The organism is Streptomyces flaveolus, assembly GCF_000716535.1.
Lineage (GTDB): Bacteria > Actinomycetota > Actinomycetes > Streptomycetales > Streptomycetaceae > Streptomyces > Streptomyces flaveolus_A.
In genome coordinates this window covers 114,475-172,145 of sequence record NZ_JNWV01000001.1, presented here as the reverse complement: position 1 = coordinate 172,145, position 57,671 = coordinate 114,475, and the positions used below count along the sequence as shown (strand labels likewise).

The window sequence follows — 57,671 nt, the reverse complement described above, 5'->3', positions numbered from 1 at the left end:
TCAAGGCGGACGATCTGGCCCGGCTCCAGCAGCAGTTCCCGCAGACCCGGTTCCGCGCCCGCATCGGTACGCGGCTGTGGCTGGGGGACCACGACGCCACCGAGTACCGCGGCGCCGTCCTGGACGTCACGCGCGTGGCCAAGGGCGACCGGTTCGGCTACCGGCAACAGAAGGCGGCCTCGGACGGCTTCCTGGTGGTCGTGGCGGGCGGAACGTCGCACGGGGTGGGCCTGGAGGCCCCGAAGGCCCTGCACGGCGTCATGCCGCGCGCCAAGGGCGTCGCCCGGGCCGGGCTCGCCACGGTCAACCGGAACCTCTCCCCGTTCGTCTGGGGCGGCAAGCAGCGCTGGTTCGCCGAGCCGCCGCACATGCAGGTGTCGATCCTGTTCGTGCCCTCGGACGCCCCCGAGCCGAAGGTCGGCGACGAGCTGGTGGCCCATCTGCGGCACACCACGACCCAGTTCGACCGTCTCGTGGACCGCTGAGCCCGTCCAGAACCTCGTGGACCGCTGGCCGTCCTGAACGCGAGAAGGCCGTATCCGGTGCTCCCGGATACGGCCTTCTGTTTGTGCCGCCTCCCCTGGGAGGGCCGGCTTGCCGTGTCGCGTGCCGATGAGGCGTGGCGCTTGTTCGCTCAGAGCGAACGGTCGTCGCGGGACAGCATCTCCGGCCGGCCCCAGTCCACCTGAGGCCCCTCGAACGGGTCGGCGTGGCGCGGAGAATGGGCTCCCGCGCCGAGCACGAACGCGTCCTCGGCGCCGTCGAGCACTCCGCCCGAGGGGTCGTCGTCGCCGGACCGGCGCACCACGTCCCGCTCCGGCATGAGGATGTCCCGTACGACGACGGCGCACAGGTACAGCGTGCCCAGCAGGTGCACGACGATCACCCAGTGGTAGCCCTGAGTCGGCAGGCCCTTGTGGGCGTCTCCGCTGGTCGTGTAGGCGAGGTACAGCCAGATGCCCAAGAAGTACGCCACCTCGCACGCCTGCCAGATCAGGAAGTCCCGCCACTTGGGCCGGGCCAGGACCGCCAGCGGCACCAGCCACAGGACGTACTGCGGGGAGTAGACCTTGTTGGTGAGGACGAAGGCGGCCACCATCAGGAAGGCCAGCTGGGCGAACCGTGGCCGGCGCGGGGCGGTGAACGTCAGCGCGGCGATGCCGAGGAAGCACAGCACCACGAGCACCGTGGCGGCGGTGTTGACGAACTCGGTGGTGGGCGGGTTGCTGGAGTTCTGCGCCCAGATCAGCCAGAAGGAGCCGAAGTCGACGCCGCGCTCCTTGCTGAAGGTGTAGAACTTCGCCCAGCCCTCACGGATGTGGAAGCCCGTCGCGTCGTGCGTGATCATCACGGGCAGGTTCACCACGAGCCAGGCGACCACCGCGCCGCACACGGCCTGGAAGAACGGGCGCCACTTGCCGGCCCGCCAGCAGAGCACCATCAGTGGCCCCAGCAGCAGCACGGGATACAGCTTGGCGGCCGTGGCGAGCCCCAGGAGGACGCCGAAGGCGAGGGCGCGGCCCCGGGACCACATCAGCATCGCGGCGGCCGTCAGCGCGACGGCAAGCAGGTCCCAGTTGATGGTCGCGGTCAGCGCCAGGGCGGGCGCCAGGGCGACCAGCAGACCGTCCCAGGGGCGCCGGCGGTGGGTACGGGCCACGCACACGGCGATGACGGCGGTGCACACCATCAGCATCCCGGCGTTCACGAACCAGTACCACTGCTCCTGGTGCTGGATGCCGCCGCTGTGCGGGGTCAGCCAGGAGGCCACCTCCATGAAGACACCGGTGAGCACCGGGTATTCGAGGTAGTCCATGTCGCCGGGGAGCTTGTCGAAGTACGGCACGAGGTGGTCGGCGAACCCGCGGCCCTGGTAGAGGTGCGGAATGTCCGAGTAGCAGGCGTGCGTGTACTGACTGCTCGCGCCGAAGAACCAGCCGCTGTGGTAGCAGGGCGCCTTCTGGACCAGGCCGAGGGCGAACATGCCGATCGCCACGAGCGCCACGACCCGCACGGGGGTCCACCAGGAGGTCCCCAGCAGGGCGTGCCGCCCCAGGGGACCGCCGATCAGCTCACTGCCGGCGGCGGCGACCTCGTCCTCCCTGGTCGGCTGCACCGGCTCTGCCGCGGCGGACGGCACGGACTCGGGCTCGTGCATGCTCGCGGGCGTCATCTCTGCACTGGGCATGGGGCACATCCTGCCGTACCCGGCTAGGAAAACACCGAGGGCCGCCGCACCTGGTGGGTGCGGCGGCCCATGTTTCACGTGAAACACCCTCGGTGGGCGATATGGTCGCCAACCGGTCAGATCGCCGGGCTAGCCGGTCTGGCCCCCGAAGAAGCCTCCGTTGCCGTTCCCTCGGGTGTCACCGGTGCCGGTCGTGTCCGTGACCGTGGGTGACGGCGACTCGCCTCCGCCGCCGTCGACACCACCCGTGTCCACACCTCCGCTGCCATTGCCGTTGCCTCCGCCGTTGCCGTTGCTGTTGCAGTTCGGGTCCCAGCCGAACTGGCAGGACTCGCTCGGCGTCGGTGACGGTGAGGTGGTCGTCACGCTCGGCGTCGGGGTCGGCGAGTCACTCGGCGTCGCACTGGGCGTGATGGTGACGCTCGGGGTCGGGGAGGGAGCACCCAGCTCGTCCTGGACCTTGCCGATCTCGGTGGCGTCCGGGAAGCCGGGGTCGTTCTTGCCCTTGAGCGCGGCCTTCATGTACTCGGTCCACACCTGCGTCGGGATGTCACCACCGTGGATGGAGTCCACACCCGCCGTACCGTTCATGGACAGCAGCTCATGATCCTTGGGGTTCTCGCGGAACATCGCGACCGAGGTCGACAGCTGCTGGGTGTAGCCGACGAACCAGGCCGACTTGTTGCTGTCGGTGGTACCGGTCTTGCCGGCCGCGGTACGTCCCAGGGCCTTGGCGTTCTGGCCCGTACCGTTCTGGATCACGTTCTCCAACGTGTCCGTGACGTTGTTGGCCACGTTCTCCGGCATCGCCTGCGTCCGCCTGGGCTTGGTGAAGCCCGGCAGTTCCTTGCCTTCCTTCTTGACGCTCGTCACCGAGTACGGATCCGTGTGCTCGCCGGACGCGGCGAACGTCGCGTAAGCGTCGGCCATACGGATCGCGCTCGGCGTCGAGGTGCCGATGGCGAAGGACGGGTTGAGGTCGGCGAAGCTTGCGTCCAGGATGCCGGAGGCCTTCGCGACGTCTCGGACCTTCGACATCCCCACGTCCATGCCGAGCTGTACGAACGGAGTGTTGATGGACTGCTCCATGGCCTTGCGCAGCGTGATGTAGCCCCAGGGCTTGGGGCCTTCGTTGCGCTGGTAGAAGACCGAGCCGTCCTTCTTCAGGACGTAGCTCCCGTCCTGGTTCCTCACCTTGAGCTTGTCGTTGCCGTTGTACTTGCTCAGCGGCGAGATGCCCTCGCCCTCGGACTTGTAGGTGCCGTACTCCATCGCCGCGGCCAGGACGAACGGCTTCCACGTCGAACCGACCGGGACACCGGACGTGTCGGCGTTGTTGGTGAAGTGACCGTTCTCGTAACCGTCACCGCCGTAGAGCGCGACGATGGCACCGTCCTTCGGGAGCACCGATGCCGCACCGAACTGGACGTACTTGTCCAGATCCCGATGCTTCGGGTCGAGGCGGTCCTTCTGGACCTTCTTCACAGCAGCACTGAGGGCGTTCACGCTCTTCTTGTCGAAGGTCGTGTAGATCTGGTACCCACCCTGGTCGAACTGCGCCTCGGTGATTTTGGAGTGGTTCAGGACGTACTTCTTGGCCGTGTCGACGAGGTAGCTGATCTGGCCAGTCATGCCCTTGGTCGCCTTGCGGCCCTGAGGCTTGGGATACTCCTTGATGGCTTCCTGGTACTGGACATCCGAGAGGTGCTTGTCCTTGTGCATCTCGCCGAGAATCCAGGCCCAGCGCTTCTCGGAACGCTCCCGGTTGTCCTTCGCGTTCGCCGACGGGTCGAGGTCCGCGTTTCCGGCCGGGTCGTAGTACGTCGGGCCCTTCAGCAACGCTGCCAGGAAGGCGCACTGGCTCGGCTTGAGATCGACCGCGTTCACGCCGTAGTAGGTCTGCGCGGCGGCCTGGATGCCGTAGGCGCCGCGACCGTAGTATGAGGTATTCAGGTAGCCCTGCAGGATCTGCTTCTTGTCGAGCCTCGTGCCCACCTTTATGGAGATGAACATCTCCTTGAACTTGCGGGTGACGGTCTGTTCCTGGCTCAGGTAGGTGTTCTTCACGAACTGCTGGGTGATGGTCGAACCACCCTGCGTCTGACCACCCCGGGCCATGTTGCCCAGGGCTCGGGCGATACCCATCGGGTCGACGCCTGAGTCCTGGTAGAAGCTCTTGTTCTCCGCCGAGATCACGGCCCACTGCATGGCCTCGGGGATCTTGTCGATGGTGACGTTCTGCCGGTTCACCCCGGTGCCCGTCGCGACCATCTGGCTGCCGTCGGCCCAGTAGTAGACGTTGTTCTGGGACTTGGCCGCGTCGTTCTCGTTCGGGATGGAGACCATCGCGTATCCGACGCCGACCATCACCACCAGGCTGCCGACGAAGCCGATGAACAGCCCGCTGACCAGCTTCCAGGACGGCACCCAGCGTCGCCAGCCGTACTTGCCGGCCCTCGGGTAGTCGATGAACCTCTTCTTGCCGGGTGCGGTCGTCGCGCGGCCGTTGCCGCGTCCGGGACCGGCCGGACCGCCCGGGCCGCCGCGGCGGCCGCCGGCGTTGTCGGCCGCTCTGCGTCGGCCACCTCTCTGCGCGGCACGGCGGGCCTCGGCTCGGCCGCCGTAGGAACGCTCCTCGCCTCCCGGGTCGGTGGACTCCGATCCCGGGGAACGGGACCCATAGGAGTCGGCAGGGGACCCGGTGGCGCCTCGCGGTGCCGCACGGCGGCCGGAGGACGAGCCGGACTGGCCGCGTCGGGCCGCGGCACGTCCGCCTCCCTGCGGCTGCGGCGGTTTGCGACGGTGCTCGCTCATCGAACGATTACTCCTCGGGCAGGCGCACCCGTGCGCGCCTGGAACGGCGGCTGATTTCCGGTCCCCCCGAAGTACGGATGTGGTCGGTCCTGCATTCACCCGTACTGCACCAGGGACAACGACGCTCCCCAGGCATCACGCGGTTCCCGGTGGTGTCATGCCGCACAGACTACGCACCACCAAAACGCGCCGAGCCCCGAAGTTCACCCCAAAACAGGCAAGTTGCCTCCAACGAAACGGTGATGTGATCCCGTTCACCACCGTCCCTCTTGTCGCGTGCGGTAGGCCGTTCTATCGTGCTGATGTATCGAGTCGATACATCAGCGCGAGATAAAGACGCTGCCAGGCGGTGCGAGACCTGCGGGACGGACCTGCGGGACCGGGAGGAGGCGACGATGAGCCGGCGCTCCGGCATCCTTGAGTTCGCCGTGCTCGGCCTGCTCCGGGAGTCCCCGATGCACGGCTACGAGCTGCGCAAACGACTCAACACGTCACTGGGTGTGTTCCGCGCGTTCAGCTACGGGACGCTGTACCCCTGCCTCAAGACGCTGGTCGCCAACGGCTGGTTGATCGAGGAATCCGGAAACACCCACGACGACGCCCTCGCCGCTCCCCTCGCCGGACGCCGCGCCAAGATCGTTTACCGGCTGACCGCGGAAGGCAAGGAGCACTTCGAGGAACTGCTCTCGCAGACCGGCCCCGACGCGTACGAGGACGAGCACTTCGCCGCACGGTTCGCCTTCTTCGGGCAGACCTCGCGCGATGTGCGCATGCGCGTCCTGGAGGGTCGGCGCAGCCGCCTGGAGGAGCGCCTGGAGAAGATGCGCGCCTCCCTGGCACGCACCCGGGAGCGCCTCGACGACTACACGCTTGAGCTCCAGCGCCACGGGATGGAGTCCGTGGAGCGCGAAGTGCGCTGGCTGAACGAGCTCATCGAGAGCGAGCGGGCCGGACGGGACCTGAAAGGTTCCGCGTCCGGGGGGTCCGCTCAGCAGGACACCACCACTGGATCGACGGGCGGCCTGCCCCGTCCCGGGGACACCCCCGGGACGGATACGCCCGGCGACACCGCCACGTGAGTCCCACTCAGGGCCTCACTCGTACACACAGGGAGCAACCGGAATGGGTTCGGTTCGCGTAGCCATCGTCGGCGTGGGCAACTGCGCCGCGTCGCTGGTGCAGGGAGTCGAGTACTACAAGGACGCCGACCCGGCGTCCAAGGTCCCCGGCCTGATGCACGTGCAGTTCGGTGACTACCACGTGCGCGACGTCGAGTTCGTCGCCGCGTTCGACGTCGACGCCAAGAAGGTCGGCCTTGACCTCGCGGACGCCATCGGCGCCTCCGAGAACAACACGATCAAGATCTGCGACGTGCCCACCACCGGTGTCACCGTCCAGCGCGGCCACACCCTCGACGGCCTCGGCAAGTACTACCGCGCCACCATCGAGGAGTCGGACGCCGAGCCGGTCGACGTCGTCCAGATCCTGAAGGACAAGCAGGTCGACGTCCTGGTCTGCTACCTGCCCGTCGGTTCCGAGGACGCGGCGAAGTTCTACGCCCAGTGCGCCATCGACGCCAAGGTCGCCTTCGTCAACGCCCTCCCGGTCTTCATCGCCGGCACCAAGGAGTGGGCGGACAAGTTCACCGAGGCCGGTGTGCCGATCGTCGGTGACGACATCAAGTCCCAGGTCGGCGCCACCATCACGCACCGCGTCATGGCGAAGCTGTTCGAGGACCGCGGTGTCATCCTCGACCGCACGATGCAGCTGAACGTCGGCGGCAACATGGACTTCAAGAACATGCTCGAGCGCGAGCGCCTGGAGTCCAAGAAGATCTCCAAGACGCAGGCCGTCACCTCCCAGATCCCCGACCGGGACCTCGGCGAGAAGAACGTCCACATCGGCCCGTCCGACTACGTGGCCTGGCTGGACGACCGCAAGTGGGCCTACGTCCGCCTGGAGGGTCGCGCCTTCGGTGACGTCCCGCTGAACCTGGAGTACAAGCTGGAGGTCTGGGACTCCCCGAACTCCGCCGGTGTCATCATCGACGCCCTGCGCGCCGCGAAGATCGCCAAGGACCGCGGCATCGGTGGCCCGATCCTGTCCGCCTCCTCGTACTTCATGAAGTCCCCGCCGGTCCAGTACTTCGACGACGAGGCCCGCGAGAACGTCGAGAAGTTCATCCGCGGCGAGGTCGAGCGCTAAGGCGCCCGGCGCCGCTCGCACGAGAACGCTCCTGCCAGGGCTGTGAAGGTCCCCGGGTCCCGCGACCCGGGGACCTTCCGCATGTGTGAGGGTGTGATCCATGCCCGTCGTCCGTGACCTGCGCGTCCTGCTGCGCCTGGGGAACTTCCGGCGCCTGCTGTACGTCCGTCTCCTGTCCCAGGGCGCCGACGGCGTCTACCAGGTCGCACTCGCCGCGTACGTCGTCTTCTCCCCGGAGAAGCAGACGTCGGCCGCCGCGATCGCCTCGGCGATGGCGGTCCTGCTGCTGCCCTACTCACTGGTCGGGCCCTTCGCCGGTGTCCTGCTGGACCGCTGGCGCCGCCGACAGGTCTTCGCGTACGGCAATCTGCTGCGCGCCCTGCTGGCCGCGGCCACCGCCACGCTGATGCTCGGCCACGCTCCCGACTGGCTCTTCTACGTCTCGGCGCTGTGCGTCACGGCCGTCAACCGCTTCGTTCTCGCCGGGCTGTCCGCCGCCCTGCCACGGGTCGTCGACACCGAGCGCCTGGTGCTGGCCAACTCGCTCTCCCCGACCGCCGGCACCCTCGCCGCGACCGTCGGTGGAGCCCTGGCCTTCGGCGTGCGGATCGTGGCATCGGATTCCGACGCGGCGGTGGTGCTGCTCGGCGCCTTCCTGTACCTGTGCGCGAGCCTCGCGTCCCTCCGTCTGGCGCCCGGCCTGCTCGGCCCAGACCGGCACCCGGCCCGACCCCGCCTCGGGGCGGCGCTCGCCACGACGGTGCGCGAGCTGCTCGCTGCCATGCGGCACCTGGCCGCGTCCGGACGCAGGGAAGCTGCCTGGGCCCTGGGCGCGATGACGCTGATGCGCTTCTGCTACGGCGCCCTGCTCGTTCTGCTGCTCATGCTCTGCCGCTACGCCCTGGCCGACACTCCCGAGGAAGGGCTGCGACTGCTTGGGGCGGCGCTGGCGCTGTCCGGTGCGGGATTCTTCGCGGCGGCCGTGGTGACGCCGTGGGCGGCGGGGCGGCTCGGCCCCATCCGCTGGATCGTGGTGTGTTCCGGCGCGGCCATGGTGCTGGAACCCGCCCTGGGCCTGCCCTTCGCCACCGGACCGGTCATGGTCGCGGCCTTCGTTCTGGGCCTGATCACCCAGGGCGCCAAGATCGCCACGGACACCATCGTCCAGTCCTGCGTCGAGGACGGCTTCCGCGGCCGGGTCTTCTCCGTGTACGACGTGCTCTTCAACGTCGCCTTCGTCGGTGCGGCGGGAGTGGCAGCCCTGATGCTTCCTCCGGACGGCCGCTCGGCAGTGCTGGTGATTCTCGTCGCCGTCATCTATGGCCTGATCACCGTCGGGCTGACCCGTTTCGTACGCCGGTAGACAGAGCGAGGGGCGATGTTTCACGTGAAACATCGCCCCTCGGTGCCTCCGTCCCGGACGGCTGTTTCACGTGAAACATCGCCCGGACCGATTCAGCCCTGCTCGGCCCACCATTCCTTGAGCGCTGCCACCGCCGCGTCGTGGCCCATCGGACCGTTCTCCAGACGCAGCTCCAGCATGTGCTTGTACGCCGTACCGACGGCCGGGCCGGGACCGATCCCCAGGATCTCCATGATCTGGTTGCCGTCCAGGTCGGGGCGGATGGCGTCGAGCTCCTCCTGCTCCTGGAGCTGGGCGATGCGCTCCTCCAGGCCGTCGTAGGCCCGGGACAGCGCCACCGCCTTGCGCTTGTTGCGCGTGGTGCAGTCGGAACGGGTCAGCTTGTGCAGGCGGTCCAGCAGCGGGCCCGCGTCACGGACATACCGGCGGACCGCCGAGTCCGTCCACTCCCCGGTTCCATAGCCGTGGAAGCGCAGGTGAAGTTCGACCAGCCGTGAGACGTCCTTCACCAGCTCGTTGGAGTACTTCAAGGCGGTCATGCGCTTCTTGGTCATCTTGGCGCCGACCACCTCGTGGTGATGGAAGGAGACCCGGCCGTCCTGCTCGAAGCGGCGGGTGCGCGGCTTGCCGATGTCATGCAGCAGCGCGGCCAGGCGCAGGGTGAGGTCCGGGCCGTCCTCCTCCAGCGCGATCGCCTGCTCCAGGACGATCAGCGTGTGCTCGTAGACGTCCTTGTGCCGGTGGTGCTCGTCACTCTCCAGCCGCAGGGCCGGCAGCTCGGGCAGGACATGTCCGGCGAGCCCGGTGTCGACGAGCAGGCTCAGCCCCTTGCGCGGGTGCGCGGAGAGGATGAGCTTGTTGAGTTCGTCCCGGACCCGCTCTGCCGAGACGATCTCGATCCGCCCGGCCATCTCCGTCATGGCGGTGACGACCTCGGGGGCGACCTCGAAGTCCAGCTGTGCGGCGAACCGGGCGGCCCGCATCATGCGCAGGGGATCGTCCGAGAACGACTCCTCGGGCGTACCCGGCGTCCGCAGGACACGCGCCGCGAGATCCTCCAGTCCGCCGTGCGGGTCGATGAACTCCTTCGCCGGCAGCGCCACGGCCATCGCGTTGACCGTGAAGTCGCGGCGGACCAGGTCCTCCTCGATGGAGTCGCCGTACGACACCTCCGGCTTGCGCGAGGTGCGGTCGTAGGCCTCGGACCGGTAGGTGGTGATCTCGATCTGGTAGCCGCCCTTGTGCGCACCGACCGTGCCGAAGGCGATGCCCACCTCCCAGACGGCGTCCGCCCAGGGCCGGACGATCTTCAGTACGTCCTCGGGGCGGGCGTCGGTGGTGAAGTCCAGGTCGTTGCCGAGCCGGCCGAGCAACGCGTCACGGACCGATCCGCCGACCAGGGCGAGCGAGAAGCCCGCCTCCTGGAATCGGCGGGCGAGGTCGTCGGCGACGGGGGCCACCCGCAGCAGCTCGGCGACCGCGCGCTGCTGCGCCTGGCTCAGGGCAGAGGGAGTGTCTTCGTTCGGGTTCGGCACAACAGAAGAGGGTACGTGCCCGGCGCGGCCGGGGGCGCCCCCATAACGACCAGGGGCGTCCCCGTGACGCGGTGCGGACAGCTCCTGGCATACCCGTGCAAGCACTGCTCTTGCGGCGTACGGCCGCTCTCCCCTCGATACTGGATATAGGGGACGGGTCACGGTTGTCCTTCGATCTTGTGGAGGAGACCGCGGCACTTCCCCTCAGCGCGCATCGTTACCATGCGTGGACGCACATTCCGACGACCACTGACGACGACGAGGGACGGGCGAGCGCGTGGCCGAGGCGGCTGACTTCCAGGGGACCAGTGCCTCACCTGCCCGCCGGTGGCTGCGGCGCGCCGGAACACTGCTCGCCGGGGCACCACTGCTGGCCGGTCTGCTCCAGCTGCCCGCAGCCGGGCCGGCGCAGGCGGCGTCCTCCGGTTCGGTGTCCGTCTCCCTGGACTCGCTCAGCCCCAGTGCCCCCACGGACGGCGACACGCTGACCGTGTCGGGAACGGTGACGAACAACGGCAAGCAGGCCGTCACCGACGCCCATGTGGGTCTGCGGGTGGGCCCCGAGCTGACCACCCGCTCGGAGATCGACTCCGTCGCCCGACACTCCGACGAACCACAGGCCGGCAGTGGCACGGAGGTCGGCGACAAGTACGAGGAGAAGTTCGACAAGCTGGCCCCGGGGGTCACCGAGCACTTCACGATCTCCGTCCCCGTGGACAAGCTCGACCTCGGCGACGACGGGGTCTACGAGTTCGGGGTCACCCTGTCCGGCCAGACCTCCGCCCAGGCCTGGGACCAGGTGCTCGGCATCCAGCGGACGTTCCTGCCGTGGCAGCCGTCGGAGGCCGACACCAAGACCAAGACGTCGTTCCTGTGGCCGCTGATCTCCACGGTCCACATGACGGCCAAGACGGGCGCGGGCGAGCTCCAGACGCCCGAGTTCCTCGACGACGAGCTGGCCAAGGAGCTGGCCCCCGGCGGCCGGCTGGCCCAGATGGTGGACCTCGGCAAGGACCTCGACGTCACCTGGGTGATCGACCCCGACCTGCTCGCCTCGGTCGACGCGATGGCCGCGGGCAACTACCGGCTCCAGGGCGCCGACGGCACCAGCACGCCCGGCCCGCGGGAACACCAGGCGGTCGCCAAGCAGTGGCTGGCGGCCCTGCAGAAGGCGGTGGCCGGCAAGGAAGTCGTCGCCCTGCCGTTCGCCGACCCGGACCTGGCCTCCCTGGCGCACAAGGGCACCAGCGTCACCGGCTCGCTCAGCCACCTCAAGGACGCCACCGACGTCGCCGCGATCACCGTGAAGACCGTGCTCCATGTCACACCGAGCACCGACTTCGCCTGGCCGGTCGACGGCGCCGTGGACCCGTCGATCATGAAGGTCGCGACCTCCGCCGGGGCCGACCGGGTGATCGCCCGCAGCGACAGCCTCCAGGAGACCGGCGGGCTGCCGTACACGCCGTCCGCCGCCCGCCCGGTCGGCGGAGGCACCACGGCGGTCGTCGCCGACGCCCGGTTGTCCACGGCGTTCGAGGGCGACCTCACCAAGGCGGGCTCGGCCACGCTCGCCGTCCAGCGGTTCCTGGCCCAGAGCCTGGCGCTGAACATGCAGACGGACAAGCAGCGCAGCATCGTCGTCGCCCCCCAGCGCATGCCCACGGCGAGCCAGGCGCAGGCGATGGCGGCGGCGCTGAAGGCGCTCCAGGGCGGCACCTGGTCCCAGTCCCAGGACCTCTCAGCGGCGGCCAAGGACAAGCCCGACCCGGGCGCCACCACCCGTATCCCGTCGACGCGCGCCTACCCCTCCTCGCTGCGTCGGCAGGAACTGCCGAGGGAGGTCTTCGGGCAGATCGCCCGCACCCAGGACAAACTCGACAACTTCCGGGTGATCCTCTCCGACCAGTCCCGCGTGGTCACGCCGTTCGGGCGGGCCATAAACCGCGAGATGTCCACGTCCTGGCGGGGCCGGGACGGCGAGGCGGACAGCTATCGCAACGGCGTGGAGGCCTGGCTCGACGACCTGACCGAGCAGGTCAAGCTGATCGACAAGTCCGAGACCAAGCTCTCGGGCCGGAGCGCCACCATCCCGGTGACCGTCCAGAACAACCTGGTCCAGCCCGTGGACCACCTGGTACTGCGCCTCACCTCGTCCATGCCGACCCGTCTGAAGATCGGCGGCAAGGCCTACTACGAGCAGCCGGTGGAGGTCTCCGGCGGGCACAGCCAGTCGGTGAAGTTCACCACCTCGGCCAACGCCAACGGCCGGGTCACGGTCATCGCCCAGCTCTACACCGAGGACGGCCGGGAGTACGGTGACGCCGTCACCTTCGACGTGAAGGTCACCGAGGTCACGCCCACCGTGATGCTGGTCATCGGCGGCGGTGTCCTGCTCCTCGTGCTCGCCGGCTTCCGGATGTACACCCAGCGCAAACGAGCGGCCGCCCGGCAGACCGACGAGGACGGCCCCGGCACGGCGGGGGAGGACACGGACGAGCCCGGGAACCCGGAAGCGCCCGGTGACCGTCTCCTGGAGGAGTCCGACTCCACCTCACGGGCAGACGACCCGGAGCAGCCGAGTGACCCTGCGCCGGACACCGCACCGGAAAGCGCCGACCCGTCCGGGACGGGTGAGAGAGTGGACCGTTGAGCGATGTCGTGGCCGGTGGGCCCGGGACGATGAGGTGGGGTAAGCATGAACGCGCCGTACGACGGTGACCGCGGTCAGGGCGCGGCCGGCTCGGGCTACCCCGAGCCGCCGCCCGAGCCCGGCCAGGTGCCGCCGCAGCACGCGGCGGACATGTATCTCCAGGACGCCTACGAGCAGGACCCCTACCGGGCGCAGGACCTGGCCGCCCAGGACCCGGTCGCCGAGGCGTTGTACGACCGTGCCGCGCACCCGCCGCCGCCCCCGGGCACGTACGACCAGCAGCAGCCGCTGTACGCCCCGCCCGCCCAGTCGCCCTACGCGCCCGACCCGAACGTGTGGGCGCAGACCCCGGCGCCGGAGCCGGGCGGAGCGACCCAGTACCTGCCGTACGGCGAAGATCCGCGCACCACCCAGTTCGTGGGCGTGGACGATCTGGTGACGCACTCCGGCGAGGAGTACCACGAGCCGGACGCCTTCGCGCACCTCTTCAAGGACCAGCAGCACAGCGGCGGCCACGCGCCCATGGATCCCCCGGCCGTTCCGGGGCCCGCCGCGGCGCCGGGCGGGGGGCACGGCCCCGTCGGCCAGTACCCGTCGCCGCACGGTCACGGCTCGCAGCAAGGCCACCCGTACGCCGGCGCCGGGTACCCGGCCGGTCCGTCCGCCACCGGGTACGCGGCGCAGTCCCACGTGCCCGCTCCGGCCGCCGCTCCGGCCCCCGCGGGCCCGGCCGGGATCATCGAGCCGGAAGCCACCACGGCCGGCGAGACGGCCGCTCCCGCCAAGAAGGGCGGGCGGGCCGCCGGGCTGCTGAAGTCCAGTGCGGTCATGGCGGCGGGCACGATGGTCTCCCGCCTCACCGGCTTCGTCCGCTCCGCGCTGATCGCCGCGGCGCTGGGCCTCGGCTTCCTCGCCGACTCCTTCCAGGTGGCCTACCAGCTCCCGACGATGATCTACATCCTCACCGTCGGCGGCGGCCTGAACTCCGTGTTCGTGCCCCAGCTGGTGCGCTCCATGAAGGAGGACGAGGACGGCGGCGAGGCCTTCGCCAACCGGCTGCTGACCCTCGTGATGGTGGCCCTGGCCGCCCTGACCGGACTCGCGATGTTCGCCGCGCCTCTCCTGGTGCGGCTGCTCGCCAACCCCGTGGCCAGCAACCCGGCGGCGAACGAGGTCGCGGTCACCTTCACCCGCTACTTCCTGCCCTCGATCTTCTTCATGGGCATCCACGTGGTGATGGGTCAGATCCTCAACGCGCGGGGCAAGTTCGGCGCGATGATGTGGACCCCGGTCCTGAACAACATCGTCATCATCGTGACGCTCGGCCTGTTCGTCTGGGTCTACGGCACCGCCGCCAACTCCCACATGGACGTCACCACCATCCCGCCGGAGGGCCAGCGCCTGCTCGGCGTCGGCGTGCTGCTCGGCCTGGTCGTCCAGGCCCTGGCGATGATCCCCTACCTGCGCGAGACCGGCTTCCGGGTCCGGCTGCGCTTCGACTGGAAGGGCCACGGCCTGGGCAAGGCCGCGATGCTCGCCAAGTGGACGGTCCTGTTCGTCCTCGCCAACCAGGCGGGCGCCATGGTCGTGACCCAGCTGTCCACCGCCGCCGGCAAGGACTCCGGGATCAAGGGCGTCGGCTTCGCCGCCTACGCCAACGCCCAGCTGATCTGGGGCCTGCCGCAGGCCATCATCACCGTCTCCCTGATGGCCGCCCTGCTGCCGCGCATCTCGCGCTCGGCCGCCGAGGGCGACGCGGGCGCCGTCCGCGACGACATCTCCCAGGGTCTGCGCACCACCGCGGTCGCCATCGTGCCGATCGCCTTCGGGTTCGTCTCGCTCGGCATCCCGATGTGCACGCTGATCTTCGGCTCCGCCGGCACCGGCGCTGCCACCAACATGGGCTACATGCTGATGGCCTTCGCCCTCGGCCTGATCCCCTACTCCGTGCAGTACGTCGTGCTGCGCGCCTTCTACGCCTACGAGGACACGCGCACCCCCTTCTACAACACGGTCATCGTGGCCGTCGTCAACGCCGGCGCCTCGGCCCTCTGCTACTTCCTGCTGCCGGCGCGCTGGGCCGTCGCCGGCATGGCGGCCGCCTACGGCCTCGCCTACGCCATCGGGGTGGGCGTCGCCTGGCGCCGGCTGCGCAAGCGGCTGGGCGGGGACCTGGACGGCTCCAGGGTGCTGCGCACGTACGCGCGGCTGGGTATCGCCTCGGTACCGGCGGCCCTGCTCAGCGGTGCGGCCTGCTACGGCATCGGGCACACCCTCGGCCTGGGCGTCGTCGGCTCCTTCGCCGCACTGCTCGCCGGTGGTGTCGTCCTGTTCGGCGTCTTCTTCGTCGCCGCCCGCCGGATGCGCATCGAGGAACTCAACTCGCTCGTCGGAATGGTGCGCGGGCGTCTGGGGCGTTGAGGCGGGGGTAGGCGCACAACCATCGTCCGCCGCTGTGTGTCGTGCATAGCGGCGGACTGTGGGCACAATTGGTTTCGGCGTCGGACAGCGTGCAACGGATGGGGAGGCAGGGACGACGGTGGCGGAACGGAGCACGGCTGCCGTCGACGTGGCAGACAACAGCGGTGAGCAACCGCTGACCGCCAAGGCGGACCAGTCCACGGCCGACGGGGTGGCCAAGAACCCGGAGCGGGACACGGACAGCGACGAGGCACAGGGGAGCAGCGGAACCGAAGGTCCCGGACGGAAGGCCTCGCCTCCGGAGTTGCACAGCGGTCACAAGCTCGCCAGACGCTACCGGCTGGAGGAGTGCGTCACCCGTCTGGACGGATTCAGCAGTTGGCGTGCGGTCGACGAGAAACTCCGTCGCGCCGTCGGCGTCCACGTACTGCCCGCGGACCACGCCCGGGCCCGCTCCGTCCTCGCCGCCGCCAGGTCCTCAGCCCTCCTCGGCGACCCGCGCTTCGTCCAGGTCCTCGACGCCGTCGAGGAGAACGACCTCGTCTACGTCGTCCACGAGTGGCTGCCCGACGCCACCGAACTGTCCACGCTGCTCGCCGGCGGCCCGCTGGAGCCGCACGACGCCTACCAGATGGTCAGTCAGGTCGCCTCCGCCATGGCCGCCGCGCACCGGGAGGGTCTCGCCCATCTGCGGCTGAACCCGAACGCCGTCCTGCGCGCCTCCACCGGCCAGTGGCGCATCCGTGGTCTCGCCGTGAACGCCGCCTTGCGGGGCATCAGTTCCGACACCCCGCAGCGCACCGACACCGAGGCGATCGGCGCCCTGCTGTACGCGGCGCTGACCCAGCGCTGGCCCTACGAGAGCGACGCCTACGGTCTGTCCGGTCTCCCCAAGGACATCGGCCTCATCCCTCCGGACCAGGTGCGGGCCGGTGTGCACCGCGGCCTGTCCGAACTCGCCATGCGCGCCCTCGTCAACGACGGTGCCACGGCGTCCCGTCACGAGTCCCCGTGCACCACGCCGGAGGAGCTGGTGAAGGCGATCGGTGAGATGCCGCGCATCCGCCCGCCCGAGCCGGCGTTCACCGCCCCGCCGGAGTACCAGCGCACGACCTACCAGCAGGGCACCTACGGCCGCCCGGCCTCGCACCCGGGGGCCACGCAGCCGATCGCTCCCCCGCCGCCCCCGCTGCAGAGCCGTACCGGAAAGGCCCTGAAGTGGGCGGTGTCGGCCCTGCTGATCGCGGCCCTGGGTCTGGGCAGCTGGCAGCTGGCGGACGCCCTGATGGACCGGGGCGGGAATTCGGACGACACCAACAAGAGCCAGACGACGGACGGCGGCGACAAGAACGCCGTGAAGCCGAAGCCGACTCCGATAAAGATCCAGAACGGTCAGGAGTTCGTCGCCAAGGGCGATGCCCAGAGCCCCGGCAACGTCTCCAAGACCTACGACGGCAACACCTCGACGTACTGGAAGACCAAGAGTTTCAACGAAGGTCCGACGATCGCGCCGTTCAAGCCGGGCGTCGGCATCGTGTACGACCTCGGCTCTGCCCAGAAGCTCAGCACGGCCACCATCGGCCTCCGCTACGGCGGTGACCACACGACGGTCGAGCTGTACGCCGCGGACTCGCTGTCGCCGGCCTCGCTGGATTCCATGACGAAGATCGGCAGCGTCACGACGACGGGCACCACGGCCACGGTGAAGGTCACCAAGCCGGTCAAGACCCAGTACGTTCTGGTCTGGCTGACGGCCGTGCCCAACTCGGGGTACGACTCCACGCTGTACGCCAGCGCCGGCTACAAGCAGGCCATCGGCGAAGTGAAGTTCACGGGCTGACGTCTCACCCGGACCGGAGGGGCAGATGGCGGACGGCGCCGGATACGACGGGGTGGGCGACCGCGACCTGCTCGCCCGCCACGTGGAAGGCGACCCCGAGGCCTTCGGTGAGATCGTGCGGCGCCACCGGGACCGGCTCTGGGCGGTCGCCCTGCGGACCCTGGGGGACCGCGAGGAGGCCGCTGACGCCGTCCAGGACGCCCTGGTGTCGGCCTACCGGGCCGCCCACACCTTCCGGGGGCAGTCGGCCGTCACGACCTGGCTGCACCGGATCACGGTGAACGCCTGCCTGGACCGGGCGCGTAAGGCGGCCTCGCGGAAAACGGCTCCGGTCGACGACACCGAGCGGCTGGAGCAGCTACTGGAGCCGTACGAGTCCGCCTCGGCGCCGGCCGAGCGAAAGGACGTGCACCGCCAGCTCCTCGAAGCACTCGGCACCCTTCCACCGGAGCAGCGAGCCGCTCTGGTCCTGGTGGACATGCAGGGCTACCCCGTGGCGGAGGCCGCGCGGATCCTCGATGTCCCGACGGGGACGGTGAAGAGCCGGTGCGCCCGGGGCAGGGCCAGACTGCTGCCCCTGCTCACGCATCTACGGCCCGAAGGCGCCCCGGAGGGGCGATCGCCCGGTGCCGGAGGCGGGAAAGAGACCGGCCCCGAACGGAACCGGAGGCGGGGGTCATCCGTCCCACCGGCAACCGGGTCACCGAGCGGACATCCCAGGGACGCGGGACCGAGTGATTCAGCCGTAGTGAAGGGCGGAGGTGGGCGAGCGTGACTTCCACGACAGACACGGCCGGGCACCCGGACGTCGCGGAGATCTCCGACCTCACCGAGGGCCTCCTCCCGCCGGACCGCAGCACCGCCGTACGACGCCATCTGGACGCGTGCGAAGAGTGCGCGGACGTCTACACATCGCTGAGGGAGATCCGGGGCCTGCTGGGATCCGTGCCGGCGCCGGAGCGCATGCCGGACGATGTGGTCGAGCGGATCACCGTCGCCCTGGCGGCCGAGGCACCACTGAACGCGGGCGGCGAAGACACCGCAGGCGATGTTTCACGTGAAACACCGCCTGCCACTGCCCTCTCCGCCGTACACCCCGCTGGCCACTCCACGGTTCCGGCCACTGATCACCCCGCCGACCGCCCCGCGGGGCGTCCGCGCGCGGGGACCGGGCCCGGGCGCAAGGGACCCCAGCGTGGGCGGCGCCGTGGCCGGCTCGTCCTGGGTGCCGTCCTCACCGCCGCGGTGCTGGGCGCCGGAGGTCTGATCGTGACGTCGCTCGGGGACAGCAGCGACCAGACGACCGCCCACGGGACCCCGACTGCCTCGGCCCACACCTTCTCGGGCGACAGCGTGCAGAACCAGGTGCACGCCCTCCTCATTACCAAGAAGGATCTGCCGCCGGACAGTGCGAAGCCCAAGCTGGGCGGCGACGGCGGGTCGGACACGCCCGGCTCCACCGAGGGTCCCAACACCCTGCTCCAGACCGCGGTTCCGGTCCCCGACTGTGTCCGGCAAGCGCTCACCCAGGGTGCAGACGTCCTGGGTGCCAAGACGGGAACGTACGCCGGGAAGGCTGCCTACCTCGTCGTCGTGACCGACACACACGACACCAAGCGGGTCACCGCCTATGTGGTCGACGCGGCCTGTGTGCACCAGCAGACGGCTTCGGCAGGCAAGGTTCTGCTGAAGCAGTCCGTCGCGCGTCACTGAGTCGGCTGGAACACTTCTTCGCTCGTTCCTGGGCGCGCGTGTGCCGGGACACACCGGGAATGCGGGCCCCGTAGGATCCGTTGGGTGGGGTGAGAGTCCCGAAAGGGACTCCCACCGGTCGACTGACGCAGACCAGAGACGAGGAATCAAGCCGTGAGCGACGTCCGTAACGTGATCATCATCGGCTCCGGGCCCGCAGGCTACACGGCGGCGCTCTACACCGCCCGTGCGTCGCTGAAGCCCCTGGTGTTCGAAGGCGCCGTCACCGCCGGTGGTGCGCTGATGAACACCACCGAGGTGGAGAACTTCCCGGGTTTCCGCGACGGCATCATGGGCCCCGAGCTCATGGACAACATGCGCGCCCAGGCCGAACGATTCGGTGCCGAGCTGGTTCCGGACGACGTCGTCTCCGTCGACCTGACCGGTGAGATCAAGACCGTCACCGACACCGCGGGGACGGTCCACCGGGCGAAGGCCGTCATCGTCACCACGGGCTCCCAGCACCGCAAGCTGGGCCTGCCGAACGAGGACGCGCTCTCCGGCCGTGGCGTCTCCTGGTGCGCCACCTGTGACGGGTTCTTCTTCAAGGACCAGGACATCGCCGTCATCGGCGGTGGCGACACCGCGATGGAGGAGGCCACCTTCCTCTCGCGGTTCGCCAAGTCCGTGACGATCGTCCACCGCCGGGACACCCTGCGCGCCTCCAAGGCGATGCAGGAGCGGGCCTTCGGTGACCCGAAGATCAAGTTCGTCTGGGACAGCGAGGTCGCCGAGATCCAGGGCGACCCGAAGCTCAGCGGCCTGAGGCTGCGCAACGTCAAGACCGGGGAGCTGTCCGACCTGCCCGTGACGGGCCTGTTCATCGCGATCGGCCACGACCCGCGCACCGAGCTGTTCAAGGGCCAGCTGGACCTGGACGAGGAGGGCTACCTGAAGGTCGACTCCCCGTCCACCCGCACCAACGTGACCGGTGTCTTCGCCGCCGGTGACGTGGTGGACCACACCTACCGCCAGGCGATCACCGCGGCCGGGACCGGCTGTTCCGCCGCCCTGGACGCCGAGCGCTTCCTCGCCGCCCTCGCGGACGAGGAGAAGGCGGAGCCCGAGAAGACCGCCGTCTGACCTTCCCTCTCCCTCACCCCACCGCACGACCAAGGTAAGGAGCCCACCGTGGCCGGCAACCTGAAGACTGTTACCGACGACTCCTTCGATGAGGATGTCCTCAAGAGCGACAAGCCCGTCCTCGTGGACTTCTGGGCGGCGTGGTGCGGCCCGTGCCGTCAGATCGCCCCGTCCCTGGAGGCGATCGCCGCCGAGCACGGCGACAAGATCGAGATCGTCAAGCTGAACATCGACGAGAACCCGGGCACGGCCGCCAAGTACGGCGTCATGTCCATCCCGACCCTGAACGTCTACCAGGGCGGCGAGGTTGCCAAGACCATCGTCGGCGCCAAGCCGAAGGCCGCGCTTCTCCGTGACCTCGAAGAGTTCATCACCAAGTGACGTTTCACGTGAAACATGAAGGGGCCGACCCGCAAGGGTCGGCCCCTTCGCGTTGAGCCTTCTCCGCTACAGCGGCCTCAGCGCGGGCTCCTTCTGCACCGCTCCCAGGAGCCGGTCGAGCGCCATCTCCACGTCTTCCTTCCAGGAGATCGTGGACCGCAGCTCCAGCCGCAACCGGGGATGCGTGGGGTGCTGTCGCACCGTCTTGAAGCCGACCGCCAGCAGATGCTCGGCGGGCAGCATGCAGGCGGGCTCCTTCCAGCGGGAGTCCCCGAACGCCTCGATCGCCTTGAAGCCCCGGCGCAGCAGATCCTTGGCGACCGCCTGCACCAGCACCCGGCCCAATCCCTGCCCCTGGTATCCCGGCATGACGAAGCCGGTCATCAGCTGGACGGCGTCCGGCGAGACGGGGCTCGTGGGGAAGGCCGTCGAGCGAGGGACATAGGCCGGCGGTGCGTAGAGAACGAAGCCCGCCGGCACGTCATCGACGTACACCACACGGCCGCACGAGCCCCAGTCCAGCAGAACGGCGGAGATCCAGGATTCCTTCTCCAGCGCGGCCGTGCCCCCCTTCACCGCCGCTTCGCCGCTGACAGGGTCCAGCTCCCAGAAGACACACGAACGACAACGCTGGGGAAGGTCCTGAAGGTTGTCCAGTGTGAGCGGCACGAGCCGACGCCCCATGAAGGCTGATCCTCGCTTCCTTCGCCCGCCGCATCGCGAGCGGCTGCCCCCGTCTCTCCACTCACAGATGCAGACGCTGTCCGGTGGATGTGGCCTATCTGATCGCATCGTATCCACGATCGGTTTCACTCGATACCGCCTCAAAGCAAAGAGCGGACCGTGTTCCGGTACACACCGGACACGGCCCGCTCCACTGCTCCACGGGGCGCCACGGCCCGAGGATCAGTCCTGGGTCTCCTCGCCGTCGCTCTCCTGGAGGCTCTTCTGGAGGGCCAGCTTCTCGCCCGGAGCGAGCGTGCTGAGGATCCTCTCCAGATCGTCCGCGGAGGCGAACTCCACGGTGATCTTGCCCTTCTTCTGGCCCAGCTCGACCTTTACCCGCGTCTCGAAGCGATCCGAGAGCCGCGTGGCCAGCTCGCTCAGCGCCGGCGAGGGCACCGACCCGGCCCGGGGGCCCCGGGAGCGCGAGGCCTTCTGAGGCCGCGAGCCCATCAGCGTCACGATCTCTTCCACGGAGCGCACCGACAGCCCTTCGGCCACGATCCGGTGCGCCAGCCGGTCCTGCTCCTCCGAGTCCTCGACGGCCAGCAGCGCCCGAGCGTGGCCGGCGGAGAGCACTCCGGCCGCCACCCGCTTCTGGACGGTCGGGGACAGCTTCAGCAGACGCAGGGTGTTGGAGACCTGCGGGCGCGACCGGCCGATCCGGTCGGCCAGCTGGTCGTGCGTGCAGTTGAAGTCCTTCAACAGCTGATCGTAGGCAGCGGCCTCTTCGATCGGGTTCAGCTGCGCGCGGTGCAGGTTCTCCAGCAGCGCGTCCAGGAGGAGCTTCTCGTCCTCCGTGGCCCGGACGATGGCCGGGATGGCTTCCAGACCGGCCTCGCGGCAGGCGCGCCAGCGCCGCTCGCCCATGATCAGCTCGTAGCGGCCGGTCCCCAGCTGCCGGACCACGACGGGCTGCAGGAGACCGACCTCCTTGATGGAGGTGACCAGTTCCTGGAGCGCGTCCTCGTCGAAGATCTCACGCGGCTGGCGGGGGTTCGGCGTGATGGCGTCGAGGGGGATCTCGGCGAAGTGGGCACCCATCGGGGGCGCGGGCACCTCGACGGCCGGGCTCGCCGGAGCCGCCTCGGTCTCCTCCGCAACCGGCGGCAGCGTGGCCACCTTCGCCGCGGCCACCCCTCGGTCGGTCGTCAGCACCGGGGCGGCTCCGGGGGAGGTGGTTCCTCCGCCCCCCATCGCCGCCGGAGCGGGTGCCTTCTCCGTCGGGGCAGCAGGGATCAGTGCGCCGAGACCACGGCCCAGACCCCTCCGTCGCTCGCTCACTGGATCCCCTCCACCATGTTCGGGTCGTTCTGAGCGCCGATATGGGCCTGGCTCGCGTCATAGCTGACGCCAATGCCCCTCAGCGCGATTTCTCGGGCGGCCTCAAGATACGAGAGGGCGCCGCTCGATCCTGGATCGTAAGTCAGCACCGTCTGCCCGTAACTCGGTGCCTCGGAGATACGGACGGAGCGGGGAATGCTCGTCCGTAGCACCTCGTCACCGAAGTGGTTGCGCACCTCTTCCGCGACCTGGGAGGCAAGTCGCGTCCGGCCGTCGTACATGGTGAGCAGGATGGTCGACACATGCAGGGCGGGGTTGAGGTGCCCCCGCACCAGGTCGACGTTGCGCAGGAGTTGGCCGAGGCCCTCCAGCGCGTAGTACTCGCACTGGATCGGGATGAGTACCTCGGCGCCCGCGACAAGCGCGTTGACCGTCAACAGGCCGAGCGAGGGCGGGCAGTCGATGAGGATGTAGTCCAACGGCTGCTCATACGCCTGGATGGCCCGCTGAAGCCGGCTCTCCCGGGCCACCAGGGACACCAACTCGATTTCCGCACCGGCGAGATCGATGGTGGCGGGGGCGCAGAAGAGGCCTTCGACATCAAGGACGGGCTGGACGACCTCGGCGAGAGGCTTGCTTTCGACCAACACGTCGTAGATGGAAGGAACGTCGGCGTGGTGGTCGATCCCGAGGGCCGTGGACGCGTTGCCCTGCGGGTCGAGATCGACCACCAGGACGCGGGCACCGTGCAGAGCCAGCGAAGCGGCAAGGTTGACGGTCGTCGTCGTCTTGCCCACGCCACCCTTCTGGTTGGCGACCACGATGACTCGGGTCTGCTCCGGTCGCGGCAGGCCTTCGCCGGCGCGGCCGAGAGCCTCCACCGCCAGTTGGGCCGCACGACCGATGGGAGTGTCGTCCATCGGGGACGGTGTTTCACGTGAAACATCCACCCCCATCGACTCGGTACGGGGACCGGGGACCGGATCGGTCATCGGTCCCGCGATGTTGGCGTCGGACCGCAAGGATTCACTCTCCTCGACTTCAGGCTCGCAATGAACAGAGCCTCCCATGTCTTCGGGGTCGTGAACCAGTGAGGCCTGGTCTTCTGTGGAGAAATCCACCTCTGTGGACAACTCCGTACCCCTGGAGAGGGACGGAGTTGCCGGAAATGGGGCCGGAGTGTCCGGGGAAGGGGCCTCTCCGAGGGAACCGAGAGGCTTCCGGTCGCGAGGTTCGGCCGCGGCGCGGCCACGACTGATGATGCCGTGCAGCAGTGAGCGACGTTTCACGTGAAACACGATGCACAGCGGCTGCGACCGGAACGTCGCGACACTCCGGCTTGCGCAGGTTTGGCAGCTTGTGTGGAGTACGTCTCGTCGTCAGGACGGATCAGCGGCGTCGGCGAGTCCGTCCAGTCCGGGCCGCCTTCGCCCGCTTGGCGGCGAAGCGGACACCGCCTGGGCTCTCACCAACCTCGACCCGCACCACCGTCGACAGCGGATCCACAATGCCCTCACCCACGTGGAGGATGGACGTCTCCACCGCGCCGAGCTTGCTGAGCGCGGCAGCGGACGCCTTCAGCTCCTCCTCGGCGGTGTCGCCCTTGAGCGCGAGCATCTCGCCGTACGGTCGCAGCAGCGGAATGCCCCAGGTGGCCAGGCGGTCGAGCGGGGCCACCGCCCGGGCGGTCACCACATGGACCGGCGGGAGCTTGCCCAGGACCTCCTCGGCACGGCCACGCACCACGGTGACGTGATCCAGACCGAGCAGCTCGACGACCTCCGTGAGGAAGTTGGTGCGCCGCAGGAGGGGCTCCAGCAGCGTGATGTTCAGGTCGTCGCGGACCAGGGCCAGCGGGATACCCGGCAATCCGGCACCGGAGCCGACATCGCAGACCGTCACTCCCTCGGGGACCGCCTCGGAGAGCACCGCGCAGTTCAGGATGTGCCGCTCCCACAGACGGGGCACTTCCCGCGGGCCGATCAGGCCACGCTGCACGCCCGCCTCGGCGAGCAGCTCCGCATAGCGGACCGCATCGGCGAAGCGATCACCAAACACTTCGCGCGCCTGCTCGGGCGCGGGGGGAAGCTCCGCTGCCTCCGTCACGGGGACCGTCCTTCCGTACAGCGCCGGCGCTCCGCGCACCGGCCACCAGAACTACCAGGCTGACAAAGTTCGGCCCCGCCTGCTCAACAGACGGGGCCGGTGGAACGGGAGAGCCGATCAGGCGGGCAGCACGACGACGAAGCGCTGCGGCTCCTCGCCCTCGGACTCGCTGCGCAGCCCCGCGGCCTTGACCGCGTCGTGCACGACCTTGCGCTCGAACGGGGTCATCGGATTGAGCTTCACGGACTCGCCGGTGCTCTTGACCTCGGCGGCGGCCTTGGCACCCAGCTCGGACAGCTCGGACCGCTTCTTGGCCCGGTACCCCGCGATGTCCAGCATCAGCCGGCTGCGGTCGCCGGTCTCCCGGTGCACCGCCAGGCGCGTCAGCTCCTGCAGCGCCTCCAGCACCTCGCCGTCCCGGCCGACCAGCTTCTGCAGGTCGCGGCTGCCGGTGTCGCTGATGATCGACACGGAGGCGCGGTCGGCCTCGACGTCCATGTCGATGTCGCCGTCGAGGTCGGCGATGTCCAGCAGACCCTCCAGGTAGTCCGCCGCGATCTCACCCTCCTGCTCCAGGCGGGTGAGGGTGTCTGCACCCTCGGCAGCGGCGGAGGTGGTGCCTTCCGTCACGGGATGGGCTCCTTCTTACTTCTTGGACGGGGACTTGGGCCGCTGCGGGCCACCCTTGCGCTGGCCGGACTGGGCCTTGCTGCGGGTGCCGGAGCCGGGCTTCTGGGGCTGCTTGGCAGCAGCGGGCTTGGCGTCCTGCGGCTCGTCGGACTTCTCCAGCGAGGTGGGCTCACCCGCCTGCTTGGGCCCGGACTGGCGCTGGGCCTTGGTCTGACGCTTGGGCTGCTGGCGCCGGGCGGCGGTGGCCGCCGTGGCGTCGACGGGCGCACCGTCCTCGGTCTCCGCCCCGACATGGACCGTGCTCTTCACCACGGTGCCGTCGCTCTGGGCGGCGAGGCCGGCTTTGGTCAGCGCATTGATGAACTTGCGCTCGAACTCGTTGCGGTCGCGTCCCTTGGCGACGATCGCCTTCACGATGGTCTTCTCGCTCCGGCGGCGGACCTTGCCGTGGTGCGTGACGTGCTTGGTCAGACGCTCCAGGTAGGCGGCCTGGGCCTTGGAACCCGGGGTCGGGTTGTTGTGGATGACGTACATCTGCTGGCCCATGGTCCACACGTTGGTGGTCAGCCAGTAGACGAGGACACCGACCGGGAAGTTGATACCGAACACGGCGAACATGATGGGGAAGACGTACATCAGCATCTTCTGCTGCTGCATGAACGGCGTCTTCACCGTCGTGTCCACGTTCTTCGTCATCAGCTGGCGCTGCGTGTAGAACTGCGACGCCGACATCAGGACGATCATGACCACGGTCACGATACGGACGTCGGTGACCGAGGCGCCCAGGGCGTGGATCGTGCCGGAGCCGTCCTTGAACTTCGCGGCGAGCGGGGCCCCGAAGATGTGCGCCTTACGGGCGCTGGCCAGCAGCGACTCGTTGATGACGCCGATGGTGTGGCCCGACGCGATGCCGTTGAGCACGTGGTACAGGGCGAAGAAGAACGGGGACTGCGCCAGGATGGGAAGGCACGAGGAGAGCGGGTTGGTACCCGACTCCTTGTACAGCTTCATCATCTCTTCGGACTGACGCTGCTTGTCGTTCTTGTAGCGCTCCTGGATCTTCTTCATCTCGGGCTGGAGCGTCTGCATGGCCCGGGTCGCCTTGATCTGCTTCACGAAGAGCGGGATCAGGCAGATGCGGATCAGGATCACCAGGGACACGATGGACAGGCCCCAGGCCCACCCGGTGTCAGGGCCGAAGAGGGCGCCGTACACGGTGTGGAACTGGACGATGACCCATGAGACGGGTGTTGTGATGAAGCTGAAGAGGCTGGCAATCGTGTCCACTAATCATGCTCCTTGGGCATGGGACGAGGTCTCTGCGGCCGGGCTCGGAGGAAGCTCGGAAGCAGGCTTCTCGGGCTTCGCTTCGGTGGCCGGTTCGGCGGCGGAGGGCCCGCCCCTGCGTGCGCGCCACGCGTTGCGCAGCATTTCGTGCCACCGCGGGCGCTTACGCGGCGGAACATGGTCCACACCGCCGAGCGACCACGGATTGCACCGGAGGATGCGCCAGGCGGTGAGTGCCGTTCCCTTGATCGCACCGTGCCGGTCGATGGCCGTGTAGCCGTAGTGGGAACACGACGGGTAGTACTTGCACACCGGCCCCAGCAGCGGACTGATCGTCCACTGGTACAGCTTGATCAGAGCCAGCAGCGGGTACTTCATCGCGCGCCCCCTCCCAGCAGCCGCTGTAGGGCGGCATCCAGGTCTCGGGCCAGCTGTGCGTGGTCTGCGTCGCCCGCTCCGGGCAGCGCTCGTACGACTACCAGGCTACCGGGGGGAAACAGGGCGACTCGGTCACGCATCAGATGACGCAGTCTGCGCTTCACTGTGTTGCGCACGACCGCGCCACCCACGGCCTTGCTCACGACGAAACCCGCACGCGTCGGGGGAGCGCTCTCCCCAGGCGCGTGCGGGTCCGTTGCACCGCTTCGAAGGTGGACGACGAGGGTCGGGCGTCCGGCCCGACGACCTCGCCGTACCGCGGTCGCGAAGTCCTCGCGCCGCCTCAGCCGGTTCTCGGTGGGCAGCACGACGTCATGACCTGATCGGAATCAGGCGGACAGACGGGCGCGACCCTTGCTACGGCGGGACGCGAGAATCGCGCGGCCGGCACGGGTGCGCATACGCAGCCGGAAGCCGTGGGTCTTCGCGCGACGACGGTTGTTCGGCTGGAAGGTGCGCTTGCTCACTCGGGGGCTCCAGAAAAGAATCGGTAGTGGCGGGGTGCCGTCCTGGCTGTCACCGTGCGCCCACGAGTAGCTCGCGTCACGCCCGAGTGCACCGCTTCCCGATCACCTGACGTGATCTGTGCCCATCGGAGGCAGGCGGCAGCAGCCATCGACAACTCGACCTGGTTACGGTACGCGGGGCTGCGCCATCCGGTCAAACCGAGGGTCACCGGGAGACACTATCCACAGGCTGGGGACAACAACTTGAACCGTACCCGCCGCGCTGACTACCGTGGCTGAACTCCGATTCGTTCCGTTATCCCCGCCCGACCTGATTTTCATCCCGACCCGTCCCTGAACCACACGTTCGTGGGACCTGTGAGAGAGCGTGCCCTGTGGCTGACGTACCTGCCGATCTTGCCGCAGTGTGGCCACGAGTACTGGAGCAGCTCCTCGGGGAGGGCCGCGGACAGGGTGTCGAGGCGAAGGACGAGCACTGGATCCGGCGCTGCCAGCCGCTCGCGCTGGTGGCGGACACCGCCCTGCTCGCCGTACCGAACGAGTTCGCGAAGAACGTGCTGGAAGGCCGTCTCGCGCCGATCGTCAGCGAGACCCTGAGCCGGGAGTGCGGCCGTCCCATCCGGATCGCGATCACCGTGGACGACTCGGCGGGCGAACCGCCGGCGCCCGCGGCACCCCCCGCGCAGCAGGCGCCGAAGCCGCGCTACGAGGAACCGGAACTGCCCGCGGGGCCGTACGAGGGCTACGGCCGTCGCGGCGACCGCCCGGGCAGCGACCCGCGTGCCGAGCAGCTGCCGCCCGCCCGCCCGGACCAGCTCCCCACGGCCCGCCCGGCCTACCCCTCCGAGTACCAGCGCCCCGAACCCGGTGCCTGGCCGCGTCCCGGGCAGGACGAGTACGGATGGCAGCAGCCCAGGCTCGGCTTCCCCGAACGGGATCCGTACGCCTCGCCGTCGTCCCAGGACGGCTACGGCTCCGGCGCGGACGCGTACGGCTCGCCGTCCCAGGACTACCGCCCGCAGGGCATGGACCGGTCGCCGTACGAGCAGCAGCGCGGCGACTACGACAGCCCGCGCGCGGACTACGACCCGTCCCGGGCCGAGTACGACCAGCGCGACCAGGTCCGCCGTGAGCTGCCCGAGCCGCCGGTGCACCGCGGTGGTCCCGGCCGCCCGGACGTGCCCGCGACGGGTGCCCCCGGGCCACTGGCCGCGCAGCCCGCGCCGGCGAGCGGCCCCGGTGAGCCGACCGCGCGGCTGAACCCGAAGTACCTCTTCGACACGTTCGTCATCGGCGCCTCCAACCGCTTCGCGCACGCGGCGGCGGTCGCGGTCGCCGAGGCACCCGCGAAGGCGTACAACCCCCTGTTCATCTACGGGGAGTCGGGGCTCGGCAAGACGCACCTGCTGCACGCCATCGGGCACTACGCGCGCAGCCTCTACCCGGGCACGCGGGTGCGGTACGTCAGCTCGGAGGAGTTCACCAACGAGTTCATCAACTCCATCCGCGACGGCAAGGGCGACAGCTTCCGCAAGCGCTACCGGGAGATGGACATCCTGCTCGTCGACGACATCCAGTTCCTCGCGGACAAGGAGTCGACGCAGGAGGAGTTCTTCCACACCTTCAACACGCTCCACAACGCCAACAAGCAGATCGTGCTCTCCAGCGACCGGCCGCCCAAGCAGCTCGTCACGCTGGAGGACCGGCTGCGGAACCGCTTCGAGTGGGGCCTCATCACCGACGTCCAGCCGCCCGAGCTGGAGACGCGCATCGCGATCCTCCGGAAGAAGGCGGTGCAGGAGCAGCTCAACGCCCCACCGGAGGTGCTGGAGTTCATCGCCTCCCGGATCTCGCGGAACATCCGTGAGCTGGAGGGCGCGCTGATCCGGGTGACCGCGTTCGCCTCGCTCAACCGGCAGCCGGTGGACCTGGGCCTGACGGAGATCGTCCTGAAGGATCTGATCCCCGGGGGCGAGGACTCGACGCCGGAGATCACCGCGACGGCCATCATGGGGGCGACCGCGGACTACTTCGGGCTCACGGTCGAGGACCTGTGCGGCAGCTCGCGCGGCCGTCAGCTGGTCACGGCGCGGCAGATCGCGATGTACCTGTGCCGGGAGCTGACGGACCTGTCGCTGCCCAAGATCGGGGCGCAGTTCGGTGGCCGGGACCATACGACCGTCATGCACGCCGATCGCAAGATCCGGGCGCTGATGGCCGAGCGGCGGTCGATCTACAACCAGGTGACCGAGCTGACCAACCGGATCAAGAACGGCTGACCTGCGGCCGACGCCGGTCGTACGCCGGCACTGAGGCGCCTTCGGGAGAGAGTTCCCGGGGGCGCCTCTTCGTGTCCTCGTCGTGCGGCCCCGCCTGCCGGCCCGGGCCGCACGGGGCCGGGATCGCCCGCCCGCGGCCGACGGCGGGGCTCCGGGGGCCCCGACGAAGCGGCCGGCCGTGGCCGCCCGGGTACGGCCGCTCGCCATCCGGTGTTCGATTACTTGCCTGGTTACGGCCACTCTCCACAGATTCGGTGACTTTCTTCCGTCCACATCCTGGGGACTGTGGAGTTGTCCCGAACTGCGTCCACAGGGCAGCCTCGCCCATGGCTTCCGCCCAGCTCAGAGGCCTGTGGAATCGTGGACGAACGATCTCCACAGACTGTGGACAACTCGGAGATCCACAGCCTGTGCACGGAGTTGTCCACCGGCGGCCCACAGGCTGGGGGCAGTTGTCCCCAGCGATCCCCAGCTTCTCCACAGCGCTGTCCACTGTTCGGCAACCCGACGCACCCGCTCACCGCGTGGAGTGAAAGCCGTCACAGGAAGCTGCCGGATTGGGGTGTGGGAAACCTGGGTATTCCTGGGGACACAGCTGGGGAGAACTGCCCTCAGCCTGTGGGCGACGTGTGCAGAACTTTCCGTTCTCCACAGACAGCCCCGGTTGTCCACCGCCTCCACCCACAGGGCCGGTGGACAAAATATCCGTGCTGAGCTGGGCAAACGTGGTTATCCACGGTATCCACAGGCCCTACTACTACTCCCGACTAGAGAGAGCTCGGCAATCGTTTCGAAGCGGGGCCTGTGCACAACTCGCGGTCTCGCGCCCGGCTGCCACTCGGTCGGACTTGACCCCAACGGGCACCTACTGTCAGTGCCGTGCGTCAGACTGGTTCCGGTGTCCTGCCCGTCGCAGAGGGCGGTGACACCGAGTCGGAGGACTCAGCAGCAACGGCAGCATCAGGAGGCGGCTTACGGTGAAGATCCGGGTGGAACGCGACGTACTCGCGGAGGCAGTGGCGTGGGCCGCACGCAGCCTCCCGGCCCGTCCGCCGGCGCCTGTCCTCGCCGGCCTGCTGCTGAAGGCCGAGGACGGTCAGCTCAGCCTGTCCAGCTTCGACTACGAGGTCTCCGCGCGGGTGAACGTCGAGGCGGAGGTCGAGGAGGAGGGCACCGTCCTCGTCTCCGGCCGGCTGCTCGCCGACATCTCCCGCGCCCTCCCCAACCGGCCGGTGGAGATTTCCACAGACGGTGTACGAGTCACCGTGATGTGCGGCTCCTCCCGGTTCACCCTCCACACCCTGCCTGTGGAGGAGTACCCGGCGCTGCCGCAGATGCCGAACGCGACCGGCACCGTCCCCGGCGAGGTCTTCGCCGCCGCGGTCTCCCAGGTGGCCATCGCGGCCGGCCGGGACGACACGCTCCCGGTGCTCACCGGTGTGCGCATCGAGATCGAGGGCGACACGGTCACCCTGGCCTCCACCGACCGCTACCGCTTCGCGGTCCGCGAGTTCCTGTGGAAGCCGGAGAACCCCGACGCGTCCGCGGTCGCCCTGGTCCCGGCGAAGACGCTGCTGGACACCGCGAAGTCGCTGGGCGCCGGTGACAGCGTCACGCTGGCGCTGTCCGGGTCCGGTGCCGGTGAGGGCCTGATCGGTTTCGAGGGCGCCGGGCGGCGTACGACCACGCGGCTGCTCGAAGGCGACCTGCCGAAGTACCGGACGCTGTTCCCGACCGAGTTCAACTCCGTCGCCGTGATCGAGACCGCGCCGTTCGTGGAGGCCGTGAAGCGTGTGGCGCTGGTCGCCGAGCGGAACACCCCGGTGCGGCTGAGCTTCGAGCAGGGTGTGCTGATCCTGGAGGCCGGGTCGAGTGACGACGCACAGGCTGTGGAAAGGGTCGACGCCCAGCTGGACGGCGACGACATCTCCATCGCCTTCAACCCGACGTTCCTGCTGGACGGTCTGAGCGCGATCGACTCGCCGGTGGCGCAGTTGTCGTTCACCACCTCCACGAAGCCGGCGCTGCTGAGCGGCAAGCCGGCGGTGGACGCGGAGGCCGACGAGGCCTACAAGTACCTGATCATGCCGGTGCGGCTCAGCGGCTGATCGTCGTCCACAGCTGTGCACGGTGCCGGGTTCCGTAGGGGCGCCCGGCACCGTGCACAGCCGGGCCGGGTCGTCGCCGGCCGCGCGGCCATGACGGCCTGACTCCGCGGACAGGACGGTTCCCGCAGGTGAGCGGCTATGCCCACAGCTGTGCATGAGCGTCCGGGTTTAGGCTCGGCTCGGCACTCCGTGCCTCTCACGCCACACAGCGACCTAAGGAACACAACTGATGGAGCTCGGTCTCGTCGGCCTCGGCAAGATGGGCGGCAACATGCGCGAGCGGATCCGCCGCGCGGGCCACACCGTCATCGGATACGACCGCAACGCGGACGTCGCGGACGTCCACAGCCTGGAAGAGCTTGTGGGCAAGCTCGAGGGCCCGCGCGTGGTCTGGGTGATGGTCCCGGCAGGCGAGCCCACCCAGTCGACCATCGACCAGCTCGCCGAGCTGCTGGCGCCCGGCGACGTGGTCGTGGACGGCGGCAACTCCCGCTGGACGGACGACGAGAGGCACGCCGAGGAGCTGGCCGCCAAGGGCATAGGTTTCGTCGACTGCGGTGTCTCCGGCGGCGTCTGGGGCCTGGAGAACGGGTACGCGCTGATGTACGGCGGCGACGCCGAGCACGTCGCCAAGGTGCAGCCGGTCTTCGACGCGTTGAAGCCGGAGGGCGACTTCGGTTCGGTGCACGCGGGCAAGGTCGGCGCGGGCCACTTCGCGAAGATGGTCCACAACGGCATCGAGTACGCCATGATGCAGGCCTACGCCGAGGGCTGGGAGCTGCTGGAGAAGGTCGACTCCGTCACGGACGTCCGTGAGGTCTTCCGCTCCTGGCAGGAGGGCACGGTCATCCGCTCCTGGCTGCTGGACCTCGCGGTGAACGCCCTCGACGAGGACGAGCACCTGGAGGGTCTGCGCGGTTATGCACAGGACTCGGGTGAGGGACGCTGGACTGTGGAGGCCGCGATCGACAACGCGGTGCCGCTGCCGGCGATCACCGCGTCGCTGTTCGCGCGGTTCGCCTCCCGGCAGGAGGACTCGCCGCAGATGAAGATGATCGCCGCGCTGCGCAACCAGTTCGGCGGTCACGCGGTGGAGAAGAAGTAATCCACAGGGTCGCTCCGCGATCCACACCCCGAGGGAGGTCGGCGGTACCGCCATGCACGTCACGCATCTGTCGCTCGCCGACTTCCGCTCGTACGTCCGGGCCGAGGTCCCGCTCGACCCGGGCGTCACCGCCTTCGTCGGCCCCAACGGGCAGGGCAAGACCAACCTCGTGGAGGCGGTCGGGTACCTGGCGACCCTCGGCAGCCACCGGGTGGCCTCCGACGCCCCCCTGGTCCGCATGGGCGCCGAGCGGGCGGTCGTACGGGCGCAGGTCCGGCAGGGCGACCGGCAGCAGCTGATCGAGCTGGAGTTGAACCCGGGCAAGGCCAACCGCGCCCGCATCAACCGGTCCTCGCAGGTGAGGCCGCGGGATGTGCTGGGGATCGTACGGACCGTGCTGTTCGCGCCCGAGGACCTCGCGCTCGTCAAGGGCGACCCTGGCGAGCGGCGGCGGTTCCTGGACGAGCTGATCACCGCGCGGTCCCCGCGGATGGCGGGTGTGCGCTCGGACTACGAGCGGGTCCTCAAGCAGCGCAACACCCTGTTGAAGACGGCCGCGCTGGCCCGTCGGCACGGTGGGCGGTCCATGGACCTGTCCACGCTCGACGTGTGGGACCAGCATCTCGCGCGCGCGGGCGCGGAGCTGCTCGCCCAGCGGATGGATCTGATCGCCGCGCTGCGGCCGCTCGCCGACAAGGCGTACGAACAGCTCGCTCCCGGCGGCGGTCCGGTCGCACTGGAGTACAAGCCGTCCGCGGCCGGCGAGGCGCACACGCGCGAGGACCTCTACGTCCAGCTGACGGCGGCCCTGTCGGAGGCGCGCAAGCAGGAGATCGAGCGGGGCGTCACCCTGGTGGGACCGCACCGGGACGACCTGCTTCTCAAACTCGGTGAGCTGCCCGCGAAGGGGTACGCCTCGCACGGGGAGTCCTGGTCCTACGCCCTCGCGCTGCGGCTGGCCTCATACGACCTGCTGCGTGCCGAGGGCAACGAGCCGGTGCTGATCCTGGACGACGTCTTCGCCGAGCTGGACGCCCGCCGCCGGGAGCGGCTGGCGGAGCTGGTCGCGCCCGGCGAGCAGGTGCTGGTCACCGCCGCCGTGGACGACGACGTACCCCAGGTGCTGGCCGGCGCGCGGTACACGGTGGCCGGCGGGACGGTGGAGCGCGTATGAGCAGCGAAGAGCCGCTCCCGAGCACCCCGGACCCCCGGAACACGAGCCCCCGGAACACGCAGCCCAGGGACACGAGCGCCCGGAGCACCGACGATCCCTCCGGCGTCGACCTCGCGCGCGTGGCGTTGCGCGCGGCGAAGGAACAGGCACGCGCGCGTGGGGACGCGGCGCGGCAGAAGAAGCAGGCGCGGCGCGGCGGCGGGCTGCGCTCCGGCGCGGGCGCCGACGGACGCGACCCGATGGCGCTGGGCGCGGCCATCAACCGGCTGATCACCGAGCGCGGCTGGGAGAAGCCGGCCGCGGTGGGCGGGGTGATGGGCCGCTGGCCGCAGATCGTCGGCGAGGACCTGGCCAAGCACTGTGTGCCCCAGCGGTACGACGAGGACGAGCGGGTGCTGACCGTCCAGTGCGACTCGACGGCCTGGGCGACCCAGCTGCGGGTGCTGGCCCCCACCCTGGTGGCACGGATCAACGAGGACCTCGGGCACGGCAGCGTACGGATGATCAAGGTGCTCAATCCGGGCGGCCAGCCCCGCCGCTACGGCCCGCTGCGGGCTCCGGGGAGCACCGGACCCGGTGACACCTACGGGTGATGTACCTCACGTCGGGCGCCTGGTCCGGCGTGCTGTCGTGCGCCCGTCCACAGGTGTGGATCACCGCCGTGGAGCGTTCCGGAACCCCCGGCGATCGGCCTCGGACCGCCATCTGACCCGCCGGTAGCCACGGGTTGACGGCTCGAAGCGCTGAGTGCCGCTGTGAGCCCCTCGGAGCCCCCTTCCGTATATCGGTACCCGGCGGAGACCGGTTGAGGGCGGCACATGGGGGCTCAGGTGCCCGCAAACCCCCATCGATGTCAGTGCTACCGGTAGACTGGGAGACAATCCCGCCCCAACGTGGGGACCGCCCGGGAAAAGCTGAGCAACGCTGATCAAGGCTTACCAACGCAACATGCCGCAGCCGCTCCGGCAACCTGCCGACGAGCCCGGCTCGTGCTGTGCCAGAAAGGGCGCTTCGTGGCCGATTCCGGCAACCCCAACGAGAACATTCCGTCCACCGACGCCAGCGTCAACGCCGAGGCCACGGAGTCCGCAGCGGCCTCCGCGTCCTACGACGCCAGCGCCATCACCGTGCTCGAAGGGCTGGACGCGGTCCGCAAGCGGCCCGGCATGTACATCGGCTCCACGGGCGAGCGCGGTCTGCACCACCTGGTGTACGAGGTCGTCGACAACTCGGTCGACGAGGCGCTGGCCGGCTACGCGGACACCATCGACGTGACGATCCTCGCCGACGGCGGCGTCCGCGTCGTCGACAACGGCCGTGGCATCCCGGTGGGCATCGTGCCCTCGGAGGGCAAGCCGGCCGTCGAGGTCGTGCTGACCGTGCTGCACGCGGGCGGCAAGTTCGGTGGCGGCGGGTACGCCGTCTCCGGCGGTCTGCACGGTGTCGGTGTGTCCGTCGTGAACGCGCTGTCCACGAAGGTCGCGGTCGAGGTGCGGACCGACGGCCACCGCTGGACGCAGGACTACAAGATGGGCGTCCCGACGGCGCCGCTGGTCAAGCACGAGGCGACGGAGGAGACCGGCACGTCGGTCACCTTCTGGGCCGACCCGGAGATCTTCGAGACCACCGAGTACTCCTTCGAGACGCTGTCCCGGCGTTTCCAGGAGATGGCGTTCCTCAACAAGGGCCTGACGATCCGGCTCACCGACGAGCGCGAGTCGGCGAAGGCCACGAGCGGCGCGGACGAGGCGGGTGCGGACGAGAAGGCCGAGGTCAAGACCGTCACGTACCACTACGAGGGCGGCATCGTCGACTTCGTGAAGTACCTCAACTCCCGCAAGGGAGAGGCGGTGCACCCGACGGTCGTCTCGCTGGAGGCCGAGGACAAGGACAAGAGCCTGTCCCTCGAGGTCGCCATGCAGTGGAACAGCGGCTACACCGAGGGCGTGTACTCCTTCGCGAACATCATCCACACGCACGAGGGCGGTACGCACGAAGAGGGCTTCCGGGCCGCGCTGACGTCGCTCATCAACAAGTACGCGCGCGACAAGAAGCTGCTGCGTGAGAAGGACGACAACCTCACCGGTGACGACATCCGTGAGGGTCTGACGGCGATCATCTCGGTCAAGCTGAGCGAGCCTCAGTTCGAGGGCCAGACGAAGACCAAGCTGGGCAACACGGAGGCCAAGACCTTCGTGCAGAAGGCGGTCTACGAGCACCTGAACGACTGGCTGGACCGCAACCCGGTCGAGGCCGCGGACATCATCCGCAAGGGCATCCAGGCGGCCACCGCGCGCGTGGCGGCCCGCAAGGCCCGTGACCTGACCCGCCGCAAGGGTCTGCTGGAGTCGGCGTCGCTGCCCGGCAAGCTGGCCGACTGCCAGTCCAACGACCCGGCCAAGTGCGAGATCTTCATCGTCGAGGGTGACTCCGCCGGCGGCTCGGCCAAGTCCGGCCGGAACCCGCAGTACCAGGCGATCCTCCCGATCCGCGGCAAGATCCTGAACGTGGAGAAGGCCAGGATCGACAAGATCCTGCAGAACCAGGAGATCCAGGCGCTGATCTCGGCCTTCGGCACGGGTGTGCACGAGGACTTCGACATCGAGAAGCTCCGCTATCACAAGATCATCCTGATGGCGGACGCCGACGTCGACGGCCAGCACATCAGCACCCTGCTGCTGACCTTCCTGTTCCGCTTCATGCGGCCGCTGGTCGAGGCCGGGCACGTGTACCTGTCCCGTCCCCCGCTGTACAAGATCAAGTGGGGCCGTGACGACGTGGAGTACGCCTACTCGGACCGCGAGCGCGACGCGCTGATCGAGATGGGCCGGCAGCGTGGCAAGCGCGTCCGCGAGGACTCGATCCAGCGCTTCAAGGGTCTCGGCGAGATGAACGCCGAGGAGCTGCGCGTGACCACCATGGACCAGGAGCACCGGGTCCTCGGCCAGGTCACCCTGGACGACGCCGCCCAGGCCGACGACCTGTTCTCGGTCCTCATGGGCGAGGACGTCGAGGCCCGTCGCCAGTTCATCCAGCGCAACGCCAAGGACGTCCGCTTCCTCGACATCTGAGTCGGTCTCAGCTGACCGCACCAGGAAGGATCTTCACCAGCAATGGCCGACGAGAACACTCCCGTCACCCCGGAAGAGGGCGGCGAACTCGTGATGCGTGTCGAGCCCGTCGGGCTCGAGACGGAGATGCAGCGCTCGTACCTGGACTACGCGATGTCCGTCATCGTGTCCCGTGCGCTGCCCGACGTCCGGGACGGCCTCAAGCCCGTCCATCGCCGTGTGCTGTACGCGATGTACGACGGCGGCTACCGCCCCGAGCGCGGCTTCTACAAGTGCGCCCGTGTCGTCGGCGACGTCATGGGCAACTACCACCCGCACGGCGACTCCTCCATCTACGACGCCCTGGTGCGCCTCGCCCAGCCGTGGTCGATGCGGATGCCGCTGGTGGACTCCAACGGCAACTTCGGCTCCCCGGGCAACGACCCGGCGGCGGCGATGCGCTACACCGAGTGCAAGATGGCGCCGCTGTCGATGGAGATGGTCCGGGACATCGACGAGGAGACCGTCGACTTCACGGACAACTACGACGGCCGCTCCCAGGAGCCGACCGTCCTGCCGGCCCGCTTCCCGAACCTGCTGATCAACGGCTCGGCCGGCATCGCGGTCGGCATGGCGACCAACATCCCGCCGCACAACCTGCGCGAGGTCGCGGCCGGCGCCCAGTGGTACCTGGAGAACCCCGAGGTCTCGCACGAGGAGCTGCTCGACGCGCTCATGGAGCGCATCAAGGGCCCCGACTTCCCGACCGGCGCCCTGGTGGTGGGCCGCAAGGGCATCGAGGAGGCGTACCGGACCGGCCGCGGCTCCATCACGATGCGCGCGGTGGTCGAGGTCGAGGAGATCCAGGGCCGCCAGTGCCTCGTGGTCACCGAGCTGCCGTACCAGGTGAACCCGGACAACCTGGCGCAGAAGATCGCCGACCTGGTGAAGGACGGCAAGATCGGCGGCATCGCGGACGTCCGTGACGAGACGTCGTCCCGTACGGGCCAGCGCCTGGTGATCGTCCTCAAGCGGGACGCGGTCGCCAAGGTCGTGCTGAACAACCTGTACAAGCACACGGACCTGCAGACGAACTTCGGCGCCAACATGCTGGCGCTGGTCGACGGCGTGCCGCGCACGCTGTCCCTGGACGCGTTCATCCGCCACTGGGTGACGCACCAGATCGAGGTCATCGTCCGCCGGACCCGGTTCCGGCTGCGCAAGGCCGAGGAGCGCGCCCACATCCTGCGCGGTCTGCTGAAGGCCCTGGACGCCATCGACGAGGTCATCGCGCTGATCCGGCGCAGTGAGACCGTCGAGATCGCGCGCGGCGGCCTGATGGACCTCCTGGAGATCGACGAGATCCAGGCGAACGCCATCCTCGAGATGCAGCTGCGCCGGCTGGCGGCCCTGGAGCGGCAGAAGATCGTCCAGGAGCACGACGAACTCCAGGCGAAGATCAACGAGTACAACCAGATCCTCGCCTCGCCGGTGCGCCAGCGCGGGATCGTCAGCGAGGAGCTGGCAGCGATCGTCGAGAAGTACGGCGACGACCGCCAGACCAAGCTGATCCCGTACGAGGGCGACATGTCCATCGAGGACCTGATCGCCGAGGAGGACATCGTCGTCACCGTCACGCGCGGCGGCTACGTCAAGCGGACGAAGACGGACGACTACCGGGCGCAGAAGCGCGGCGGCAAGGGCGTGCGCGGCACGAAGCTGAAGGAAGACGACATCGTCGACCACTTCTTCGTCTCCACCACGCACCACTGGCTGCTGTTCTTCACCAACAAGGGCCGGGTGTACCGGGCCAAGGCGTACGAGCTGCCCGAGGCCGGCCGGGACGCGCGCGGCCAGCACGTGGCGAACCTCCTCGCCTTCCAGCCGGACGAGGCGATCGCCGAGATCCTGGCCATCCGTGACTACGAGGCGGCGCCCTACCTGGTGCTGGCCACCAAGTCGGGCTTGGTCAAGAAGACGCCACTGAAGGATTACGATTCGCCCCGCTCCGGCGGTGTCATCGCGATCAACCTGCGGGAGCGCGAGGACGGTTCGGACGACGAGCTGATCGGCGCCGAGCTGGTCTCGGCGGACGACGATCTGCTGCTGATCAGCAGGAAGGCGCAGTCGATCCGGTTCACCGCCTCGGACGAGTCCCTGCGCCCGATGGGCCGCGCCACCTCCGGCGTCAAGGGGATGAGTTTCCGTGAGGGCGACGAGCTTCTCTCGATGAATGTGGTGCGACCCGGTACGTTCGTGTTCACTGCCACCGACGGTGGGTACGCGAAGCGGACCGCCGTCGACGAGTACCGCGTCCAGGGTCGCGGCGGCCTCGGCATCAAGGCCGCCAAGATCGTGGAGGACCGTGGTTCGCTCGTCGGCGCGCTGATCGTCGAGGAGAACGACGAAATCCTCGCGATCACCCTCTCCGGCGGTGTGATTCGCACGCGAGTCAGCGAGGTCAGGGAGACGGGCCGTGACACCATGGGCGTCCAACTGATCAATCTGGGCAAGCGCGATGCCGTCGTCGGTATCGCACGTAACGCCGAAGCGGGGCGCGAGGCGGAGGAAGTCGACGGCGACGTGGCCGTGGACGAGACCGCCGAGGGTGCCGCGACCACCGGCACGGACGAGGGTGAGGCACCCTCGGCCGAGTAGCACGAGGAGTGAGTCAGCGTGAGCGGAGCCACGGGCGCCGGATCGGCCGGTACCTCCACGGGTACGGAAACGGACGGCGGCGGCCGTGGCTCCGCCGCGAACGGGCTGCCCGCGGGGAGCGCGCCCGCTGGTGGTGCGCACGACCCGCAGACGACGAACCTGAAGCCGGTGAAGGTGTCCGAGACGGACTCTTCCCGTACGTCTGGATCCCAGGGGGGAACTGTGACGGACACCCGAGGTCCGGCCGCGTCCGGTGAGGCGCGGCCGGCGTCGCCGCTGCCCGGGGAGCGCCGCCCGGAGCAGGCCGACGGGCCCTACCACCCGCCGCAGGCCTATCCGGCGCAGGCGCCCACCGGCGGGGTGCGCAAGCCGCGTACGGGCGTGCGGACGGCGCCGCGGACCCGCAAGGCGCGGCTGCGGGTGGCCAAGGCCGACCCGTGGTCGGTGATGAAGGTCAGCTTCCTGCTCTCCATCGCGCTCGGCATCTGCACGGTCGTCGCCTCGGCGGTGCTGTGGATGGTCATGGACGCGATGGGCGTGTTCTCGACGGTCGGCGGCACGATCTCGGAGGCGACCGGCTCGAACGAGGCGAACGGCTTCGACCTCCAGGCGTTCCTGTCGCTCCCCCACGTCCTGACGTTCGCGGCGATCATCGCGGTCATCGACGTGGTCCTGGCCACGGCGCTGGCGACGCTCGGCGCGTTCATCTACAACCTCTCCGCGGGCTTCGTGGGCGGCATCGAGCTGACGCTGGCGGAGGACGAGTGACGGGCGGACCAGCGGCGTTCCGGCGGTCCCCCGACAACCGATTTTGGGACTGACGCGGTCGTGCGCTAATCTTCAGGAGTCAGCGCGCGGGACACACACCGCAGAGCGCGGCGGGGCTATAGCTCAGTTGGTTAGAGCGCATCCCTGATAAGGATGAGGCCACAGGTTCAAATCCTGTTAGCCCCACCAGCACGAAGACCCCCAGTCGATACCGGCTGGGGGTCTTTGACATCCATGGCTGACATCAGCCGATGAGTGGATCTTCCAGAAGCTCGGCGAGCATGCCGACCGCTTCCCGCTCGCTGTCGCCGACCACGTGGGTGTAGACGTCCATGGTCATGCTGATCTGGCTGTGCCGGAGGATCGCCTGAGCGACCTTGGGGTGCACCTTCAGGAAGGCGAGCAGGGTCCCGCAGGTGTGCCGGGCGAGGCGGACCGTGATCCGGCGGACGCCGGCGCGCTTGACGAGCCGATCGAAGGTGCGGGAGAAGCCCACCGGATCGATCATGCCGCCGTGCTCGGAGGAGAAGATCAGGTCATGGTCCGGCGCCTGGGCCCAGTGCTCACCGGCAATCTTCCGTTCCAGTTCTTGCAGCTCCCGCCGCTCCTCCAGGACACGGGCGCAGAACTCCGGGAGCGGGAGGACGGCCTGTGAGGACTCCGTCTTGAGGTCCTTGAGGACCAGGCCCACACCCTTGACGCGCTGCACCTGCTTGACCGGGGTGAAGTGGCCGGCCTCGAAGTCGATGTCCTGCCAGCGCAGGCCGAGCACCTCGCTGCGACGGAGGCCGAGGACCAGGACGAGGACGCAGGCCGCGTAGAGGCGGTGAGCGCGGACCGAGCGGAGGAAGACGATCGCTTCCCGCGCGTTCCACGCCGTGCCCCTGTCCTTGGCCACCTTGGGCATGTCGACCAGGAGGGCGACGTTGCGCGTGACCAGCTCCTCGCGCATGGCCCGGTTGAGCGCGTTACGGAGGACGCGCAGGACCTCGAAGCGAGCGGAGGCGCCGATCTTCTCCCGCGCCAGCGTGGCCATGAAGGCGCGGATCTGTGCCGGGGTGAGCTTGACCAGCGACTTCTTGCCTAGGTGAGGCACCAGGTAGAGCCGCACCTTGGACTCGTACTTCACGTACGTGTTGTGCTCCCGTTCCGGAGCGACGATGTGCTCCAGCCAGTAGGCCAGCCACTCGCCCAGCGTCCAGGACCGCGAGGGCACCGGGATGCCGTTGCGCTCCTGGTCCTGGAGCTTGCCGAGCTTCTCGTTCGCCTCGTCCCACGTCCGGCCGTACACGTACTTGCGCACCCGGTTGCCGTCCGTGTCGGTTACGTACGCGGCACCCTGGTACCGGCCGTCGGACCGCTTCGTGATCGTGCCGCCGCCATTGGGCCGACGCTTCGCCATCAGGCAGCCTCCCCGATCTGGCCGAGGATGAAGTCGCGGACCGCGTGGTCCGGGATGCGGCGGCAGCCGTCGACCTTGATGGACACGAGGCGGTGGGTGCGGATCAGGTCGTAGACCTTGGTACGGCCCACCTTCAGCCGCGCCATGACCTCGGGCACGGTCAGCAGCTCCGGGGTAGCAGTGGTCACGTAGCGGCTCCTTCCAGGTCGAGCAGGGCGGGTAGCTCCTCGCGGGCGGTTTCGCGGTTGTGCTGGATGTCGCGGCGGATGGTGGCGGCGAGCCAGGATTCGCCGGGGGTGTGGCCGTGGCCGGCGTAGGTCCAGTGGGCGAGGGTCAGGGTGGTTGTCTCCTCGTCGTCGGGGTCGGGCAGGCCGAGGGCTTGGCGTTGCTGGGTGGCGCGGTAGTCGGCACGGGTCTGGCGGAGGGCGCTGAGGGTGGTGGAGTAGCGGCGGGACTTGGTGGAGAAGTGGCCGCGGAAGCCGAGCATGTGGGCCCAGTCGCGCAGCTTGCGGTCGGGGTAGAGCGGGTGGAGGTCGAGGCAGGCGGCGATGAGCCGGGCCGGGTGCTCGGGGACGTCGAGCAGGTCCAGGGCTTCCTTGTTGCCGATGCGGCGGTCTACGGTGCCGGTTGTTTCGGCCGCTTTGGTGGCGTACTTGGCGACGTAGGAGGCGACCGCTTGCTCGGTGATGTCCTCGCCGTCGCCGAAGGCTCGGATCGGTCGTACGTCGAGCTGGGCGCCCCACCGCAGGGTGCGGGGCGGTTGGTCTCCGGACGGGGGTACGTCGACTTCGACGCGGGCGGCAGCGGCCCGGATGGCATCGGTGAGCAGGTCGAGGGTGGCCCACGCGGGCGGCGGGTCGTCGGGGCCGGCCGGGCCGTCGAAGCGGATGACGGCGTGGAAGTGCACGGCCCCGCGCTTTTGGTACTCGGCGACCTTCCCGAATGACACCCGTGACTGCTCGCGTGCGGCCTTCTGCGTGAGTCCGGCCCGCTTGGCGATCTCCCGGCGCAGGTAGATCGTGAAGTAGCGCCACAGCTCGGAGGCGTGGTTGTTCCACAGCACCGCGCCCGCGTAGTCGTAGGTGTCCAGGTCGAGCGGTGTGCCCAGCGCGGGGGCGTCCTCGGCGTGCCGGGTGCCGCAGCGGCAGGGCCGGTTGCCGGGCCGGTTGTGGACCGGGCCGAACGACGGCGCGGTGAGCGTGGCGAACACGCGCGGGTGGTCCCGGATCGTTTCCGGGGTGCCCTTGGCGGGGTCGCCGACGAGGCCGGCGCGGATCAGGTGGTAGGTGTCGCCCGCATAGGTCCAGGCGCAGGCCGGGCAGCGGGAGGCTCGGCGGTTGCCGCAGGCGACGCGCAGGACCCCGCCGGGTTCGGTGTCGGTGGAGTAGGAGTGCAGCACCTGCCCCGTGGCTGCGTCGCGGGTGACGGTTGCCCCCGTCAGGCGGATCGGGTCGGTGCATCCTCCGGTTCGTTTGATCTGTTCTTGGATGCGGTCGAAGCCGGGAGACCCGGCCAGCCTCAGCACGTCGGCGAGGGTGGCCGGGTCCAGGCCCGCCATCGTGGCGGTATCGGTCACTTGATCACCGCCCCCAGCGGGTGCACACGGCGGGCGGTGCCGGTGCCCTTGCAGGTCGGGCAGGTGACGCGGAGAGTGGCGCGAGAGCCGTCCCGGCGGCGGACTCCGGTGGTGATCGCGGCGGTGGCGAAGCCGTCGCAGTCACGGCAGACGCGCGTGTTCTGGGCATGCTGGGGCATGATGAGGCTTCCCTTTCGGGTCCGTTGGATCTGGAGGGGTGGAGCCGTCCGGGGCGGCGGATACTTGGCGGTAGAGGCCGCCCCGGAGGGCGTTACTTGCTGAGGCCCTTGTGCTTGGCCGCGCGGTTGATCGAGTAGGTGAGTCCGCTGGTGGCCGACAGGACCGCGACGGCGGCCCCCGCGACGACCTGGGCGACGAAGGCGATGACCAGCAGCACCGCGATGGAACCGGTGACGACGACGAGCGTCAGCACGATCGGCCCGGTGTAGGAGCGGGGAGCTTCCTGGACGATCACGACACGTCGCACGTCGGTGCCGGGCGGGAGCCGCCGGTAGACGTCGGCGGGGATGTGACCGGCGCGGAGCTGGTCTTCGGGGAGCTGCATGGTCGGCCACCTCCTCTCAGGGGTTGCAGCGGTGGGTGCGGGCGGCGAGTTCTGCCGCCGAGCGGTCGCGGTGCTCGGTGGAGAAGCCACATTCCGGGGCGGTGCAGGCGGCGGTGTGCCGGGTCTGGCCACGGCCGTTGTTGAACGTGCCGACCTGCACGGGGCCGATGCGGATCACGTCGTAGAAGCGGTTGGGGCGCACCTGGTCACCTCCTTTCAGGCGAGTTGGGCGACGATCGCGCCGGCGAGGTCTTCCGGGATGCCGAGGCGAGCGCGCAGGGTGGCGGTGTCGATGTCGGTCCCGGTGCGGGTGCGGTGCTCGGTGGCGACCTTGCGTGCGTGGTCGACCAGAGCCGGGGGCACCACCGGCACCGAGGCCGGGGCCGGGGCTTCCGGCAGAGCCGGGACCGGTTCGGCCGGGGCGATCTCCGGTCCCTCGTCCGCCACGTCGGGGCGGTCGACGACCGGCGCGCGATCGGCAGCAGCCGCGGGTGCGGGTGCGGGTTCGGTGGGCTGGTGGACGAGGAGGGTGCCGCCGAGGAAGGCCAGCGCGGGCCAGCCCGCGACGAGGATGCGCAGCCAGGCCGGTACGTGGTCGAGGTCGAGGAGTCCGGCGGTCGCGACGTTCGCGCCGAGGGAGGCGACCAGGGCGATGACGAACCACGTCCAGGCCGAACGGTCCCGGCGAGCGCCGCGCAGTCGACGCCAGGCCGCCACCAACAGCAGGTCGACCGAGACCGGGTAGGCCCACGCCTTCCAGCCGGACTGTCCGGCCGCTTCGGCGAGGTCGTGCAGGTGGGCGAAGGACAGGGCACCGGCGATCACAGCCTGGATGAGCACGGCATCGATGCGGATCGAGCGGAACACGTCTTCACCTCCCCTCAGTGGTCAGGGCTGTGGCACGGACGGGGGTGTGGTGGGCATCGGCGGGATCGTCACGGGCGGGCGGAACGAGGCCAGGAACGGCAGGTCCGGGGTCAGGTGGGCGTACTCCCGGCAGACGGCCGCCACTTGCGCCGGCGTGGTTTCCGGGGTGCGGATGCGCGACCAGCCACCGGAGGTGTCACCGGCCACCGCGACACCAGGACGGTCCACCCGGATCGAGGTCGCGGACACGACTGCCTCAGGGGCGATGTCGCCCAGGCCCATCTCTGCGGTCTGCTTGTCGTTGACGCGGTGCACCACACGGCCGGTGAGCTGAGCCCGTAGCGCGGTCGCACCGCGGCCGAGGTCGGAGCCGAAGCGCTGCCCGCACACCTCCAGGTAGATCCCAACCGCGCGGGCCATCTGCCCCAGCCGAACGAGCTGCATGACGGTCCGATCCCGAGCCGCCTCGTCCTTCTTGGAGGTGACGAAGAACAGCTCCGCCACCTCGTCCACGAGGACGACCAGCGGCACCGGCCGCAGCTTCTCGGGCAGATCCCACAGATCGGAGACCCCGTGCAGAGCGAGGAGATCGAACCGTTCGCTCATCTCCAGCACAAGCGCGTCTATCAGGCGGCCGGCCATGTCCGGATCGGTGGCCAGCGCCGACAGGCGCGGCAGGTACCGGCTGTGCTCGACACCGCGCTTGCAGTCGATCCCGACCAGGCCGACCGGGAGCTTCGCCAGGCCCATCACCAGGTTGCGCTGGTACATGGACTTCCCCGACGAGTTCGCCCCCAGGGTCAGGGCGTGCGGCATTTTGCGGTAGTCCCGCTCGAAGACCGTTCCGTCCTCCCGAAGCGCCACCGGCACCACCAGGTCACGCGGCCGGGCCTTGCGCGGCAGACGCACCCGGCGCAGCACGTCGTAGCCCGTCATCCGCAGCTCGACATAGCCCGGCTTGGTCTCCGCCACATTCACCGACTGCACCCCGAAGGCGTGCCGCAGCCGCTCCGAGGACACCGCCACGTCGACCGGCTCCAGACCCGCCGGTAGCCGCAACGTCACCCGCAGACCCGTCGACGTCGGACGGATACGGCGGACCTTCGGCGCGACGGGCCGGACCTCACGCCGAGCCAGGTTGCGGGTCATGAACGCCCGCAGCCCCGTCGGCTGCACCGTCAGCCCACACACGTCCATCGTGGACCGATAGGACCAGGCGAACCGGCCCCACGTCAGAGGCAGACCCACCGTCGACCAATACACGCGCGGAGCCCGAGCCTTGGCGTAGCCGACACCGCCAGCCCCCGCTAACGCCCCCGTGGCCTCCACCCACAACGTCCAGTCGCTCACGGTCAGGCCGCCGGGGTGATCGCGACCGCGCGGAACGAGATCCCGTGTCGCTTCTGGCCGTTGAACTCGTTCTCCCAGTCCCGCGCCTTGAGCCCGACGACCCGCACCGGCATACCCGGCTGGAGCCCTTCCGGCAGGCCCGTCTCCGGGATGGTCACCTGGTAGAGGTTCCCCTCCCCCTCGTCCGAGACCAGCAGACCCACCGTGGAAAGCGCGGCCCCGGTCTCCCGGTCCATCGCCCGCTCCCCGGTCTTCGCGTTCGCCAGCTTCGGCACCGGCGCGGTTGCCACGAACACCACAGCGGTCGACGTGTCGATCTTGAATGACGGCATCAGTTCTCCCAGCGTTGAAGACGAGGCAGCCCAAACCGGACTGCATGATGCTCGCTGTCCTAGGACTGCGAGCCGCTGAGAGAGATAGTGCATCGCAGTCCTAGGACTGTCAATAGTCCTAGGACTATGTTTCACTAGAACTCGTCGAGAGGGGTTCGAGATGGCGCCCAAGTGGCGGGAGCTGGCGGACAAGCTGGCCGAGCAGATCAGAAGGGGTGACTACGCCCCGGGCCAGCAGCTTCCGCACATCAGGACGCTTGTCGAGTCGGGCGAAGGTTCCAAGGCCACCGTGCACGCGGCCTACAAGGCCCTGGAAGCCGAGGGCCTGGTCACCTCATCGCGCGGCCACGGCACGGTCGTGCGCCAGCAAGTCCCTCTCAAGCGCTTGGGTATCGCCCGCTACGACAAGGCCAAGTGGCGAGACGGCGACGAGGTCGCGTTCATCGCTGACCGCGTGGCATCGGGCCGCAGCTACCGCCGGAACGAGCAGACCCAGACGGTGAGCCGCGTCGTGGCGCCGCCGGAGGTCGCAGCCGCACACGGGCTGCCGGAAGGCGCGGAGGTCTACGCACGCGCCCGCCTGGTCAAGGAAGGCGACCAACCGACGCACACGCTGACCAGCTACTACCGGCCCGAGCACGTGGAAGGGACGCGACTGGCCGACCCCACTCCGGGCCCCGCCGGCCGAGGCGGCGGATTCCGCGTGCTGTACGACGCGGGATACGAGATCGACCACATGAAGGAGCAGCTGTTCGCTCGCGCCGCCACACCGGACGAGGTGAAGCAGCTTCAGTTGCCGCCGGGCGAACCGGTGGTCGAGCTGCACCGGACGACGTACACGGCGGACGGCACCGTCGTGGAGTTCGCTATCGGGGTACACGCGGCATCACGCTTCGCGTGGGAGTACGACTTCAAGGTGCCCGACTCGGCGAGGGACGGAGAAGGACAGCAGTGATCTCGACGCAGGATTGGGCTGACGCGCGGCGCGTATGGGACTACCACCAGATGGGCCATGCCCCCCGGCTGTGCTCAGTGGCCATCGGACTCGGCAGTCATGACCTGGGAGTGGCCGACACCGCCGTGGACCTGTACAAGCGCGGCCTGGCCCCTCTACTCGTGTTCACCGGAGCCACCAGCCCGACGACCCGGGAGCGCATGCCCCGCGGCGAAGCCGTCCACTACCGCGAGCGGGCATTGGAGCTGGGGGTTCCCAGTGAGGCCATCCTGGTGGAACCGCACGCCCGGAACACGGGGGAGAACATCCGCTTCTCCCGGAAGCTGTTGGAGGAGAGCGGGGTGGAGGTCTCCTCGGTGCTGCTGATCAGCAAGCCGTACGAGGAGCGGCGCGCGTACGCCACGGCACGCAAGCTCTGGCCCGAGGTCGACGTCGTCAGCGCTTCCACGCCCATGACCTTCGACGAGTACGTCGACTCCATCGGTGACGCCCGTTTGGTGATCGACATGCTGGTCGGCGCCCTGCAACGGCTGATGATCTACCCGGATCAGGGATTCATGATCCGCCAGCCAGTACCCAGCGACGTGGCCGAGGCGTACGAGCGCTTGTGCCAAGCCGGGTACACGAGCCGACTTACAACCGCCGCGACATCTTCGACCTGACCAGCGGAACGAGAGCTGTTACAGGTTTCTCTACCTCATCAAGCCCCGGCTGCGCTCCGCTCCGCCGGGCGCGCTTCCCGGCTCCGCTGCGGGCGACGCTCCTGCCTCCGGCCCGCTCCGCCCGCGCTGCGCCGACGCGCGCCCACATGTGGATAGGGCCGGTGGCCATGAGTCGATCACCGCACAGCGCGGCCCAAGGTCAAGGCAATGCCTCCGGCGGGGGATCGGCCGGCACCGGGATGGAGGGGGCGCCGTCGCCGACCGCGGGCACGTTGGGGCGTGCGTGGGGTGCTCCCATCCCGTCCACCGTCGACCCAGGCAGAGCCGAGCAGACGCGGCCCCTGGCGTCCAGGTCGTTCGTACAGTGGTGCGCTCCACCTGGACGCCAGGAACCACGCCCGCTCCACGGTGTGTGGGTCGACGGCGTACGGGACGGGAGCTGGGGTGAGTGGTGGGTCGAGGTGTGTTGCGACCGCATCGCTCAGGCGGCTGAGGCTTGAACCGGCGACGTGTTTCACGTGAAACCGTGTGCGTGCAGCGGCAGTGAACAGATCCACGACTGCAACCCAGCTTCGCTACGGGAGAGCTGAGTTGCAGTGCACTTTGTGTGTTGCCGACACTCAATATGCTTTTGACCTGCGGGTATTCGGCGCACCCCTTGGTGTCAACGCCGACCGGTAGGATGAGCACAGCTACTTCGCGGAGCTCTCTTTGAACTACGGGCTCGGGGGCGTGAGTTCTTAGCTTCCGGCCCGTATCTGGTGGATTCTCAGGGCGAAGGGAGGTGGCTAGATGAGAGAGAGCTCTGCGAAACGGCGGCGCAGGTGGACCAGTCCCGAGAGGTGGCAGGTTGGCCTGGCGGCTGTGGGTCTAGCGTTCGTGATCATCGATCATGCGGGGTGGTTTCACTAGCCCGTCAGGCGGCCGGTCGGAGGCGACACGTGATGAGCTGTGAATGCAGCGAGTCCGGTCGGTATCAGCTCGACCGGACTCGCTAAGGCAAGGGGTTTGGTCCTGGTTGCCGCCGGGGCCAAACCCCCTCTGTCTACGGTACTTGTTAAAAACGCCCTGTTCAGAGGGCTGGCCGAAGACAATCTGTCTACTACAATACCTTCGCTTTGAGCTGGTGCACAGTTTGGGGCCTTGGCAGTACGCGATGCCTTGCCATGTAGCTGCAGCCGCACAGCTTGTGTTCCGATTAAGCAATCGTGCCCGGAGTGTGTGACGAGCAGCGGTGTCAAGGGCATCCCGCCAAGCTGACATCAACCTCTGACACCAACAGCCCCGAACGGGGGCGACCGGCGCTGCACTTGTACGACCAGCTACCGCGAGCGGAGCAGGTGTTGCGGCTGGGGGCTGGCCCGCCATGATCGACCTGATAAGGATGAGGCCACAGGTTCAAATCCTGTTAGCCCCACCAGCACGAAGACCCCCAGTCGATACCGGCTGGGGGTCTTCGGCATCCAGGGAAAATCGCTGTCCGGTCGTCGGAACGCGGTGATAGGCAGTCCATGTGATGACGACACTCGCGTTCCCCGTTCTGTTGCGACTGATCGACGAACGGTCGAACGCCTTCCGTGCCGCGGTGGCCTCCGCGCCCAGCCTCGACGTACAGGTGCCGACCTGCCCGGAGTGGACGCTGTTCGATCTGGCGCAGCACATCGGCGAGGGGCGCCGCGCCTGGGCCGTCACCGTCGCCGCGGGGCCTGCTCCGGCCAAGTCCGCAGCGGAGGGCGCCCCGGCTGCGCCTCGGGAGCGCGAGGCCCTGTCGGCCTGGTTGGCGGAGTCCACGGAGCAGCTGCTGGACGCGTTGCGGGAGGCCGGCCCGGATCGCGGTTGCTGGACGTGGTGGGGTGCGTCCCAGTCGCCGCAGACCTGTGGCGCCGTCGCCCGGCACCAGCTCCAGCAGATCGCGGTGCACACCTACGACGCCCAGGTCACTGTGGGCGCCCCGGAGCCGCTGCCGGATGAGGTGGCACTCGACGGTGTCGAGGAGTTCCTGTTCACCTGCGTCGCAACGACGGGTGCCTGGCCGCACAAGCCCACCGCCTTCGACTTCCACGCCACCGAGGGCCGCTCCTGGCGCCTCACGGTCGACGGCGACGGCGCACGCTCCGCCCGTATCCCCGCGCCCGGCACGGCGCCTGTCGCCGCTGCCGACGAAGGCCCGGACCAGGCTGGCGTCTCCGTTCGCGGCACGGCCAGTGAGCTGGTCCTCTTCGTGTACGACCGTATCCCGGCGGACTCTCTGCGGATCGAGGGGGACGCAGGGCTGTTCGACCTGCTCCGCGCGTGGGAACCGGAGGAGTAGATCCTGGCCCTGACCAGCGAGAAGACCCCGGTCCGGTAGGGCCGGGGGTCAGAGAAAAGGCCCGACCGCTGGCGACGGGGGATGCACCAGCGATCGGGCTATGGCCAAGGGTAACAAGGTTGTCGGTTGTGTGGGGCCAAGTCCGTGGGGAAACAGGCAGGTTGGCCGATCATCGACCGCACGGGGGGTCGTAGCCGAGCCGCGGCAGGTACTCGTGCCAGCGCTGGGGGGTCAGGACGCCCCGGGTGACCGAGCAGATGTGCCGGATCGCCGCGTCTGCGTCCAGGCTCCACAGGCGGACCGTGTCGGTGCCGCTGGAGACGCCGAGGACGTGGCTCTTGGGGCTGAAGATGAGGAAGTTGCCGGTCTTGGCGTTGGGGCTCATCGACTGGCCGATGGGGGTCGCCGCGGCGGGGTCGGTGACGTTCCACAGCCGGACCGTGTTGTCGTTGCCGCCGCTGGCCAGGGTGCGGCCGCCGGCGCCGAACGTCAGGGACGTGACCGCCTCGGTGTGGCCGGTGAGCGGCTTGCCCAGGGGTTCGGCGTGCGCGGGGTCGGTGGTGTCCCACAGCCGGACCGTGTCGTCGTCGCTGCCGCCGGCCAGGGTGTGGCCGTCCGGGCCGAAGGCGAGCGCGTTGACCGGGCCGGAGTGCTCGGTGAGTGGCTCGCCCAGCGGACGGGTGTGCGCGGGGTCGGTCACGTTCCACAGCCGGACCGTGCTGTCCGCGCTGCCGCTGGCCAGCGTGTGGCCGTCCGGGCTGAAGGCGAGGGCGTTGATGTAGCCCCGGTGGCCGGTGAGGGGCCTGCCGAGCCGGGCCGGGCGGTCCGGGTCGGTCACGTCCCAGAGCTGGACGGTGCGGTCGTCGTAGGCGGTGGCCAGGGTGTGGCCGTCCGGGCTGTAGGCCAGCGCGTCGGGGCCCATGAAGCGGGTGCGCAGACGCAGCGGCGGGCCGGCGGCGACCGGGTGGGCGGGGTCGGTGACGTTCCACAGGTGGACCGTCCGGGCGCCGGTGAGGACGGCGAGCGTGCGGCCGTCGGGGGAGAACACCAGGGAACGCTGGTCGCCGTCGGCCCGCATGAACGGCGCGCCGAGCAGGACGGGCCGGCCGGGCCGTGTCACGTTCCACAGCCGCAGCCTGCCGTCCCGGGCGGCCGTGGCCAGCACCCGGCCGTCCGGGCGGAAGGCCCCGCTCCGGCCGATCATGTCCGAGGTCGGGACCGACCACAGGCGCACCTTGCCGTCCCCGCTGCCGGTGGCGAGGGTACGGCCGTCCGGGCGGAAGCCCAGGGCGTACATCTCCCCGCTGCTGCCCGCGAGCGGCTCGCCGACCTGCGACGGGGACGAGGGATCGCTGACGTTCCACAGGCTCGCCGTGCTGTCCGCGCTCGCGGCGGCGAGCCGGCCGCCGTCCGGGCTGAACGCCACCGACCACACCGGGCCGGTGTGGCCGGTCAGCGGCGAGCCGACCGCCGTCGCACGGGCGGGGTCGGTCACGTCCCACAGCCGGATGGTGTCGTCCGCGCTGCCGCTGGCCAGGGTCCGCCCGTCGGGGCTGAAGGCCACCGAGTGCACCAGGTCCGTGTGCCCCCGCAGCGTCCTGACCGGCTCCGGCCGGCGCGGCGCGGAGACGTCCCACAGCCGGATGGTGTCGTCGTCGCCGCCCGTCGCGAGCGTCCGCCCGTCCGGGCCGAACGCCACGCAGCGCACCGCGGCGCCGTGCCCGCGCAGGGTGGTGAGGGTGCCGGGCCGGCGCGGGTCGGTGACGTCCCACAGCCGCACGGTACGGTCCTCGCCGGCCGTGGCCAGCGTGCGCCCGTCGGGACTGAAGGCGACCAGGTAGATCGTGCCCTGGTGGCCGGTGAGCGGCTTGCCCAGCGGGCGGGCGTGCGCGGGGTCGGTCACGTCCCACAGCCGGACCGTGCCGTCGTCGCCGGCGCTGGCCAGGGTGCGGCCGTCCGGGCTGAAGACGGCGCTGCTGACCCAGCTCGTGTGGCCGGTGAGGGGCCTGCCGAGCGGGGCCGGGCGGTTCGGGTCGGTCACGTCCCACAGCCGGACCGTGCGGTCGTAGCTGGCCGTCGCCAGGGTGTTGCCGTCGGGGCTGAAGGAGGTGAGGTAGACGGCGCCGGTGTGGCCGGACAGCGGGGTGGCCAGCGGCGCGTTCACGATCGAGATCAGGCGGCTGTACGTGCCCTCGTCACCGGGGCGCAACTGGTGCGCGACCAGGTCGAGCTGGGCGGCCAGGGACGGATCCGTGTGCTGGACCCGGTCCGCCTCGGCGAGCACCTGCTCGAACACGGCGTCGTCCCGCTGCTTCCAGGCGATCACCGCCGTACCGGCCGCGAGCACGGCCAGCGCCACCAGCGCCGCCACCGCGGCCCGGCTCAGCCACACCGACCGCTTGCGCAGCCGCACCGAGGCGGCCAGGAACTCCACCGCGCTCCGGGTCAGGTACGTGTCCCCGGCCGACCGGGCCCAGGCGCGGGCCTGCTCCAGCCGCGACCCCCGGTACAGCAGCGAGCTGTCCCGGTCCGAGTCCTCCCAGGCCCGGCCGTCCTCCTCCAGCCGCTGGCGCAGCAGGTGGTCGCCCCGGCCCTCGTCGATCCAGTGCCGCAGCCGGGGCCAGGCGTGCAGCAGTGCCTCGTGGGTGATCTCCACGGTGTCCGCGTCCAGCGTCACCAGCCGGGCCCGCACCAGGGCCTCCAGCGACTCCTCCGTCTTGCCGGGGTCCGACGACTCCTCCGCCAGTTGCCGCCGGGTGCCGCGCCGGCGCGTGGCCTGGGTGTCCTCGCCCAGCCGGACCAGCCGCAGCAGGAGCAGCCGGGCGGCGGCGCGGGCCGCCGGGTCCAGCCCGGACCAGGCGCGCTCCGCGGTCGCCGCGACCGCGCCCTGGATGCCGCCGGCCGCGCGGTAGCCGGCCAGCGTCAGCCGGCCGGCCTTCCGGCGCTGCCAGGTGGCCAGCAGGGCGTGCGAGAGCAGCGGGAGCACGCCCGCGTCGTGCGCGCCGCGCGGGCCGTCGGCGCTCACCTCGCGCACGATCAGCTCGGCGAGCCCCGGCTCCAGCTCCAGCCCCACCGCCTTGGCCGGACCGGTCACCGCCTCGCGCAGTTCGGTGCTGGTCAGCGGGCCGAGCACCATGTGCCGGTGCTGGAGCGCGTCGGCCAGTTCCGGGTAGCCGAGGCACTGCTCGTAGAAGTCGGCGCGGATGCCGAGGACGACCCGGACGGGCGCGGGTCCGGCGGGGCCGGCGGGCGGGGTGCAGGCGGCGTGCAGGAAGTGGATGAAGACGCGCCGGTCCGTCTCGTCGGCGCAGAGGGTGAACGCCTCCTCGAACTGGTCCACGATCACGACCGGCCGGTCGTCCGGGCCGGTCGCGCGGTCCGCCCAGGCCGCGACCGCCTCGCGCACGGCCCGGGCGATGTGCGGGGCGTCGCAGCCCGGCAGCGCCGGGTTCCGTGCCGCTTCCCGCTCGGCAGCGCGGGCGTCGGCGGCGACGCCGGCGAGATCCGGGATACGGCGGACCAGTTCACCCAGCGGATCGGCACCCGGGACGAGCTGGAGGACGGGGCCGGGCGGGTCGGCGGGGGCGTCGGCGGAACGGTCGGCGGGGTGGTCGGTGGCGCGTTCGCCGGCAGGGGCGGTGGAGGGGGCGCCGGGAGGAGCGGAGCCGTCGTAGGCGGGTCGGTGGGCAGCGCCGGCGGGTGAGGGGAGCTGGGCGGGGGCTTCCCCGGTGGGTGTCCCGTCCTGCCGGGAGGAGACCGCCCCGTCGGCTGCCGGACCCTTGCCGACCGCGCCCGCACCCGCGTTCGGGGCCCCGCCGTGAGCCCCCGTACCCGCGACCCCGCGCCCAGCCCCCACGTCCAGGGCCCCGCCTCGGACCGCCGGGACCAGGCCGGCGTTGAGCAGGGACGACTTTCCGGCTCCCGAGGCGCCGACCAGCATGACCAGGCCGCCGGACCGCTCGGCCGCGCGGAGCTGGGCGACGAGGGCCTTCGTGCTCCGTTCCCGGCCGAAGAACCACCGCGCGTCCTCCCGCCGGTACGGCGCCAGCCCCCGGTACGGGCACACGCCGCCGGCGACGGGCGGGGCCTGGGCCGGCGGCCGCCGGTTCTCCTGCGAGGGCGGCGCGGGCCGGTCGCCCGCCGGTCCGGCCACCGCCAGCTCCCACAGCCGCTGCCAGTGGGCGAGGTCGTACAGGCCGGCGGAGACCGGGGCCGGGCGCAGCCGCCGCGCCTCCGGGATCAGGATCTGCAGGACCGCCGCGAGTGCGGCGAACTGGGCCGGTACGTTCTTGGCCCGGCGCCAGTCGCTGATCCGCTGCGCGGACACCCGTACCGGCCGGCCGCGCTCATCGATCCGCTGCAGCCGTACGACCGCCTCGGAGACGCTCTTGAGGGGAGGATTTCCGGCCTCCTTGTACAGCAGCGCGAGGCGCTCGGCGAAGGCTGTGCGTGCCCCTGAGTCGGAACTCAAGGTCCCACCCCTTACTTTCCCCCGCGTGTGACGTCCGGACCGGAAAACTCACCTTATACGCCTGACCTGCGGTTAAGGGTCGGACCGGAGACCGGAACCTCCTCCGCGGCGGCGACAGATGGCAGGATCCGAACCCGGTAGCGGACCCGTCACTCACCGTCCGGACAGGCCACCGGCTCAGCGCTCGGAGAGACAGCCCATGGCACCGAACGTTCTCGGTCAAAGTCGGCCACCTCACATCGCGCCCGGCGGGTGAGCCTCACGCACACCCACGTACACCCGCACACCCCGCCCCGACCGCGCCCGCCCGCGCCACCCGCGCGCACCCCGGAAGCCGTCCCCAGTTCTTCGATCCGCGCCGTCCCGCCGACTTGGCGTGGGTCGAATGACCCGCACCGTCCGGCACCGGTCCCCACGAGGGGAGGGACCGGTGCCGGGCGGGCGGGAACCTGGCTATCTGACGGTACGTCAGATACGGTTCGGCTCGCCCGTCGTTCCCGAAGGGGTGAGTGCCATGGAGAAGCAGCGTCCCCGGTGCCCGCGACCGCCTGGCGAACCACGCTGGGTCGCGATGTTCCACGAGCCCGCGCGGGGCTCCTGGACGGTGGGCGCGCAGTCCCCGTACCGGGCTCCCGTGCTGTACGCCGTCGGTGACATGACCCGGACCGCGCGGGCGCGCGGAGACGAGGTGACGGTCGCGCTCTGGGGCCCCGAGCACGGGGCCTGGCACCTCTTCGACACCCCGTCCGCCAAGGCGCCCGCCCCCGCACCGGAGCGGCCCGCGCCCGGCTCCCCGGAACCGACCCGGCTCGCGGAACGCATGACGGACCGCCGCCACCAGGTGCTCATGGCCGGGCTGAGCAAGGCGGGCCTGTACGACCTGGGCCCCGAGGACGGCGAGGCGGTCCGCACCCTGGCCGACCGGCTCGACGAGCCGACGGTCCGCCGGGTGGCCCACTGGCTGGCGGCGGCGGGCGGGCAGCGGTAGCCGATCCGGTGGTCCGGTTCAGGAGGGGCGCTGCCGGGCAGTGACGTCCTGAAGGTCACCTGAAGGCACCGCCCACGACTGGAGGACAGATGAAGGTCTCCGTCGACCGCTCCCTGTGCTACGGCTCCGCCGAGTGCGCGCACCGGGCGCCGGCCGTGTTCGCGTTCGAGGACGGGTACGGCGTCGTACGGCCCGGCGGAGCGGACGCGGCCGAGGACCCGCGGGTCCGGGAGGCGGTCCTGGAGGCCGTCGAGAAGTGCCCCTCGCAGGCGATCGTCCTCAGCGAATAGCGTGGCCGCCCGCAGCGGACACGAACAGCGCGGCCGTGGTCACCGAGCGGCGGCCGGACCCGGCGGATAGGTCCAGCCGAAGGCGGCGAGCGCGCGCGCCCGTGCCTCCGCGACCGCCATGCGGGCCTCGCGTTCGGCGGGGTCGACATGGGCCGCCTGCCCCGTGACCTGACCCGCCCACTTGCGGTACAGCAGACCGGGCTCCGCCGAGAACCAGCCGCGGCTCACCGCGTCCAGCGCCAGCAGCAGGCCGGTGTCCTCCGAGGCCGGCAGCGCCATCCAGCCGCCCAGTGCGGTGAGCAGTTCCCGCCGTACGCACAGGCTCGCCGGGTGGACCGGGGCCAAAAAGCCGTTCCGCTTCCAGTGGTCGAGGACGGTGCCGCGCTCGATGGGGCCCTCGTCGGGGTCGCCGGGGAAGGCGGCCGTGGAGCCGTCGGGCAGCAGGTCCAGGACGCGGCACGTCGTCCAGCCGACGGTGTCGTCCGTCTCCAGCACGGCCAGGTCGCGGGCGAGCGCGCCCGGGGTGAGCTGGTCGTCGGCGTCCAGCACCTTCACGTACACGCCCTCGGCGCGCGCCAGCGCGACCGTCCGGGCGACCCCGGGCCCGCCCGGCCGGCCCTGGCGGAAGCTCACGCGGGCGTCGTCCGGGACGTGGCGGCGGACCGCGTCCGTCGTGCCGTCCTCCTGGACGACCCACTCCCACTCCCAGCCTGCGGGCAGCCGCTGTGCGCACAGGGACGCGTACGCGTCCGGCAGGAACCGGGCGGACGGGCCGTGGACAGCGGTGACTACGGTGACGCGCCGGTTCACGGCAGCGCTCACCACCTTTCCGTGGGGGTGCGGTCGTTGTCGTACGAGGATGACCTACCGGGGAAAAGCGCGAGACCCCCGGCCGAACCCGGCCGGGGGTCTGTTTCGTGTCGACTGGTGCGTACGCAAGTCGCCGTGCGGTCGAGACGTTGCGGTACTGCGGTGGGGGAGGGATCAGCAGTCGAGGGAGTCCGAGAGGTGCTGGTCGTGGGCCCTGGTCCCCGTCTGTTCCGGTACCCACGGCTGTGCTTCCGTCTCTGTCTCGGTCAGGGGGCGGTGGCGGCAGCTCGGCGTCTTGCCGTGGGCCTCGGCCCGGATCCGCTGCTTCATCGTGGGGGGCAGGGCCCTGGCGTAGGACCAGGCCCAGTGGCGCATCGCCGGGATCGTCGGGGTGGTGCGGTGCGCGGTGCCGGTGTCGGTGCTGGGGGTCTCGGTCCGGGGTGCGGCCGCGGCGGCGGTCGTGGTGGTGGCGGAGACGAGTCCGAGCGCCGTGCACAGCGCGAGGAAGGCGGTGACGATGGCGGTCCACAGCTTCATGACCTTGTTCTGGGCGGTCATGGCCCCTCACTTTCGGGTCGGGCGATTTGCGTACTTTCCTCATGATGTGTATGTGGGCCGGGAAGTGGTGGACCGACGCCCGTGGCGCGTCGATGTTCAGATCAACACCACTCGGACGGGTGCACGGGGGCGAGGAACCTCGGCCGCTGCCCGAGGCGGGAGTTGGGCCTCGACGCAGGTCACCGATCGATATCGGTCGGTGTGTATAGTCGGGCGCCAGAGGTC

The 57,671-nt window shown here is 69.8% G+C and carries 48 protein-coding genes and 1 tRNA gene (1 of these 49 running past the window's edge); 25 read left to right on the top strand and 24 right to left on the bottom strand.

Annotated elements, in window-relative coordinates:
* Positions 1 to 485 carry the final stretch of an alanine racemase gene (locus OO52_RS00765; protein ID WP_030640115.1) on the top strand. Its footprint begins 547 nt before the window's first position, so the window shows 485 of its 1,032 coding nt (coding positions 548-1,032); the start codon falls outside the window, past its left edge; it ends in the stop codon at positions 483 to 485.
* Between the two features lie 149 nt (positions 486 to 634).
* On the opposite strand, the gene OO52_RS00760 is transcribed toward OO52_RS00765, so the two are convergent.
* On the bottom strand, positions 635 to 2,188 hold the full coding sequence (locus OO52_RS00760; RefSeq protein ID WP_030640118.1) for a glycosyltransferase family 87 protein: 1,554 nt from the start codon (positions 2,186 to 2,188) through the stop codon (positions 635 to 637).
* 129 nt (positions 2,189 to 2,317) lie between these two features.
* Positions 2,318 to 5,002, bottom strand: coding sequence for a transglycosylase domain-containing protein (locus OO52_RS00755; RefSeq protein WP_420711394.1), 2,685 nt, complete (start codon positions 5,000 to 5,002; stop codon positions 2,318 to 2,320).
* Between the two features lie 395 nt (positions 5,003 to 5,397).
* On the opposite strand from OO52_RS00755, the gene OO52_RS00750 reads away from it, so the two are divergent.
* The 3 genes from OO52_RS00750 to OO52_RS00740 all read left to right on the top strand — a co-directional run bounded on the left by OO52_RS00750 (position 5,398) and on the right by OO52_RS00740 (position 8,570).
* Positions 5,398 to 6,081, top strand: a complete 684-nt coding sequence (locus OO52_RS00750; protein ID WP_030640122.1) for a PadR family transcriptional regulator — start codon at positions 5,398 to 5,400, stop codon at positions 6,079 to 6,081.
* Positions 6,082 to 6,124: 43 nt separating this feature from the next.
* Entirely contained in the window at positions 6,125 to 7,207 is a 1,083-nt protein-coding gene (locus OO52_RS00745; RefSeq protein ID WP_030640124.1) for an inositol-3-phosphate synthase, read from the top strand.
* Positions 7,208 to 7,307: 100 nt separating this feature from the next.
* Entirely contained in the window at positions 7,308 to 8,570 is a 1,263-nt protein-coding gene (locus tag OO52_RS00740; RefSeq protein ID WP_030640126.1) for an MFS transporter, read from the top strand.
* Between the two features lie 92 nt (positions 8,571 to 8,662).
* Here the strand turns inward: OO52_RS00740 and OO52_RS00735 are convergent, their stop codons facing one another.
* Entirely contained in the window at positions 8,663 to 10,105 is a 1,443-nt protein-coding gene (locus OO52_RS00735; protein ID WP_030640131.1) for a CCA tRNA nucleotidyltransferase, read from the bottom strand.
* Between the two features lie 277 nt (positions 10,106 to 10,382).
* On the opposite strand from OO52_RS00735, the gene OO52_RS00730 reads away from it, so the two are divergent.
* From OO52_RS00730 to trxA, 7 genes are all read left to right on the top strand, one after another.
* A complete protein-coding gene (locus tag OO52_RS00730; protein WP_030640133.1) occupies positions 10,383 to 12,755 on the top strand; it encodes a DUF6049 family protein in 2,373 nt (790 codons plus the stop codon).
* Between the two features lie 45 nt (positions 12,756 to 12,800).
* Positions 12,801 to 15,176: a murein biosynthesis integral membrane protein MurJ gene (murJ, locus tag OO52_RS00725; protein ID WP_030640136.1), complete on the top strand. Its 2,376-nt coding sequence runs from the start codon at positions 12,801 to 12,803 to the stop codon at positions 15,174 to 15,176.
* Positions 15,177 to 15,294: 118 nt separating this feature from the next.
* Positions 15,295 to 17,016: a protein kinase family protein gene (locus OO52_RS00720; RefSeq protein ID WP_030640138.1), complete on the top strand. Its 1,722-nt coding sequence runs from the start codon at positions 15,295 to 15,297 to the stop codon at positions 17,014 to 17,016.
* Positions 17,017 to 17,041: 25 nt separating this feature from the next.
* Entirely contained in the window at positions 17,042 to 17,791 is a 750-nt protein-coding gene (gene sigM / locus OO52_RS00715) for an RNA polymerase sigma factor SigM (RefSeq protein WP_030640140.1), read from the top strand.
* The gene (locus tag OO52_RS52395; RefSeq protein ID WP_030640141.1) at positions 17,788 to 18,729 is read left to right on the top strand and encodes an anti-sigma factor family protein; all 942 of its coding nucleotides are present in this window, start codon (positions 17,788 to 17,790) and stop codon (positions 18,727 to 18,729) included. Before sigM ends, OO52_RS52395 begins: the two co-directional genes overlap by 4 nt.
* 153 nt (positions 18,730 to 18,882) lie before the next feature.
* The gene (gene trxB / locus OO52_RS00705; RefSeq protein WP_030640143.1) at positions 18,883 to 19,851 is read left to right on the top strand and encodes a thioredoxin-disulfide reductase; all 969 of its coding nucleotides are present in this window, start codon (positions 18,883 to 18,885) and stop codon (positions 19,849 to 19,851) included.
* Between the two features lie 48 nt (positions 19,852 to 19,899).
* Positions 19,900 to 20,232, top strand: a complete 333-nt coding sequence (gene trxA / locus OO52_RS00700; RefSeq protein WP_030640144.1) for a thioredoxin — start codon at positions 19,900 to 19,902, stop codon at positions 20,230 to 20,232.
* A 66-nt stretch (positions 20,233 to 20,298) separates the two neighbouring features.
* On the opposite strand, the gene OO52_RS00695 is transcribed toward trxA, so the two are convergent.
* The 9 genes from OO52_RS00695 to rpmH all read right to left on the bottom strand — a co-directional run bounded on the left by OO52_RS00695 (position 20,299) and on the right by rpmH (position 27,167).
* Positions 20,299 to 20,916, bottom strand: a complete 618-nt coding sequence (locus OO52_RS00695; RefSeq protein ID WP_030640145.1) for a GNAT family N-acetyltransferase — start codon at positions 20,914 to 20,916, stop codon at positions 20,299 to 20,301.
* A 222-nt stretch (positions 20,917 to 21,138) separates the two neighbouring features.
* On the bottom strand, positions 21,139 to 22,239 hold the full coding sequence (locus tag OO52_RS00690) for a ParB/RepB/Spo0J family partition protein (RefSeq protein WP_030640146.1): 1,101 nt from the start codon (positions 22,237 to 22,239) through the stop codon (positions 21,139 to 21,141).
* Positions 22,236 to 23,309 (bottom strand): ParA family protein, encoded by a 1,074-nt coding sequence (locus OO52_RS00685; RefSeq protein ID WP_078629610.1) that lies wholly within the window; start codon positions 23,307 to 23,309, stop codon positions 22,236 to 22,238. The genes OO52_RS00690 and OO52_RS00685 overlap by 4 nt, the downstream gene beginning before the upstream one ends.
* Before the next feature lie 319 nt (positions 23,310 to 23,628).
* Positions 23,629 to 24,345: a 16S rRNA (guanine(527)-N(7))-methyltransferase RsmG gene (rsmG, locus tag OO52_RS00680; RefSeq protein WP_030640149.1), complete on the bottom strand. Its 717-nt coding sequence runs from the start codon at positions 24,343 to 24,345 to the stop codon at positions 23,629 to 23,631.
* Between the two features lie 117 nt (positions 24,346 to 24,462).
* Positions 24,463 to 24,975, bottom strand: coding sequence for a protein jag (locus OO52_RS00675; protein ID WP_030640151.1), 513 nt, complete (start codon positions 24,973 to 24,975; stop codon positions 24,463 to 24,465).
* A 15-nt stretch (positions 24,976 to 24,990) separates the two neighbouring features.
* The gene (gene yidC, locus OO52_RS00670) at positions 24,991 to 26,262 is read right to left on the bottom strand and encodes a membrane protein insertase YidC (protein WP_030640152.1); all 1,272 of its coding nucleotides are present in this window, start codon (positions 26,260 to 26,262) and stop codon (positions 24,991 to 24,993) included.
* A gap of 3 nt (positions 26,263 to 26,265) precedes the next feature.
* Positions 26,266 to 26,640 (bottom strand): membrane protein insertion efficiency factor YidD, encoded by a 375-nt coding sequence (gene yidD, locus OO52_RS00665; protein ID WP_030640154.1) that lies wholly within the window; start codon positions 26,638 to 26,640, stop codon positions 26,266 to 26,268.
* Positions 26,637 to 27,008 carry a ribonuclease P protein component gene (gene rnpA, locus OO52_RS46715; RefSeq protein WP_078611778.1) on the bottom strand — a complete coding sequence of 124 codons (372 nt, stop codon included), beginning with the start codon at positions 27,006 to 27,008 and terminating at the stop codon, positions 26,637 to 26,639. Before rnpA ends, yidD begins: the two co-directional genes overlap by 4 nt.
* 21 nt (positions 27,009 to 27,029) lie before the next feature.
* A complete protein-coding gene (gene rpmH / locus OO52_RS46710) occupies positions 27,030 to 27,167 on the bottom strand; it encodes a 50S ribosomal protein L34 (protein ID WP_003956500.1) in 138 nt (45 codons plus the stop codon).
* Between the two features lie 374 nt (positions 27,168 to 27,541).
* On the opposite strand from rpmH, the gene dnaA reads away from it, so the two are divergent.
* The 9 genes from dnaA (at position 27,542) to OO52_RS00615 (ending at position 40,498) form a co-directional block, all read left to right on the top strand.
* Positions 27,542 to 29,446: a chromosomal replication initiator protein DnaA gene (dnaA, locus tag OO52_RS00655; protein ID WP_078864536.1), complete on the top strand. Its 1,905-nt coding sequence runs from the start codon at positions 27,542 to 27,544 to the stop codon at positions 29,444 to 29,446.
* Positions 29,447 to 30,423: 977 nt separating this feature from the next.
* The gene (dnaN, locus tag OO52_RS00650; protein ID WP_030640159.1) at positions 30,424 to 31,554 is read left to right on the top strand and encodes a DNA polymerase III subunit beta; all 1,131 of its coding nucleotides are present in this window, start codon (positions 30,424 to 30,426) and stop codon (positions 31,552 to 31,554) included.
* Positions 31,555 to 31,783: 229 nt separating this feature from the next.
* A complete protein-coding gene (gene gnd, locus OO52_RS00645; RefSeq protein WP_030640160.1) occupies positions 31,784 to 32,659 on the top strand; it encodes a phosphogluconate dehydrogenase (NAD(+)-dependent, decarboxylating) in 876 nt (291 codons plus the stop codon).
* A 52-nt stretch (positions 32,660 to 32,711) separates the two neighbouring features.
* Positions 32,712 to 33,833, top strand: coding sequence for a DNA replication/repair protein RecF (gene recF / locus OO52_RS00640; protein ID WP_030640162.1), 1,122 nt, complete (start codon positions 32,712 to 32,714; stop codon positions 33,831 to 33,833).
* On the top strand, positions 33,830 to 34,426 hold the full coding sequence (locus OO52_RS00635; protein ID WP_030640164.1) for a DUF721 domain-containing protein: 597 nt from the start codon (positions 33,830 to 33,832) through the stop codon (positions 34,424 to 34,426). The genes recF and OO52_RS00635 overlap by 4 nt, the downstream gene beginning before the upstream one ends.
* 396 nt (positions 34,427 to 34,822) lie before the next feature.
* Complete coding sequence (gyrB, locus tag OO52_RS00630; protein ID WP_030640166.1) at positions 34,823 to 36,904, top strand: DNA topoisomerase (ATP-hydrolyzing) subunit B; 2,082 nt, start codon at positions 34,823 to 34,825, stop codon at positions 36,902 to 36,904.
* A 42-nt stretch (positions 36,905 to 36,946) separates the two neighbouring features.
* Complete coding sequence (gene gyrA / locus OO52_RS00625; protein WP_030640168.1) at positions 36,947 to 39,541, top strand: DNA gyrase subunit A; 2,595 nt, start codon at positions 36,947 to 36,949, stop codon at positions 39,539 to 39,541.
* 18 nt (positions 39,542 to 39,559) lie between these two features.
* Entirely contained in the window at positions 39,560 to 40,309 is a 750-nt protein-coding gene (locus tag OO52_RS00620) for a DUF3566 domain-containing protein (RefSeq protein ID WP_030640169.1), read from the top strand.
* A gap of 112 nt (positions 40,310 to 40,421) precedes the next feature.
* Positions 40,422 to 40,498: transfer RNA gene (locus OO52_RS00615), tRNA-Ile, on the top strand.
* A gap of 55 nt (positions 40,499 to 40,553) precedes the next feature.
* Here OO52_RS00615 and OO52_RS00610 read toward each other — a convergent pair.
* The 9 genes from OO52_RS00610 to OO52_RS00570 all read right to left on the bottom strand — a co-directional run bounded on the left by OO52_RS00610 (position 40,554) and on the right by OO52_RS00570 (position 46,401).
* Positions 40,554 to 41,711: a tyrosine-type recombinase/integrase gene (locus OO52_RS00610; protein ID WP_030640171.1), complete on the bottom strand. Its 1,158-nt coding sequence runs from the start codon at positions 41,709 to 41,711 to the stop codon at positions 40,554 to 40,556.
* The gene (locus tag OO52_RS00605; protein WP_030640173.1) at positions 41,711 to 41,899 is read right to left on the bottom strand and encodes a helix-turn-helix domain-containing protein; all 189 of its coding nucleotides are present in this window, start codon (positions 41,897 to 41,899) and stop codon (positions 41,711 to 41,713) included. The genes OO52_RS00610 and OO52_RS00605 overlap by 1 nt, the downstream gene beginning before the upstream one ends.
* Complete coding sequence (repSA, locus tag OO52_RS00600; RefSeq protein ID WP_030640175.1) at positions 41,896 to 43,287, bottom strand: replication initiator protein RepSA; 1,392 nt, start codon at positions 43,285 to 43,287, stop codon at positions 41,896 to 41,898. Before repSA ends, OO52_RS00605 begins: the two co-directional genes overlap by 4 nt.
* Positions 43,284 to 43,466 (bottom strand): hypothetical protein, encoded by a 183-nt coding sequence (locus tag OO52_RS00595; RefSeq protein ID WP_030640177.1) that lies wholly within the window; start codon positions 43,464 to 43,466, stop codon positions 43,284 to 43,286. Before OO52_RS00595 ends, repSA begins: the two co-directional genes overlap by 4 nt.
* Before the next feature lie 92 nt (positions 43,467 to 43,558).
* A complete protein-coding gene (locus tag OO52_RS00590) occupies positions 43,559 to 43,852 on the bottom strand; it encodes a hypothetical protein (protein ID WP_030640183.1) in 294 nt (97 codons plus the stop codon).
* A gap of 16 nt (positions 43,853 to 43,868) precedes the next feature.
* Complete coding sequence (locus tag OO52_RS00585) at positions 43,869 to 44,054, bottom strand: mobile element transfer protein (RefSeq protein ID WP_019527436.1); 186 nt, start codon at positions 44,052 to 44,054, stop codon at positions 43,869 to 43,871.
* A 14-nt stretch (positions 44,055 to 44,068) separates the two neighbouring features.
* Positions 44,069 to 44,719 carry a DUF2637 domain-containing protein gene (locus tag OO52_RS00580; RefSeq protein ID WP_030640184.1) on the bottom strand — a complete coding sequence of 217 codons (651 nt, stop codon included), beginning with the start codon at positions 44,717 to 44,719 and terminating at the stop codon, positions 44,069 to 44,071.
* Positions 44,720 to 44,740: 21 nt separating this feature from the next.
* Positions 44,741 to 46,069, bottom strand: a complete 1,329-nt coding sequence (locus OO52_RS00575) for an FtsK/SpoIIIE domain-containing protein (RefSeq protein WP_030640185.1) — start codon at positions 46,067 to 46,069, stop codon at positions 44,741 to 44,743.
* Positions 46,070 to 46,071: 2 nt separating this feature from the next.
* Positions 46,072 to 46,401: a hypothetical protein gene (locus tag OO52_RS00570; protein ID WP_030640186.1), complete on the bottom strand. Its 330-nt coding sequence runs from the start codon at positions 46,399 to 46,401 to the stop codon at positions 46,072 to 46,074.
* Positions 46,402 to 46,561: 160 nt separating this feature from the next.
* On the opposite strand from OO52_RS00570, the gene OO52_RS00565 reads away from it, so the two are divergent.
* The 3 genes from OO52_RS00565 (at position 46,562) to OO52_RS00555 (ending at position 50,329) form a co-directional block, all read left to right on the top strand.
* Positions 46,562 to 47,356 (top strand): GntR family transcriptional regulator, encoded by a 795-nt coding sequence (locus OO52_RS00565; RefSeq protein ID WP_030640187.1) that lies wholly within the window; start codon positions 46,562 to 46,564, stop codon positions 47,354 to 47,356.
* Entirely contained in the window at positions 47,353 to 48,018 is a 666-nt protein-coding gene (locus tag OO52_RS00560) for a YdcF family protein (RefSeq protein WP_030640188.1), read from the top strand. The genes OO52_RS00565 and OO52_RS00560 overlap by 4 nt, the downstream gene beginning before the upstream one ends.
* Before the next feature lie 1,516 nt (positions 48,019 to 49,534).
* Positions 49,535 to 50,329, top strand: a complete 795-nt coding sequence (locus OO52_RS00555; RefSeq protein ID WP_030640189.1) for a maleylpyruvate isomerase family mycothiol-dependent enzyme — start codon at positions 49,535 to 49,537, stop codon at positions 50,327 to 50,329.
* Between the two features lie 169 nt (positions 50,330 to 50,498).
* On the opposite strand, the gene OO52_RS00550 is transcribed toward OO52_RS00555, so the two are convergent.
* Positions 50,499 to 54,800, bottom strand: a complete 4,302-nt coding sequence (locus OO52_RS00550; protein ID WP_030640190.1) for a WD40 repeat domain-containing protein — start codon at positions 54,798 to 54,800, stop codon at positions 50,499 to 50,501.
* Positions 54,801 to 55,371: 571 nt separating this feature from the next.
* On the opposite strand from OO52_RS00550, the gene OO52_RS00545 reads away from it, so the two are divergent.
* Together OO52_RS00545 and OO52_RS00540 are read left to right on the top strand one after the other, a co-directional pair.
* Positions 55,372 to 55,788, top strand: coding sequence for a hypothetical protein (locus OO52_RS00545; RefSeq protein ID WP_078876847.1), 417 nt, complete (start codon positions 55,372 to 55,374; stop codon positions 55,786 to 55,788).
* Between the two features lie 89 nt (positions 55,789 to 55,877).
* On the top strand, positions 55,878 to 56,078 hold the full coding sequence (locus OO52_RS00540; protein ID WP_030640192.1) for a ferredoxin: 201 nt from the start codon (positions 55,878 to 55,880) through the stop codon (positions 56,076 to 56,078).
* A gap of 39 nt (positions 56,079 to 56,117) precedes the next feature.
* On the opposite strand, the gene OO52_RS00535 is transcribed toward OO52_RS00540, so the two are convergent.
* Together OO52_RS00535 and OO52_RS00530 are read right to left on the bottom strand one after the other, a co-directional pair.
* Complete coding sequence (locus OO52_RS00535) at positions 56,118 to 56,900, bottom strand: glycosyltransferase family 2 protein (protein ID WP_234337818.1); 783 nt, start codon at positions 56,898 to 56,900, stop codon at positions 56,118 to 56,120.
* 162 nt (positions 56,901 to 57,062) lie between these two features.
* Positions 57,063 to 57,446 (bottom strand): DUF6344 domain-containing protein, encoded by a 384-nt coding sequence (locus tag OO52_RS00530; protein ID WP_030640194.1) that lies wholly within the window; start codon positions 57,444 to 57,446, stop codon positions 57,063 to 57,065.
* Positions 57,447 to 57,671: the final 225 nt, after the last annotated feature.

Bases quoted from the DNA above. Each gene is read 5' to 3' on its own strand.
- OO52_RS00760 (WP_030640118.1), bottom strand. From the start codon at position 2,188: ATGCCCAGTGCAGAGATGACGCCCGCGAGCATGCACGAGCCCGAGTCC.
- OO52_RS00755 (WP_420711394.1), bottom strand. From the start codon at position 5,002: ATGAGCGAGCACCGTCGCAAACCGCCGCAGCCGCAGGGAGGCGGACGT.
- OO52_RS00750 (WP_030640122.1), top strand. From the start codon at position 5,398: ATGAGCCGGCGCTCCGGCATCCTTGAGTTCGCCGTGCTCGGCCTGCTC.
- OO52_RS00745 (WP_030640124.1), top strand. From the start codon at position 6,125: ATGGGTTCGGTTCGCGTAGCCATCGTCGGCGTGGGCAACTGCGCCGCG.
- OO52_RS00740 (WP_030640126.1), top strand. From the start codon at position 7,308: ATGCCCGTCGTCCGTGACCTGCGCGTCCTGCTGCGCCTGGGGAACTTC.
- murJ (WP_030640136.1), top strand. From the start codon at position 12,801: ATGAACGCGCCGTACGACGGTGACCGCGGTCAGGGCGCGGCCGGCTCG.
- sigM (WP_030640140.1), top strand. From the start codon at position 17,042: ATGGCGGACGGCGCCGGATACGACGGGGTGGGCGACCGCGACCTGCTC.
- OO52_RS00695 (WP_030640145.1), bottom strand. From the start codon at position 20,916: ATGGGGCGTCGGCTCGTGCCGCTCACACTGGACAACCTTCAGGACCTT.
- OO52_RS00685 (WP_078629610.1), bottom strand. From the start codon at position 23,309: ATGGGAGGCTCTGTTCATTGCGAGCCTGAAGTCGAGGAGAGTGAATCC.
- yidD (WP_030640154.1), bottom strand. From the start codon at position 26,640: ATGAAGTACCCGCTGCTGGCTCTGATCAAGCTGTACCAGTGGACGATC.
- gnd (WP_030640160.1), top strand. From the start codon at position 31,784: ATGGAGCTCGGTCTCGTCGGCCTCGGCAAGATGGGCGGCAACATGCGC.
- recF (WP_030640162.1), top strand. From the start codon at position 32,712: ATGCACGTCACGCATCTGTCGCTCGCCGACTTCCGCTCGTACGTCCGG.
- OO52_RS00635 (WP_030640164.1), top strand. From the start codon at position 33,830: ATGAGCAGCGAAGAGCCGCTCCCGAGCACCCCGGACCCCCGGAACACG.
- gyrA (WP_030640168.1), top strand. From the start codon at position 36,947: ATGGCCGACGAGAACACTCCCGTCACCCCGGAAGAGGGCGGCGAACTC.
- OO52_RS00610 (WP_030640171.1), bottom strand. From the start codon at position 41,711: ATGGCGAAGCGTCGGCCCAATGGCGGCGGCACGATCACGAAGCGGTCC.
- OO52_RS00595 (WP_030640177.1), bottom strand. From the start codon at position 43,466: ATGCCCCAGCATGCCCAGAACACGCGCGTCTGCCGTGACTGCGACGGC.
- OO52_RS00590 (WP_030640183.1), bottom strand. From the start codon at position 43,852: ATGCAGCTCCCCGAAGACCAGCTCCGCGCCGGTCACATCCCCGCCGAC.
- OO52_RS00570 (WP_030640186.1), bottom strand. From the start codon at position 46,401: ATGCCGTCATTCAAGATCGACACGTCGACCGCTGTGGTGTTCGTGGCA.
- OO52_RS00565 (WP_030640187.1), top strand. From the start codon at position 46,562: ATGGCGCCCAAGTGGCGGGAGCTGGCGGACAAGCTGGCCGAGCAGATC.
- OO52_RS00555 (WP_030640189.1), top strand. From the start codon at position 49,535: ATGACGACACTCGCGTTCCCCGTTCTGTTGCGACTGATCGACGAACGG.
- OO52_RS00545 (WP_078876847.1), top strand. From the start codon at position 55,372: ATGTTCCACGAGCCCGCGCGGGGCTCCTGGACGGTGGGCGCGCAGTCC.
- OO52_RS00540 (WP_030640192.1), top strand. From the start codon at position 55,878: ATGAAGGTCTCCGTCGACCGCTCCCTGTGCTACGGCTCCGCCGAGTGC.
- OO52_RS00530 (WP_030640194.1), bottom strand. From the start codon at position 57,446: ATGACCGCCCAGAACAAGGTCATGAAGCTGTGGACCGCCATCGTCACC.